Origin of the sequence: Cupriavidus basilensis OR16 (assembly GCF_000243095.1) — a bacterium.
GTDB lineage: Bacteria > Pseudomonadota > Gammaproteobacteria > Burkholderiales > Burkholderiaceae > Cupriavidus > Cupriavidus basilensis_D.
In genome coordinates this window covers 57,672-115,342 of record NZ_AHJE01000022.1, presented here as the reverse complement: position 1 = coordinate 115,342, position 57,671 = coordinate 57,672, and the positions used below count along the sequence as shown (strand labels likewise).

Here is a 57,671-nt window from a genome sequence, read left to right as displayed (position 1 = left end):
CGTCATCGGTGCGTGGATCGGCGTCACCACGGGCTTCAGCCTGATGAAAGGCAGCCCCGGCCTGTCGATGATCCTGTTCCTGGGCATCGCGTTCGGCTTCTTCTATGCCATCGAGAAGACCAAGAACAGCAGCATGGGCGTGGTCCTGCTGCTGGCCTTCACCTTCTTCATGGGCCTGATGCTGTCGCGCCTGATCGGCTCGGTGCTGCAGTTCTCCAATGGCCCGGCGCTGATCATGTATGCCTTCGGCGGCACAGCGGCGGTGTTCGGCGCCATGGCCACCATTGCTACCGTCAGCAAGCGCGACTTCTCCGGGCTGAGCAAATTCCTGTTCGTCGGTGTGATCCTGCTGATACTGGCCAGTGTCGCCAACATCTGGCTGCAGCTGCCGTCGCTGATGATCACGGTTTCGGTGATCGCCATCGGCATCTTCTCCGCCTACATCCTCTTTGACGTCCAGCGCGTGCTGAACGGCGGCGAGACCAACTACATCACGGCCACGCTGGCGATCTACCTGGACGTGTACAACGTCTTTGCCAACCTGCTGGCGCTGCTGGGCATCTTCGGCGGCAACCGCGACTAAGGCGGGCGGCCCGGCCGCCCTGTCCCAGACGAAAAAGGCCAGCGCATCCGCGCTGGCCTTTTTCTTTGCCGAGGCCGCTCCACCAGCAAGCCGGCATCGCGCGCCAGCGTGGCCGGGTTGCAGGAGACGTAGACGATACGCTTGGGCAGCACGTCGCTGCCGGCCTGGGCCAGTTCGGCCAGCGCCTTGCTGACCGCCAATGCGCCTTCGCGCGGCGGGTCGACCAGCCAGCGGTCGAAACGGCCCAGCGCGGCAATGTCCGCGGCCCCCACCTCGAAGAGGTTGCGGCAGGCGAATTCGGTCTTGTGGTCCAGCCCGTTGATGGCCGCATTGGCCAGTGCCCGGGTGGTCAGGACCTCGCTGCCTTCGATGCCCATCACCGAGCGGCCGAGCGTGGCCAGCGGCAACGTGAAATTGCCGATGCCACAGAACAGGTCGAGCAGCCGGTCGTCCGGGCTGGCCTCCAGCAGGCGCAGCGCCCGCCCAATCAGCGCGCGGTTGATCTGGTGGTTGACCTGGGTAAAGTCGGTCGGCTTGAACGGCATGCGGATGTTGAATTCCGGCAGCGTATAGGCCAGCTCGCGGTCCCGCGGGTAGAACGGCGCCACCGTGTCCGGCCCCTTGGGCTGCAACCAGAACTGCACGCCATGCTGGTCCGCGAAGGCCCGCAGCAGCGCCTCGTCGGCTTCGGTCAGGGGCATCAGGATGCGCAACACCAGCGCCGTCACGTCCTGCCCCACGGCCAGCTCGACCTGCGGCAGGCGGTCGCGGATCGACAAGCCCGCGATGAGCCCGCGCAGCGGCACAAGCAGGGCGGATACGTGCGGCGGCAGCACTTTGCAACGGGTCATGTCGGCCACATAGCTGCTCTTGCGCTCATGGAAACCGACCAGCGCCATGCCCTTCTTTGCCATGTAACGCACCGAAAGGCGCGCCCGGTAGCGGTAACCCCAGTCCGGGCCGGCGATCGGGCGGAACACCACGTCCGGGCGCAGCTTCGACAGATGCCAGAGATCGTCTTCCAGCACGCGTTGCTTGATGGCCACTTGCGCGCGCGCGTCCAGGTGCTGCATCGAACAACCGCCGCAAACGCCAAAATACTCGCAGCCCGGCTTCACGCGCATCGACGAGGCTTTCTTGATCGTGCCCAGGTTTGCCTGCTCGAAACTGGCCTTGCGCTTGAAGCTGCTGTAGCTGACGGTCTCGCCCGGCAGCGCGCCCTCGACGAAGATCACCTTGCCCGGGCTGCCATCTTCATTGACCAGCCGGCCGACGCCGCGCGCCTCCATGTCGAGGCTGTGGATCTGCACGATGGGCAACTGCGCGGGCGCAGGCTTGACCGATGCGGGGACGGCCGGAGAGGCGGAAACGCCACCTTTTGGCGCGGAATGAGCTTGCGAAAGAGTCACGGCTTGAGACACCTGGGGAACCTGACGTATTGTTTTGTAAAAGCGCGATTGTAGTCCAGACGCACAGCCGGGCGGCTCCGCGGCAAACTCGGCGCAACGAGGACTGGGACAAGCGCGCCAGATAGGCGCAACATGGGTGCAGCACGCGCGTGGCACAGCCGGCACTGAGCACCGGCACCACGCGCCGCGGCAAACGAGCAGGGGGCGACATGGAACTGATTTCCTGGAATATCCAGTGGGGCCGTGGCGCCGACGGGCGCGTCGACCTGGCCCGCATGGTCAGGACGCTGCATGCCATCGCCGATGCCGATGTGCTGTGCCTGCAGGAGGTGACGCGCGGCTACTCCGACCTCGCGGGCGAACCTGGTCCCGACCAGGTGGCCGAGCTGGCGGCGCTGTTGCCCGGCTACCGGATCCTCTACGCCCCAGCGGTGGACCGTTTCGCCACGGACGGCTCGCCGCGCCAGTTCGGCAACCTCATCGCCACCCGCCTGCCCCTGTTCGAGGTATTTCGCCACGCCCTGCCCTGGCCGGCCGACCCGGCTGTCCCGTCGATGCCGCGCGTGGCGCTGGAAGCCACGGTGTTGGCGGGAGACCGGCGCCTGCGCGTGATCTGCACCCACCTGGAGTACTACTCGACGCACCAGCGCGCGGCCCAGACCGACGCATTGCGTGCCTGGCACCGCGAGGCCTGCGAGCACGCCAGCCAGCCCGGCTTGCGCGAGACCGCCGCTGGCCCGTTCACGCCGGAGGCACGGCCCGCTTCCGCCGTGCTATGCGGCGATTTCAACGGCGCCCCGGACGATATCGCTTACCTGCGCATGCTGGCGCCATACGACGGCTGCCACGAAACCGGCATCATAGGCTGGCACGATGCCTGGACGCATCGCCACCCCGGCAAGCCTCATGCACCAACTTGCGGCTTGTATGACAGGGACCAATGGCCGCAGGCGCCGTTTGCCTGCGATTTTGCCTTCCTGACGGAGGACCTGCTGCCGCGCGTGCTGTACTGCGAGGTGGATGGCGAAACACGGGCATCCGACCACCAGCCGATCTATCTTTCGCTGGCGGACGAATAAGGGCCTGTCATGGGATGTGGGATGCGCCTAGATTTCCGGTTCTTCGTCGTCATCGCCGCCGGCATACACCGGCTTGATGCGGAAGGACTGGAGATCGGCGAGCGACTCCTGCACGAATTCGATTTAGGTGTTGACGACGTCGGTCTCGCAGTAATCGCGGATCGCGGCCAGTTGGCCATCCTGGTAGGCCTGCCAGACCTTGCTGCCGTCCATCCCCATCTTGCCGGGAAAGCCGCATAGCTTGGCGAGGTCGTCCAGCGGCGCGCTGGCGCGGGGCTGGTACAGCGCCAGCAGGTCCATCAGGTCCAGGTGCCGCATGTGGTAACGGCTGATATAGTTGTTCCACTTGAACTCGCGGCTGTCGGATTCGCTGCCTTCGCCCATTTCCCAGTAGCGCGGCGCGACGATGCCATGCACCAGGCCGCGATAATGCAGCACGGGCAGGTCGAAGCCGCCGCCGTTCCACGACACCATCTGGGGCGAGTAGCGTGCCACCAGGTCATAGAACTTCTGGATCAGCACCGCCTCGCCGTCCTCTAGCGTGCCAAGCGAGCCCACGTGGAAGACCGGCGTGCCATCGCGCTGGTTACGGCGCAGCACGCAGGAGATAGCCGCGATGCGCTGCAGGTAGTGGGGTAGGAAATCGGTGCCGTTTTTCTCGCGGCGGGCCGCGAAAGCATGTTCGGCGACCTCGGCATCGGTCATGGAATCGGGATGGTCGTGCAGACGACGCAATCCATCGACATCGGGAATCGTCTCGATGTCGAATACCAGCACAGGTGTCATAGAACAGCGTCCTTGCGCACGCCTTGTGAAGCAAAATGGCGTTTGAGCTTGACCAGCGCCTCTTGCTGGATCTGGCGCACGCGCTCGCGCGTCAGCCCCATTTCCTCGGCAAGTTCTTCCAGCGTGGCGGGCTCGATATGATTAAGTCCGAAGCGGCGCTCGACAACATAGCGGTGCTTTTCGGACAAACGCGCCAACCATTGTTTCATCAGGTTTTCCAGCTCGCGGTGCGCGACCTCCTGGTCGGGTGCCGCGTTATGCTCGTCCGAGAGGAAATCAAGCAGGCTGGATCCGGGATCGAGATCGAATGGCGTGTCGAGCGAGGTGGTGTGCTCGTTGAGCGCGAGCACGTCTTGTATTTCGTCAGGCGTCTTGCCCAGCAGGTGGGCAATGTCTTCCAGGCTGGCATCGCGGCCGTCGGTGCCGCCCTTCTCCAGATGGCGCTTGGCGCGCAGCACCTGGTTGAGTTCGCGGATGACGTGGACCGGCAGGCGTACGGTGCGCGCCTGGTTCATGATGGCGCGCTCGATGCTCTGGCGGATCCACCATGTGGCGTAGGTCGAGAAACGGAAACCGCGGGAAGGATCGAATTTCTCGATGGCATGCATCAGGCCGAGATTGCCTTCCTCGATCAGGTCCAGCAGCGGTACGCCGCGATTGAGGTAGCCCTTGGCGATGCTGACCACCAGCCGCAGGTTGCGCTCGATCATGACCTGCCGCGCCGAGAAATCACCGCCCTTGGCCAGCGTGGAGAAATGCAACTCTTCGGGCGCGGACAGCAGTGGCTTGATGCTGATGCGGTTCAGGTAATGCTGGACGGTATCGGCTGCCAACTCGGTATGCAGCACGGTCCGGAAATCGTCGTGATCGGGCGCGGCGGGCTCGGCAGCGGCCTCACCCTCCTCTTCGTCCTCGGACTCGTCTTCGTCCTCGTCGCGAGCCTGGCGCTCGACTTCCTCGACCATCAGGTCGGCCTCGCGCAGGCCAACCGCCGTACCCGTGGTGATTGGCTCATCGGTCAGCGGAACCAGGTCTGCGGCCGGGTCCTGGCCGTAGGCCTCGGAATCGGCATCGGCTTGCGCCACGCCAGCGGACTGCTGCAACTCCGGCTGCTTGGGACGCCGAGCGCGGCTGGTGCTTCCGGTGGAGACAGTTTTCTGGCGTGGCATGAACCCTCACTGTGGCGGCAGATACCGCATCGGATCGACTGGTTTCCCGTTCTTGCGTACCTCGAAATGCAGCTTCACACGATCGGTGTCACTGTTGCCCATCTCTGCAATCTTCTGTCCCTTGCGGACCGTTGCCTGCTCCGTCACCAACACTTTGTCGTTGTGACCGTAAGCAGTGAGATATGTATCGTTGTGTTTGATGATGACAAGATTCCCGTAGCCGCGCAAGGGGCCAACGTGAATCACGCGGCCATCATCGGCTGCTTGCACCGAATCGCCCTTTTTACCGGCAATATCGATGCCCTTGTTGCCTTTTTCGTCGAAACGCCCAATCAACTGGCCGGTGACCGGCCATGCCAGCTTGACCGACCCGTCGGCGGCGGACGCGGAGGCGGCCGCCACGGGCGCGGAAGCCCCACCAGCCGTGGCTGTCGACGGCACTGGCGTGGCTACCGGGCGGGCCTGATCGATCGGCTGGCCCTGTACGCTGCCTGGCGCCACCGGCATGGTGGCCACGCCGGTGCCCGCGTTGACGTCGGCACCAGGAGGCGCCACGCGCAACAATTGGCCCACTTCGATCTGGTTGGCATTGGCCAGCGAATTCCAGGCCGCGACATCGCGATAGGACTGCCCGTTCTCGAGCGCGATTCGATAAAGCGTATCGCCTCGCTTGACGCGATAGTATCCAGGCGGCGCGGGCTCCAGCGGTACGACCCCGGCGACGCCGGCGCCGGAGGTGCGATCCACCACGGGCGCCGGCATGGGCGAGGAAGCGCAGGCGGCCAGCAAGGCCAGCAGCAGGGAGGCGGTAGCGAGCTGCCCGGCGCGGGCGAAACGTTCCGTGTTCACGATATTGTGCATAGTTCGACTCAGATAGTGCCCGATTTTAATGGCACAAAGAAAACAGCTTCAAGCGCGGTCCGGTGAAATCGATGCCGGTTACGCCGCTCGATCAACAATAATTGCTGTGTGACGGTCTGCCCGGGCCCGCCGGCCGAGGGAGCCACCGCCACGGGCGCGATCAGCCGGCCGCCAATGGCAAGCTGCTCCAGCAACGCCTGAGGCACCTCCATGCCGGCCGCCGCCAGGATAATCGACGAAAACGGCGCCGCCTGGGGTAAACCCAGCATGCCGTCGCCATAATGCAGGCGCAGGTTTGGCACGCGCAGCGGCCGCAAGTTCGCCTTGGCTTGTTCGTGTAGCGGACGAATCCGCTCGATAGAGAACACTTCGCGCGCCACCAGGCTCAGTACCGCCGCCTGGTAGCCGCAGCCGGTGCCGATTTCCAGCACACGCTCCAGCGGCTCATCCGCGCCAAGGCCCTCGCGCAACAGCTCGATCATGCGTGCCACTACCGACGGCTTGGAGATGGTCTGCTGGTGGCCGATCGGCAACGCCGCGTCTTCATACGCTTGCGATGACAGGCCGGGCTCGACAAACAGGTGGCGCGGGATGGTGGCGATCGCGTCAAGCACACGCTCGTCGCGGATGCCGGCCGCGACCAGGCGCGCCGCCAGCGCGCCGCGCGCCCGCTCGGAGGCCATGCCGCCGCCGCCAGCGGTGGCGGCGCTGGCGCGAGCCTGCACGGCGCTCGCTGCCGGGGTGGGCGTGGCAGGAGCCTTGGCCGCGCGCGATTTGGCGGCCATCGCCGCGCCGCGCGCACCGCCCACGGCGGCCATGCCGGCGGTACGTGCCGGCGCGGGCTTGCGCTCGACCACCGCGTCCAGCGACAGGGGAAACTTTGGGCGACGCGGGACGGAACTCATGACGGCCGGCTGCGCGGGCAGGGGCTTATGCCAGCCACTGGTTGATCTGCTCGAGCTGCCCGCGGTGAGTCAGGTCCAGCTGCAAAGGGGTCAGCGACACGAAGCCTTCGCCCGTGGCATGGAAATCCGTGCCCTCGCTCGCATCGCGCGCATCGCCGGCGGGCCCGATCCAGTAATTGGTATCGCCGCGCGGGTTGACCTGCGTGATCACCGGCTGGGACGGATGGCGCTTGCCGAGCCGGGTGGCACGGTAGCCTTTGATGTGTTCGAACGGCAGGCTGGGAATATTGACGTTGAGAAGGAACGGCTCGGCCGCGGGCTTGGCGATATAGCGCTCGACGATGTCGCGCGCCACGCGCGCGGCGGCGTCGAGATGGGTCCAGCCCTTGTCCACCTGCGAAAAGGCGATCGAGGGAATGCCGAGCAGGAAGCCCTCGATGGCGGCGGCGACGGTACCGGAATACAGCACGTCCTCGCCCATGTTCTGGCCCTGGTTGATGCCGGACACCACCAGGTCGGGTTTCTCGTCGAGCAGGCCGGTCAGCGCGATATGCACGCAATCGGTCGGCGTGCCGTTGACGAAGCGGAACCCCTTCTGCACGCCCTCCCGGGCTTCATAGATGGACAGTGGCCGCTGCAAGGTCAGCGAGTTGGAAGCACCGCTGTGGTTTTGCTCAGGCGCAATCACCGTGATGCGCGCCAGCGGCGCCAGCGCGGCATGTAGCGCGGCTAGCCCCGGCGCCAGGTAACCGTCATCGTTTGCGAGGAGGATATGCATGGCCGGGATTGTACCTGACAAGGCTGCCGCGAGCGCCCTGTCCGCCGTGCAAATCCTGCCGCAAAACCGGCACCCGGCGGCGGCTCGCCAGCTTGTAACAGAACGACCGTGCTATTTTGCGCTACACTTGCCCGGGCCTGCCTGGCGCAACTGGCATGAACCACGCATGCACCCTTTTGCGCCTTCTTCTGCCGGGCACCGAACATATCACCGGAGACATGATGAAAGCCGTACTTTGCAAAGCCTGGGGCCCGCCTGATTCGCTGGTTCTCGAAACCCTGCCTGACCTGGTGCCCGGCGCGGGCGAAGTGGTCATCGACGTAAAGGCGGCCGGCGTGAATTTCCCCGACGTCCTCATCATCCAGAACAAATACCAGGCCAAGCCGCAACTGCCCTTCTCGCCCGGTTCGGAACTGGCCGGCGTGGTCAACGCGGTGGGCGAAGGCGTGACCCACGTCAAGCCCGGCGACAATGTCATCGCCTACCTGGGCAACGGCGCCTTCGCCTCGCAGGCCAAGGCCCCCGCGGCGGCCGTGGTGCCGATGCCGCCGGGCATCGATTTCGAGACCGCCGCGGCGTTCACCCTCACCTACGGCACCTCGCACCATGCGGTGATCGACCGGGGTGAGCTGAAGGCGGGCCAGACCATGCTGGTGCTCGGCGCTGCCGGCGGCGTGGGCCTGGCCGCCATCGAAATCGGCAAGGCCATCGGCGCCCGCGTGATCGCGGCGGCATCGACCGACGAGAAGCTCGCGGTCTGCAAGGATCATGGCGCCGACGCACTGATCAACTACAGCACCGAAGACCTGCGTGAACGCGTGAAGGCGCTGACCGATGGCCGCGGCCCCGACGTGATCTATGACCCGGTGGGCGGCATCTACGCCGAGCCGGCGTTCCGCTCGATCGGCTGGCTGAACCTGGCGCTGCTCAAGGGCGCTTCGCTAGTGGGCGTGTTCTGGGGCGACTTTGCGCGGCGCGAGCCCAAGGCCAACCAGGCCAACATGGCGCAGATGCTGGGCTGGATGAAGGAAGGCAAGATCCGCCCGCACATCTCCGCGCGCTATGCGCTGGAGCAGGCGCCGCAAGCCCTGAAAGACATGGAAGCCCGCAAGGTCACCGGCAAGATCGTCATCGTGCCCTGATGCAGCGCGCCTGTGGCGCGATGCAAGAAAAAACAGCGCCTGGGGCCGTAGCCCCAGGCGCTGTTTTTTTGCAGTGACGTGTCACGCAGCCATCGCCGCGCGCATCAGAAGCGATGCTGCAAGCCGGCGGTCACGCCCACCTGATTGTTGGCATAGCCGATGAAGTCGCGGGACAAGCTCACGTTCTGCCCGTTGCGCGCCTTGGCATAGCCGCCAGACAAGTAAGCCGTGGTGCGCTTTGACAGCGCGTACTGGGCGCGCATCGAGAACAGGATCGGATCGGCGTCGCTGCCGCCCTTGATATTCTGCTTGTAGACCGCGCCATACAACGTGAACGCCGGCGTGAAGTCATAGGACGCGCCGCCCCAGTACATATCGCTGCGGTGAGACGCGGCGGCCGTGGTGAAGGTCCGCTTGTAGTTGCGGTAGCCCGCGTAGAGCTTGAGGTCGCCGAAGTCATAGCTGGCGCCGGCGTGGATGCCCTGAATGTAGTCCGTGACATCGGCGGGCGTGGTGCTCGTGCCAGCGCCGTTCTGGCGATCCCAGGTGGCGGCCGCGGCAAACCCGCCTGCGCTGTAGCCCACGCCGAGATCGTACTTGGACGAGCGCTTGAAGCTGCCGGCCACTTCGCCCAGCGCCACCGTGGCGCCAAGCTTCGCGCCGCCAAAGGTGCCGTCGTAGCGGATCGCGTTGGACGCGCGCGAGAACAAGCCATCCTTGCGGTCGCCGGTAGCGGTCGCTGAGGTCGCCCACGAGTAATTCGGTGCGTAGCCCATCGGGTCGAACGGCAGCATGAAGTCATAGGTGGTGGTGAAGGTGCGGCCCAGCACCACCTGGCCATACTTGCTGGACAAGCCAACGATGGCGCGGCGATCGAACAGCGTGCCGTCGGAATCCAGCCGCCCGGTGTCGATGGCGATGCCGCTCTCCAGCTGGAACAGTGCCTTGAGCCCGCCGCCAAGGTCCTCGCTGCCGCGCATGCCCCAGCGCGACGTGTTCTTGCCGCCCGAGGTCATCTTGAGCACCGAGCCATTCGGGCCGGCATGGCTGGCATACTCGATGCCGGCATCCATGATGCCGTACAGGGTCACGCTGGATTGCGCCGCGGCGCCACCGGCCAGGCTCATGCCGACTGCTGCCAGCGCGATCGATTTCAGCTTCATGCTGTCTCCTCTTGTGATTTGTGATTGTCGTGGTGATATCCGGGCAGCCCCCCCGGGATGGCACGCATGGTATGGCAGGCGCACTTTCAGTTCGCTTTCGAAATCCGACGGATTTCGTCGCCGCGCCGGCATTCGGGGTTGGGAGTTTCCCTAGCTTCAAAGTCGGGCCGGATACCTGTATTTCTCAGCGCGGCCCGCCTTTGCAGCCCTCCCCCCGCTTTTACCAATTTGACCCGGGCGCCCCACCCACCAAGAGAATGCGAATCCTGCTCGTTGAAGACAATGTGATGCTGGCGAATGCCCTGGCCGAGGCGCTCAGCCAGGCGGGCTTCGCCGTGGACTGCATGCACGATGGCCGCGCGGCCGATCACCTGCTCTCGACCCAGGACTACGCGCTGGTCATCCTCGACCTGGGCCTGCCCAAGCTCGATGGCCTGGAGGTGCTGCGGCGCCTGCGGCAACGGCGCAATGCCATGCCCGTGCTGATCCTGACCGCGCACGGCTCGGTCGAGGACCGCGTGAAGGGGCTCAACCTCGGTGCGGACGACTACCTGTCCAAGCCATTCGACCTGTCGGAGCTGGAGGCCCGCGCGCGCGCGCTGATACGCCGCAGCTTTGGTCACGAGAGCACGCAACTGCAATGCGGCACGCTGTGCTATGACGGCACCAGCCGCGCCTTCGTGCTGGGTGGCGAGCCCCTGGCGCTGACCCGGCGGGAACGCGCCGTGCTCGAGGTGCTGATGCTGCGCGACGGACGCGCCGTCAACAAGGAAGCCATGTCGGAGAAGATTTTCGGCATCGACGAATCCGTCAACCCGGACGCCATCGAAATCTACGTGCACCGCCTGCGCAAGAAGCTGGAAGGCAGCGGCGTAGCCATCGTGACCTTGCGCGGGCTGGGCTACCTGCTGGATGCCTCCGCGCAAGCGAACATGGCCACGCCGGCTGCCCGATGAGAGTCCCAAGCCTGCGCCTGCAGCTATCGCTCTGGCTGCTGCTGCCGTTGCTGGCCCTGCTGGCGCTTGACGCATGGATGACCTATCACCGCGCGATGGACGCCGCCCACGTGGCGTTCGACCGCACGCTGGAAGCCTCGCTCAAGTCAATGCGCGAAGGCATCCGCCTGCATGAAGGCCGCTTCGCCATTGACGTGCCCTACCTCGCGCTGGAGATCTTCGAGTCCGAGGCAGGCAGCCGCATCTACTACGTGATTCGCGACGAGCACGGCGCCACGCTGACCGGCTACGACGACCTGCCGATGCCGGCCACACCAAGGCAGCCGCTCTACAAGACCGTCTTCTACGACGCCAATTTGCGCGGCGAGCCGGTGCGCATGGCCGCGCAGCCGCTGCCGGTGCGCGACATGCCGTCGGGGCAGGCACGGCTGGTCTGGGTGCTGGTCGGCGAGACCATCGAGCCGCGCCAGTCGCTGGCGCGGGAGATCCTGGCCGGGTCGCTGCAGCAGGAGATGGTGCTGGTCACGCTGGCGCTGGGCATCGTGTGGCTGGGCGTGCGCCGCGGCCTGCGGCCACTGCACCGGCTCAGTGCCGCGGTGGCCGAACGAGGCGCCGATGACCTGGCTCCGCTGGAACAAAAAGACATGCCCGCCGAAATGAAGCCCCTGGTCGAGGCGATCAACCAGTACGTCGCGCGCCTGCAGCGCATGTTGCTGGCACGCAAGCGCTTCTTTGCCGATGCCGCGCACCAATTGAAGACCCCGCTGGCCATCATGCAGGCGCAGTCGGAACTGGCGCTGCGTGAGCACGATGGCGAGCGCATGCGCCACCACCTGCGGCCCCTGCACGATACCGTGCGCCAGGCCGCCAAAGGCGTGCAGCAATTGCTGTCGCTATCGCGCCTGGAACCCGACGGTGGCTACGCACCGGCGTTGCAGCCCTTGCGCCTCGATACGCTGGCCAGGGACGTGGCGCTCGAATGGGCGCCGGTGGCACGGGCCGGCCAGGTCGACCTCGGCTTCGAAGCCGATGCGCCAGTACAGATCATGGGGCAGCCGGAATGGCTCCAGGAGCTGGCCGGCAACCTGGTGGACAACGCGATCCGCTATGCCGGCCCCGGCGCGCGGGTGACGGTCCGCGTCGCGGGTCGGGAGAACCAGCCGTTGTTGCAAGTGGTGGATAGCGGCCCCGGCGTTGCCGACGATGAGCGCGACAAGGTATTCCAGCGCTTCTATCGCGGCGAGTCCACGCGGGGACAGGATGGCAGTGGCCTGGGCCTGCCGATCGTGCGCCAGGTCGCGCGCGCCCATGGCGCCACGGTGGAACTTGAGGAAACCCCCGGCGGCGGCCTGACCGTCAGCGTGCGCTTCGCGGTGGCTGCGGGGGGGCGCGCCGAGGCTGGCCTCGCCTCGCGCTGAAGCTGGCGGGACCACTAAGGCGGGCAACTGGCCGGCAGCGCCAGTTCCTGCCGTAACGTAACGTAAAGGCCTGGCGCCAGGCCGGCGGCCGGCTTACAACCGCTCGGTTTCTCCGCTCTTGGGCTGCCACTTCATCAGCCGCGTCTCCACGCGACCGACCAGCGTGTCCAGCACCAGTGCCGCCGCGGTCAGCACCACGATGCCCGCAAACACCGTGTTGATGTCGAAGGTGCCCTCGGCCTGCAGGATCAGGTAGCCGACGCCGCGCGCCGAGCCCAGGTACTCGCCCACCACCGCGCCCACGAACGCCAGGCCGACTGAGGTATGCAACGAGGAAAACACCCAGCTGGTCGCGCTCGGCAGGTAGACATGGCGCAGCAGCTGCTTGCGGTTCGCGCCCAGCATGCGCACATTGGCCAGCACCACGGGGCTGACTTCCTTGACGCCCTGGTAGACGTTGAAGAACACGATGAAGAACACCAGCGTCACGGCCAGCGCCACCTTTGACCAGATGCCAAGGCCGAACCAAACGGCAAAGATCGGTGCCAGGATCACGCGCGGCATCGAGTTCATCGCCTTGATATAAGGATCGAGGATGGCCGAGGTAAGCGGGCTGAGCGCCAGCCACAGGCCAACGCCAAGGCCCGCGGCCGTGCCGATGCCAAAGGCCAGCAGCGTCTCGATCAAGGTCACGCCGAGGTGGACGTAGATGTCGCGCTCGACGACGAACCAGTTCCAGATACGCTGGGCCACCATCAGTGGCTCACCGAAGAAGAAGGCAACCTGCTGCGAGCGCGTGGCGGCATGCCAGGCGCCGAGGATCACAACGAGGACGAGCAGCTGCCAGAATCGCAGCATGCCCTTGGAGTCGGGACGGAAAGCCATGGGAATCGAAACTCGTATTGAAATCAGACCGGATTGAATGGGAACGAAGCGCGCCAGGCCAACTCAGGCCACCTTGCGCTGCTGCGCGTAGCCCTTGAGCACTTCCTCGCGCAGCACGTCCCAGATGGCCGCGTGCAGCTCGACGAAGCGAGGATGGTTGCGGATCTCGGCCACATCGCGCGGGCGCGGCAGGTCGATGGCGAACTCGCCGATCGGGTGCGTGCCCGGACCCGCCGACAGCACCACCACGCGATCGCTCATGGCGATGGCCTCGTCAAGATCGTGGGTGATGAACAGCACCGCCTTGCGCTTGGCCGCCCACAACTCCAGCACCTCGTTTTCCATCAGCTGGCGGGTCTGGATATCGAGCGCGGAGAACGGCTCGTCCATCAGGATGATGTCCGGATCCAGTATCAGCGTTGAACATGTAGCCGGCACGGGTGTTGATGCCGCGCAGCGGCTCGCCGAACACCCGTACCTCGCCAATCGAAGGCTGCAGCAAGCCGGCGCCCACATTGAGCAGGGTGGACTTGCCGCAGCCGGTCGGCCCCACCACGGAGACGAACTCGCCGGGCTGGATGTCCAGGGTGGTCTCCTTGACGGCGGTATAGCGCTGGCTGCGATCGTCGCGGGAAACGAAGGTGCAGGTGACGTTGTCGAGGGAAAGTGCGGGAGTGCTCATGGCAGGCTCTTGGCGGATACGGTGCTGAATGACGCAACGGGTGCGATGGATGCAGGCACCGCGATACCGCGCGATAGAAATTACGTGGAAAGCGGGTTCAGGACGGCGCGCCGGATGCCATGGGTGGCATCGGTACGCGCCAATGCAAAGGCCCGCTGCACGCAGCGGGCCGCCGGCACCCAGGGCGCGGGCGAGGCCTTATTTGTACTTGGCGTTCGCCTTCTGCACAAAGGTGTTGGTGAAGGTGTTTTCCAGCTTGATGGTCTTGCCCTTCAGGTCCGGATCGAACTGCTGCAGCGTGTTGAGCGCGGTCTTGGGGCCGTCAGCCGGCATGCTGCCATCCGGCGAGATGGCTTCCTTGACCTTGTCCCAGGCGGACAGGTACAGCGCGCGATCGCCCAGCAAATAGCTCTCCGGCACGGTCTTGACGATGTCCGACGGGCCCGCCTTCTGCAACCACTTGAGCGCGCGCACCATGGCGTTGGTAAGCGCCTGCGTGGTGTTCGGGTTCTGCTGGATAAAGGCGGTGGACGCGTACAGGCAACCCGACGGCATATTGCCGCCGAAGACGGCCTGGGTGTCCTTGAGCGTGCGGGTGTCCGAGGCAATGCGCACTTCGTTCTTCTGGGTCAGCATCGACACCACGGGATCGAGGTTGGCCATCGCATCGATCTGTCCGGAGCGCATGGCCGCCACCGCGCCGGCACTGGCGCCGACACCGATGAAGGACACGTCGGAGGCCTTCAGCCCGGCCTTGGCCAGCACGAAGTTGGCCATCATGTTGGTGGAGGAGCCCGGCGCGGTCACGCCGATCTTCTTGCCCTTCAGGTCGGCCACCGACTTGAAGTTGGGCATGGTCTTGTTGGAGACCACCAGCACGATCTGCGGGGCACGGCCCTGCAGCACGAACTCCTGGTACTGCTGGCCCTTGGACTGCAGGTTGATGGTGTGCTCGTAGGCGCCGGAGACCACGTCGGCGCTGCCGCCCACCACGGCCTGCAATGCCTTGGCACCGCCAGCGAAGTCGACGATCTCGACGTCGAGGCCTTCGTCCTTGAAGTAGCCGAGGCGCTCGGCAATGGTCAGCGGCAGGTAGTAGAACAGGTTCTTGCCGCCCACGGCGATGGTGATCTTGGTCTTCTCGGGCTTGCCCTGTGCCTGGGCGTAGCCGCCAAAGGTAAACCAGCCTGCCAGGAACAGTGCCAGCGCGAGCAGCGCCTGCTTCCAGAATTTCTTGTTATACATTTCCTCTCCTACCTGATTACCCGTCGACTGCCGCTCTCGCGCTGATGCGTACCATCACGCGCCACGTCTTGCGTGGTGCCGCGTAGCGGCAAGTTGCGATGCTAGCCGATGCCGCAACAGGCCGCATCGGGATCAACACCTATGCGGCGCGCGCATGCGCCCCCGGCATGCGCGCATCGAAGATACAGGTTGCGCCTTTCGACCGGCTTACTGCCGGCACCGGGCACCTGCATCATTCCGCGTGGATATCGGCCGCCTTGATGACCTTGGCCCAGCGCGCAAGCTCGCTGCGCTGGTAGGCGGCGAGTTGCTGGGGGCCCATGAACTTGGCCTCGGCGCCGAGCTCCTCCGCCTTCTTGCGGAAGGCCTCGGTCTGCATGATGCGATCGATCTCGCCGGCGAGCTTGTCGATGATCGGTTTGGGCGTGCCGGCCGGCGCGTACAGGGCGAACCACGACGGGATATGCCCCATCAGCGGCGGCGGCGTGGTGATGGTGAGATCCACCGAGCCACCCAGCAGGTCGGTCATGGCCGGGCCGGTGCCTTTGTATGGGACATGGGTGATCTGGATGCCGGCCATCTGGTTCAGCAGCTCGGTGGAAACGTGTTGCAGCGAGCCGTTACCCGATGATGCGTAGTTGAGCTTGTTAGGGTTGGCCTTGGCATAGGCCACCAGTTCCTTGAGTGTCTTCACCGGCAGGCTCGGGCGTACCACCAGCACTTGCGGCGCCGACAGGATGTTGGCGACCGGGGAGAAATCCTTCACCGGGTCCCACGCGTTCTTCATCAGCAGCGGCGAGATGACCTGGTAGCCCGAGTACTGCACCATCAAGGTGTAGCCGTCCGGCTTGGCGCGCGCCACCGTCTGCGCGGCAATGCCGCCGGAGCCGCCCGGGCGGTTATCCACCACCACTGGCTGGCCGAGTGCCCTGGACAGCGGCTCCGAGATCATGCGCGCGGCCAGGTCGGTCGTGCCGCCGGCGGCGGCGGACACCACCAGCGTGACCGGACGCGTCGGATAGCTGCCGTCCTGCGCCCAGGCGGCCGTGCCGGCCAGGCTGGCGGCAGCCAGCGTCACGACGGTGGCGAGCGCCTTGCGGCGCGCGCCGGATGCGCACAAGGAGAAGTGGGGACGTGCGATGGCAAATGCCGGATTGCGAGGCATGGAGTGTCTCCTGCTTGATGCTTGTTGATCTTGGTTTTTTGTTCAGCGCCCGCCGGCCCTCGCCGTGCGGTGCGCACCCGTCCTTGGTGCGTGCGCAGGCGCGCGCCGGCGCGCAGCAACTGGCTGGCGGTGTCGCGCTGGACCAGCGCGGGCAAGCCTGCCACCACGTCCAGCAGGCGCGCCAGGTCCACGCCGGTGTCCACGCCCATGGCATCGAACATATGCACGAGCTCCTCGGTGCTGACGTTGCCGCTGGCGCCAGGCGCAAAGGGGCAACCACCGAGGCCGCCCGCGGCGGCGTCGAAACGGGTCACGCCCGTCTGCCACGCGGCCAGCGCGTTGGCCAGGCCCATGCCACGGGTGTTATGCAGGTGAATGGTGAGACCCGCCTGCGGCAGGTCTTGCTGGAAGCGCTCGCACAGCGCGGCCACCTGCGTGGGATAGGCCATGCCGGTGGTGTCGCACAGCGTGACGCCGGCCGCGCCGGCATGGGCGAAGGACCCGGCCAGCGCCATCACGGCATCGGCATCCACCTCGCCCTCGAAGGGGCAGCCGAATACGGTGGACAGCGACACATTGGCCGGCACGCCAGCCGCGTTGGCCGCCTCGATCATCGCCAGCAGTTGGGCTTGCGACTGGGCGCGCGTCATGCGCAGGTTGGCGCGGTTGTGCGTCTCGCTGGCCGACATCACCAGGTTGAGTTCATCGGGCCCGCACGACAGCGCGCGCTCCAGGCCGCGCAGGTTCGGCACCAGCGCGGTGTAGCGCACGCCGGCACCGCGCTGCATGCGGTGCATGACCGCCTCGGCGTCGGCCAATGCGGGGATGGCCTTGGCCGAGGTGAAGGACGTGGCCTCGATGCGGGCAAAGCCGCAGGCGGACAAGGCATCGAGAAAGGCGACCTTGGCGTCGGTCGGCACCACGGCCGGCTCGATCTGCAGGCCGTCGCGCGGCGCGACTTCATTGATCTCGATGCGGGCCGGGCCGCGCGGCATGGACGACGCGCTCATGCCACCACCCCGCGTGCGCGCATGTCGGCGATAGTGGCAGCGTCGAAGCCGGCCGCCTCCAGCACGCTGTCGGTGTGTTCGCCCAGCGTGGGCGCGCGGTCGTGGATGGCGCCCGGGCTGGCCGAGAGCTTGGGCATGATGCCCGGCACTTCGACGCTCAGGCCGCTGGCCGCGGTCACGCTCTCGATCACGCCGCGCGCGCGGTAGTGCGGGTCTTCCGAGATGTCCTTGACGGTGTAGATGCGCCCGGATGGCACTTCGGCCTGCTTGAGCACCACCAACGCGTCTTCCACGCTTTGCGTGCGGGTCCACGCCGTGATGGCGGCATCGATCTCGTCGACGCGTTTCACACGGCCGTCGTTGCGCGCGAGCGCCGGGTCATCGCCCAGGTCGGCGCGGCCGATGGCGTGCATCAGGCGCTTGAAGATGGCGTCGCCGTTGGCGGCCACCAGCACGTACTCGCCACTGGCGCAGGGATAGGCGTTGGAAGGCGCGATGCCGGGCAAGGCGCCGCCCGCCGGCTGGCGTACGGCGCCAAACGCCGAATACTCCGGCAGCAGGCTTTCGCTCAGGTTGAACAGCGACTCGTACAGCGCCACGTCGATCACCTGCCCCTCGCCGCCGCGCGCATCGCGCTCGTACAGTGCCAGCAGCACGCCCAGCGCGCCATGCAGGCCAGCAATGGTGTCGCCCAGCGACAGGCCGGCGCGCACCGGGGCACGCCCCGGCTCGCCGGTGAGGTAGCGCAGGCCGCCCATGGCCTCGGCCACCGCGGCGAAGCCCGGCTCGTCCTTCTTCGGGCCGGTCTGGCCGTAGCCGGACACGCGTGCCATGATCAGACCAGGGTTTTCCGCACGCAGCGCTTCATAGCCCAGGCCCCATTTTTCCATGGTGCCCGGCCGGAAGTTCTCGATCAGTACGTCGGCCTCGGCGGCCAGCTTGCGCACCACGACCTGCCCATCCGGACTGCGCAGGTCGATGCAGATGGATTGCTTGTTGCGCGATTGCGCTTCCCACCAGACGGAGGTGTCTTCGTAGAGCATGCGCCATTTGCGCAGCGGGTCGCCCTGCCCGGGCGGCTCCACCTTGACCACGTGGGCGCCGAAATCGGCGAGGGTCTTGGCCGCGAAAGGGCCGGCAATCAGTTGCCCGAGTTCAAGGACCCGAATGCCTTCGAGGATCTGTCGCGCCATGGTTGGGGGTGTCTCCGTGCGGTGTGGATTACAGCGGGCGTGTGCCGAAGGGATGCGCCGCGGCCAGTGCGGCCAGCGCAGCTTGCCGCACGCCTTGTTTCAACGCAGTGTGCCCCAGCCGGGCGGCTGGCGGAATCGGCATTCGGAGAAGCGGGCCTTCTCGGAACGCGAAAGCCCCGCACAAGCCACGGCGAAGCCACGACGAAGGCCTAGGGCTTCAGAACGGCGCGCGGTCGCCGCAGAGATGGGTGATGAGCAGCCGCGCCGACACCGTCAGCCCGGCGGGGTCACGCATGCCAATCAGCAGCGTGCGGCGGGCCCAGGCGTCCTGCAGCCCCACCAGCGACAGCCCCATCGACTGCACGTGCGGCTCGGCCGCGATGCGCGGCAGCACGCCCACGCCAAGCCCCGCCATCACCATGCGGCACATGGCGTCGAAGCTGCGCACCTGGATGCGCAGGCGGAAAGGCCGGTCCAACCGGCTGCTCTCCTCCAGCAGGCGGGCCGCCAGCGAGGTGACTTGCGGCAAGCTGACGAAGTCGTATTCCAGCGTGTCCGCATAGCGCACCGGCCCGCGCTCGGACAGTGGATGGCCCGGCGGCGTGACCAGCACCAGTTCGTCCTGCCGGTACTCCACCGTGACCAGGCCCGCGCTGGGCGTGCGGTCGGCAAAGATGCCCACATCCGCGCGGTTTTCCACCAGCGCGGCCACGATCTCGCTGCTGTTCTGCTCTTCGAGTTCGATGCGGATGGTGGGATGCAGCGCCATGAAGGTCGCCAGGTCGTCAGGCAGGAACTGCGTGATGGCCGAGGTATTGGCGCACACGCGCACCTGCCCGCGCACGCCGCTGGCGTAGTCCGACATCACGCCGGCCATGCGCTCCACGTCCTGCAGGATGGTGAGCGCATGGTGGAAGCACGCCTGCCCGGCCTCGGTCAGCTGCACCCCGGCAATGGTGCCGGCATCGACGTATTCGAGCTCGCCACCGACCGGCACGCCGCGCGCCAGGCGCGACACCTTGAGGCCGCGCGCTTTCAGCATCTCGCCGACATAGTGCGCCGTGGCCTCGCCTTCGCTCGTGAAATTGGTGGCGACGATCACCTCGGTCACCGGGCCGCCCATGGCGGGGTCGGTGGCGCGCGCCAGCAGCCGGTCCAGGTGGATCTCGCGCGGGCCGATGCCGTCGAGCGGCGAGAGCCGGCCCATCAGCACGAAATACTGGCCGCGATAGGTCAGCGTCTGCTCGATCATGATCTGGTCGGACGGCGTCTCCACCACGCACAGCAGCGAGGCGTCGCGCCGCTCGTCCAGGCAGGTCGAGCAGATGTCCTGCTCGGTGAAGGTATTGCAGCGCGAGCAATGCTTGATGCCGTCGGCCGCGCCGCGCAATGCGTCGCCCAGCTTGCGCGCGCCTTCGCGGTCGTGCTGCAGCAGGTGGTAAGCCATGCGCTGGGCCGACTTTGGCCCCACGCCCGGCAAGACCCGCAGCGCCTCGATCAGCGCCTGCAGCGAGGTCGGGGGGGCGCCCTCATGCCGCCCCCCCGGGCGCGGCCATGCTCACCACCGGCACGTGATGCAGCACGGTGGGAAACGGTTCATAGAAATGATGCAGCAAGGCTTTCCACTGCTGGTACTCGGGCGAGCCGCGGAATCCCTCGGTGTGGTCTTCCAGCGTGCGCCAGCGCACCGTCAGCAGGTACGCCGAGGGCTGTTCGATGCCGCGATGCAACTCAAGCCCGAGGAAGCCCGGCATGCCCGCGATGAGTTGGCGCGCCTGCCCGAAGGCCGTTTCAAAGGCGGCTTCCTGGCCGGGGCGCACCGGCAGCACTGCGGATTCGAGAATCATGCGGGCTCCGTGTCAGGCTCAGAACGGCAGCTTGAAGCCCGGGGGCAGCGGCAGGCCGGAGGTCATCGAGCCCATTTTTTCCTGCGAAGTCGCCTCGGCCTTGCGCACGGCGTCGTTGAACGCGGCGGCGACCAGGTCCTCCAGCAGTTCCTTGTCTTCGCCTTCGGCGAGCAGGCTCGGGTCGATGGAGACACGCTTGACGTCGTTCTTGCAGGTCATCACCACCTTGACCAGGCCGGCACCGGACTGGCCCTCGACTTCGATCAGGGCAAGTTGCTCCTGCATCTTCTTCATGTTTTCCTGCATCTGCTGGGCTTGCTTCATCAGCCCGGCCAGTTGGCCCTTCATCATGGAGTACTCCTGATTAGCGTTTTGGATGGAAGTTACGGGCCGCCGCGCGTCATGGGCGCCGGCGGCCAGGCAAAAACAAGAGGTCAGGCGGCGCGCGGCTGGATCGATCCCTCCAGGATCGTGCCGCCGAACTCGCGCAGCAAACCCTGCACGAAGGGATCCCCTTCGATGGTGGCCTCGGCTTCGCGCTGGCGCTCGGCGCGGGCCTGGGCATCCGCGGCGGCGGCGGTATCGGCCACCGCGCCAATCTCGCACTGCACCCGCACTTCGGTGCCGAGATGCTCGGCCAGCGTCTGCTGCAGGCGTTCGACGACGCCGGCCTCGGTAATCGGCGCGACCGGCGCGCGCAGGTGGAAGGTACGGCCCACAACCTGGACGAGCTCGCTCTGGTAGGCCAACTGCTGCGCGAGGCCCTTGAGCGGCAGGCTGGCAGCCAGTGCCGGCCAGGCGCCGGTGAACACCGGCGGCGTGCCGTCTTCGCCTGCCACCGGCGGCTTCGGCGGCGTGAGCCGCACCGGGGCCACCGGCTCGGCCGGGGCGGCTTGCACGGCAGCAGCAGGCGGCGCAGCGCGCGGGGCAGGTTCGCGCCGGGGCGCGGCCTGGCGCGAGGGCATCGGCTCGGGATCGCTGTCGTAGGGCCCGATCACGGGCAAGTCGGGCGGGAGGTCTTCCCAGGGCGGCACGTCGCTGCTGCCGGCGTGCTCCCATGGCGGAACGTCGTCGCTCGGGCCGGCATCGCGCGCATCCGTGGCGGCTTGCCGCGGGGGCACGGGCTCCCTGCGCGCCGGGGCTGCGGCCTTGGCCGCTGGCATCGGGGCCGCCGGCCTCGACACCGCAGCCAGCATGCGCAACAGCGTCATGGTGAAGCCCGCGTACTCGTCCGGCGCCAGCGCCAGTTCGCTGCGGCCAAGGTTGGCAATCTGGTAGAACAGCTGCACTTCCTGCGCATCGAAGGCGGCGGCGAAGCGGCGCACTTCCGCGGCTTCCGGCCATTCTTCCTGGACCGAGGCCGGTACCGCCTGGGCCAGCGCGATCTTGTGCAGCAGCGAGGCGAGATCCTGCAAGGCGCCGGCAAACGACAGGCTGCGATCGGCCATGCCATCCGCCACCGCCAGCATGGCCGCGCCGTCTTCGGCGGCCAGCGCATCCAGCAGTTGCACCAGGTAGCATTGATCGATCGCGCCCAGCATGCCGCGCACGGCGGCCTCCGACACCTGGCCGGCGCTGTAGGCGATGGCCTGGTCGGTCAGCGACAGCGCGTCGCGCATCGAGCCGTGGGCCGCCGAGCCAGCAGGCGCAGCGCGTTGGGCTCGCGCACGATGCGCTCCTCGCCCAGCACGTGGTCGAGGTGGCTGACGATATGGCCCGGCGGCATCTGCTTGAGGTTGAACTGCAGGCAGCGCGACAGCACCGTGACCGGGATTTTCTGCGGATCGGTAGTGGCCAGGATGAACTTGACGTGCGCGGGCGGCTCTTCCAGCGTCTTCAGCATGGCGTTGAAGGCGTGGTTGGTCAGCATGTGCACTTCGTCGATCATGTAGACCTTGAAGCGCCCCGCGGTCGGCGCATACACCGCCTTGTCCAGCAGGGATGCCATTTCGTCGACGCCGCGGTTGGAGGCCGCGTCCATCTCGATATAGTCGACGAAGCGCCCGCTATCGATCTCGGTGCAGGCCTTGCACACCCCGCAAGGCTGCGCGGTGATGTCGCCCGTGCCGTCCGGCCCGATGCAGTTCAGCGCCTTGGCGAGAATCCGGGACAGCGTGGTCTTGCCGACGCCCCGCGTGCCAGTGAACAGGTAGGCATGGTGCAGCCGCTGTTGTTCCAGCGCGTGCGTGAGCGCGCGGACCACGTGCTCCTGGCCGACCAGCGTGGTGAAATCCCGGGGGCGCCATTTGCGCGCTAGCACTTGATAACTCATGGCGGCGATTGTAGCAAAAGGCGGCCGTCCGTCAGGCGGGATTCATGCCGATTCACAAGGTTGCCAGGTGCGCTGCCCTGCGCCCCAAGCCCCTAGCCACATTCCCCGACATAACCGCAGTTAGCGCACTTGGCGCAGCCATCGACCTTATGCAGGGCATGGGCGCCGCACTCCGGGCAAGGCTTGCCCGAGCCCAGCCCCAGCGCCGCGGCCGGCGAGCCGCCGGCGCGAGCCGCCTGGGCCGCCCCACCGCCGTCGCCGCCGCCCGGCCCTTCCAGCCCGGCCAGGCGGTCGGCAAGCGCCGCCACCGGCACCTGGATGCCTTGCGCGTCGAGGAACCCCCGCTTGATCAGGATGCGCTGCAGGGCGTAGCCGATCGCCGCCACCTCGGAATCATGGAAGCGCGGCACCTCGGTGCCGTCCTGGCGCGCCAGCGTGCCGTAGCGCACCGCGCCCTTGTCCCAGACCACGTTGCGCATGTCCGCCAACGCCTTGGCGATCGAGCCGCCGGACCGCGCCACCATCGACAGCAGCCGCATGGTGGACGTGATCCACTGCTGGCCGTCGTTGCGCTGCCCGGCCGGCATGAAGAACTCCACCGGACGCTCCACGGCCACCGGCTTGCCGTCGAGCAAGCCGGCCACACGCATGAAGTTGACCGTCAGGTAGACCGTCTTGTGCCCCTCATAAGTCATGTACTCGACCTTCGACGTCACGCCTTCGAGGTCGCCCACGGGACGGCTCGCGAATGGCTTGCGCAGCGGGTCGTCGGTCACGGCGGCCATGGCGGGTACTGCCTGGGCGCCTGCCGCCGGCGGCGTCACCGACAGCACCGCGCCCAGCACGCTATTGGGGCGGTAGGTGGCAAGCCCCTTCAGCCCCGCGCGCCAGGCTTCCAGGTAAAGGTTGCGGAAGGCCTCGTACGGATAGTCCTGCGGCACGTTCACCGTCTTGCTGATGCTGGTGTCGATATAGGGCTGGACCGCCTCGAGCATCTTCATATGATCGAGCGCCGACATCTGCAGCGCCGTGACAAAGCTGTCGGGCAACTGCGCCATATCGCCACCGAGGTGGCGATAAAGGCGCCAGGCATGGTCCGCCACCTCGAACACCTTGTAGCTATCGTCCGCCATGCGCTTCTTGCGGTTGTAGGTCCATGAGAAAGCGGGCTCGATGCCGTTCGACGCGTTGTCGGCGAACGCCAGCGTGATGGTGCCGGTCGGGGCGATCGACAGCAGGTGCGAGTTGCGGACGCCGTCGCGGCCGATGGCTTCGCGCACCGCCGCGGGCAGGCGCCGGGCGAAGCCGCTGGCCAGGTAGGCATCGGCCTTGAAGAGGGGGAAAGCGCCCTTCTCCCGCGCCAGCCCGGCCGAAGCCAGGTAGGCGGTATCGCGCAAGGTCTGCGCGATACGCGCGGCCAGTGCGCGTCCCGGCTCGCTGTCGTAACGGATGCCCAGCATCACCAGCGCGCTGCCCAGCCCGAGAAAGCCCAGGCCGATGCGCCGCTTGGCGTGCGCCTCGGCCCGCTGCTCGGGCAACGGCCAGTAGGTCACGTCGAGCACGTTGTCGAGCATGCGCACCGCCACCCGCACCACCTCGGCGAAGGCCTCGAAGTCAAAGCGGCTGTCCGTGGCGAAGGGCTGGCGCACGAAACGGGTCAGGTCGATCGAGCCAAGGTCGCAGCAGCCGTAGGGCGGCAGCGGCTGTTCCGCGCAGGGATTGGTGGCCTCGATGCGCTCGCAGTAATAGAGATTGTTGTCATCGTTGATATGCGACAGGAACAGGATGCCGGGCTCCGCATGATCGTAGGTGGCCTGCATCACCTGGTCCCACAACTGGCGCGCCGGCACGCGGCGATAGGCCCACTGGCCGTCGTCGCGCCGGTAGGCGCCATCGGCGATGGTTTCCGCCGTGGGCTCGGCCTCGTGCACCAGTTCGATCTCGCCATCGGCCTCGACTGCGCGCATGAAGTCGTCGCTGACGCCGATGGAGATATTGAAGTTGGTCAGGTCGCCCTGGTCCTTGGCGTGGATAAAGGTCTCGATATCCGGGTGGTCGCAGCGCAGCACGCCCATCTGCGCGCCGCGGCGCGAACCGGCCGACTCCACCGTGGCGCAGGATGCATCGAACACCTTCATGAAGGACACCGGCCCCGAGGCGCGCGAGTGCGTGCCCCGCACCAGCGCACCGGCTGGCCGGATCGCGGAGAAGTCGTAGCCCACCCCGCCACCGCGCCGCATGGTCTCCGCCGCCTGCGCGACCGCCGCATAGATGCTCGGCTTGCCATCCCGCGCATCGGATACCGAATCCCCCACCGGCTGCACGAAGCAGTTGATCAGCGTGGCCTCGATGCGCGTGCCAGCCGCCGAGTTGATGCGCCCCGCCGGCACGAAGCCCTGCTCCTGCGCCCACAGGAAACGCTCGGCCCATTGCGCGCGCTGCGCCTCGGGCTCTGCCTCGGCCAGCGCGCGCGCAACCCGCTGGCGCACATCGGCGGCGGTTGTCTCCTCGCCCTTCGCGTATTTCTCCAGCAGGACTTCCGTGGAGATGTCCTGGGGCGGCAGCGTGGCGCAAAGCATCTGGTCCTTGGCATTCATCGTGGATCTCGCAGGTGTCCGGGTTGCATGGCTCAATCAATCTACTCAATCAACTTACGCAATCAACTTACGCAATCAATTTCGCGGAATTCCGCCGGCCCCGCCCGCTCTGGGTTACAATGCCGACCGGACGGGCCTCCTCGCATGGTGGCGCGGTCAACCTGGTCAGGTCGGGAACGAAGCAGCCACAGCCGTTTTCCGCCAGTGCCGAGGGTCAGGCTCGTCCCCCTAACATCCCCCTAGCTGTATTCCGCAGCTATCCAGCAGTAACATTCCCTCGCATCATCGCGCTTTCTTCAAGTCTGCGCATCAGGCCGCCGATGGCATATTGTCCGGCAGGGCCTCGCTGAATCCGCATCCACGCAATGCCCTCCCGTTTTCCATGACCCAGGCCCTGCCTAGAACAGCGCGCCCTGGCGCGACGTTTGCAGCGCATCCGCCGCAATCCATTCCCCGTCGGCCGTGGCCACGCCGGCCTCGACCCGCCGCCCCGGGAACATCGGCCTGACTGCCGCCACGTAGCCCGCGAGCTGCTGCGCGTAGGCCGCATGCTCCTGCGGCAACAGGCGCAGCTTGTAATCGATGATCACCACCCGATCGGCAAACTCCACCAGGCGGTCGATCCGCAGCAGGCGGCCGCGCGCATCGTAGAGTTCGACCTCGTTACGGGCGCTGACTGCTGCCTGCGGGAACAGCAACGGCCGCAACGCCGGCGCTTCCAGCATCCGCCGGGCGCCCTCGACCGCGGCGTGCGCCTGGTCCCGCCATAGCGTGCGCGCCTGCGCCGTGCCGGCGCCCGCCAGCGGGAACCAGCGCATCACCACCTCGGGCGTGGGCAACCCCTCGAACGCCTCCGGATAACGCGTCACTCGCTCCAGCAGCGCGTGCAGCAGCTCGCCATGACGCGCCGCGTCGGCGTCGAACACGATCGTGTGGTCGCCGTCCCCACCCGGTGCAGCGCCCTGCTCCGCCTCCTCGTCTTCCCACGCCAGCACCGGCGCCAGGCCTTCGGCCGCTTCGCGGTAACGCTGGCGAAAATCGGTAAAGCGCACGCGCGCATCAAAGCCGGCCGCGGCATCGGCCATGTCCTGCGCGGAGGCCGCCGGGAACGGCTCGACTTCCACGCCGACCCCGGCCGCCAGCAGCCGCGCATACCAACTGCCGGCGATCTCGCGGTTGCCCTCGGCGCTCTCGGCGCCGCGCGATGCGCGCCCCTTGACGCCGCTCACCAGCAAGCCCTGGCGCGCGCGCGTCATCGCCACGTAGAGCAGGTTCCAGTTCTCGCGCTCGGCCAAGGCTGCCTCAGCCTCGAACAGCGGCGCGCGAGACAGCCCGCGCGTGCTGCGCTTGCCATAGGCGGAAAAATGCACCGGCACTGCCGAGGACGGCGGCCAGTCGATCAGGATGCCGCCGCGGTCCGCGGCGCCGTCGCTGTGGTTGGCGTCCAGCAGCACGACGAACGGGGCCTCCAGCCCCTTGGCGGCGTGCACGGTGAGAATGTGGACCGCGTCCTGCGCATTGTCGGTGGCGTCGTCGGCATCGGCGTCGCCTTCCGCGTCTTCCGCGCTGTCGGCCATGCCGCCTTCATCCGGGCTTTCCCCCTCCTCGCCGCGCCGGATTTCCTGCAACTCGTCGATGAACTTCGGCAAGCTCGGGTAGCGTCCGCCATCGAGGTCGAGCGAGAGCTTGAGGAAGGCATCGAGGTTGGCCAGCACCTGGTCGCGGATCTCGGCAGGCGCGGCCTCGGCGTAACGCCGGCGCACTTCGCCGCCATGGTAGATGTGGTCGATCAGGTCATGCACCGGGCGATGCGGCGCCACCTCCAGCCAGTGGCGCAGGCGCGCAACGCCATCGCGCAGCGCCGGACTGCTGAATTCGGGCAACCCCTGCTCCCGCAGGCAGGCCCACCAGCCAGGCCGCGGCTCCCACGCCTGGGTCATCTGCGCAATGGCGATCAGGTCCTCATCGGTCGCGCCCACCAGCGGGCTCTTGAGCACGTGGGCCAGGTCCAGGTCCGATTCCGGCGTCATCAGGAAGGCCAGCAAGGCGGACAGGTCGAGCGCTTCCAGCGTGGCCAGCAGACCGCCGCGGCGCGGGCTCAGGCAGGGAATGCCAGCCTCGCGGAAGGCGCGTTCGTATTCCGCCAGATGGGTCTTGCGGCGCACCAGCAGGTGCACGTCGCTCCAGCGTGCGGGCCGCGGGCCCTGGCTGTCGGCGACGGGCGACCGTGGCGCGGATGTGGCGCAACCACGCGGCCACGCGCCGGCCCTCTTCGAGCCGCAGCGAATCGCCCTCGTGCTGGCGCGGCTGCGTCAGGGTATCGCGGTGCGTTGTGGCGTCCCGGGCCGTCTCATCGTCATCGTTAGCCGCATCATCTTGCGGTGCTGGCTCCGCCTCGGGCTCGACCAGCGGCAGCAGCCACACCGGGCCGCCGGGCTCGTCCAGCGCCGTGGTCTGCGTCTCGAACAGCGGATAGCGTCCGTCGGCGCGCGCGGTATCAAACACCGCGTTGACCCAGTCGAGCACTTCCGGACGGTTGCGGCGGGTGCGATTGGTCCGCAGCACGGTGGCGCCAAAACCCGCCTGCAACATCTCGCTGGCGGTCTGGAACAGGCGCGCGTCGGCGCGGCGGAAGCGATAGATCGACTGCTTGGGATCACCCACCAGGAACACCGTGGGCCGCTCGCCCAGGCCCGCGTAGCCGGCCAGCCAGCCCTGCAGGATGCGCCACTGCAGCGGGTTGGTGTCCTGGAACTCGTCGAGCAACAGGTGGCGGTAGCGCGCGTCGAGCCGGACCTGCAGGTAGGTCGCGGTCTCCTCGTCGCGCATCAGCCGCGCGGCCAGCCATTCGAGGTCGGCAAAATCCATCGCGCGCTGCTCGGACTTGTGATGCTGGTAGCGCGTCAGCAGCGCGTCGCCCAGCTCGTACAGCGCCAGGTTGACCGCCAGCACCGCGGCCTCGCAGCGGCGTTGCGCAACTTGCTCGAGCGCGGCGCACATGTCGCCGTGCCCGGCGAGGAACGCGTCGACCATCGCCTCGCCACCGAGCGCCTTGGTCAGCGCCGCGGTAGCGCGCAGCGAACGCGGCTTGCCGGCGGCGGTGAAAAACGCGTCGCGCAACATGGCGAACGCGCGCTCGGCAGGCTCGCCGAGCGCGGCGCCCGCTTCACGCCAGGCGCCGATCGCCAGGATCGCGTCGGCCAGGCGCGTGGCGTGGGCCTGCTCGGTCTTGCCGCCCCGGCCCAGCTGCGACGCCATGCCCTGGCAGGCGTCGAGCCAGCTGTCGTCAGCCAGCACTTCCAGCAGCACGTCGACCTGGGCATCCTCGCCCAGGTCCGCGGCGAGCGCCTCGGCGGGATCGGCGCTTTCGCGGAACGCGAACCACTCGCTGCGCGCGTGGAACATGGCATCGAGCAAGGCCCGCGCCTGGAACTCGCCAATGGCATCCACCAGGCGCTCGAAGGCTGCGCGCAGGTTGGCATACGGCGGCGTGGCCAGGGCCTGCCAGAACGGCGCCCAGGCCTCGCGCTTCATGCGCAGCGCGTCTTCGCGCAGCGTGGCGCCCGGCACGATGCCCGACGCCAGCGGCGCGCCGCGCAGCAGCGTGCCGAACCAACCATGGAAGGTATCGATGGCCATGCGCCCGGGCGCGGCCAGCACCTGCGCATGCAGGCCGCGCGCGCGCGGCAGCGCGGCGCGTGCGGCATCGGGCGCCAGCCCGCGCTGCGTGAGCGCGGCGATCACCGCATCGTCGTCGTCGCGCGCGAGCTGTGCCAGTACTTCCAGCAAGCGCTCGCGCATCTCCTCGGCTGCCTTGCGCGTAAAGGTGATGGCGAGGATCTCGTGCGGCGCCGCGCCGGCCAGCAACAGGCGTAGCAGGCGCGCCACCAGCAGCCAGGTCTTGCCGCTGCCCGCGCAGGCCTCGACCACCACGGAGCTGGCGGGGTCGCACGCCGCACGCGTGAACTCGGCCTCGGCAACCGGCTGGCCATCGCGCTGATAGGCATGGATGCTCATGCGCGGCCCCCGATCCCCGGCGGCAACGCCGTGCTTTCCCAGAAACCCTTGCGGCACAGGCCGCGGGCCGTGCAGTAGGTGCACGCGCTGGCGTCCCCAAAGGCCGGCAGCGGCGCGTCCTGGCGCAGGCGCATCACGTCGCTGCGCAATTGCTGTTCGAGCCACGCCACCGCGGCGTCGAAGTCAGGCAGGCTCACTTCGCGCTGGGGTGCCGGCGGCCCTTCCTTCGCACCTTCGAGCGCCACCCAGCTGCCACCGGCAACGTCGGCGCGCAGCAATCCATAAAACGGCAACTGGCAATCCTCTTCCACGTCCCCCACCTTGCGCTTGAGGCGCAGCATGGTCTGGGTCTTGTAATCCAGCACCGCGCGGCTGCCGTCGCGTGCGCGGTCGAGCCGGTCGATGCGGCCGTTGACGCGCAGCGGCTGGCCGTCGGGCATGGGCAGGTCGACTGTGGCATCGAGCTCGCCGTCTTCCCAGAACCAGCCCTGCGCTTCGCGCTCGGCCTGCCACGCCACATACGAGGGCAGCACTTCGCACCAGCGGCGGTAGTAGCCGATGGCGTTGCCATCCTCCTTCATCAGCGCGCCGAACTCGTGATCGGAAATCTCGCGCAGACGCGCCAGGCGAGCGTCCTCGCGGCGCAAGCCGTCCTGCGACGCTTCGCGGTGGTAACGCAGCAGCACGCGGTGCAGCAATTCGCCGATATCGCGTTTTTCGAGGTCGTCGCTGACGACTTCCAGCCCCGCCAGCCCGAGCATGCGGCCGGCAAAAAACTGGTAGGGACAGCGGCGCAGCATGTTGTACGCCTGCGCGCTCCAGCGCGCGGGCACCAGCTCCGATGCCGCGGGCGCGGGCATGCCGCCCACCTCGGCGAAGGTCTCGTGCAGCACCGGCGGCGCGCTCGCCTCGATCGGCGCGCCCGCGCGCGAGCACAACGCGCTGAGCCGCTCGATCCAGCCCGACACGTGCTTGGGCTCGCCACGCGCGCCCAGCCGCTGCCAGGTGAGCACCACGTCGTCGTTGTTCAGCAAGACCTCGGCCAGGTCGCGCGCCTGCTGGGCGAAGCGCACCTCGCGGTCTTCCAGCGCAAGCTCGCGCCGCATCTGGTTGGAGAAGAACATCAGCTCGGCAGCGCTTGAGGGGAGCTGCGTGTCGTCGCAACCCACCACCACGACCCCGTCGAAGCGGCGCATGCGCGCGCCGTTGAGCGGCAAGATGGTGATGCGCGCGGCGCCGCTGGCCGAGGGCTCCTTGTAGGCGACGGACTCAAGCAAGGCCGACAGCATGGAGCGGAATTCGCCGAGATCGAGCGTGGCGCCCGAGCCCGTTTCGTCCTGCGGCAGATCGGCAAGGCGCGCGAGCGCGTCGAGCAACTGCATGCCGGCATCGTCGGACGAGAGCGCCTCGCGCATGCCGAGCACATCGAGTGTGGCATCGAGGCGCTCCAGCCAGGTCGAGACCGGGTGTTGCGCGTTGCCGCGCGGCCAGGCGCCGGCTTCGGCCGCAAGACACTGCACCAGCTCGCACGCGGCCTGCCGGGCGGCGCGGCGGACGTCTTGTTCCGCGTCACCGCCGTTGTCGCCACCGCCAGTCTGGTCAGCGGACTCCGGGCGGAAGCGCTGCTGCAAGCGGCGCCAGCCACCGCTGATACCGTCGCGCCGGATCTGCCGCTCGAGCGCGGCGATGGCCTCGCCGCGCAGCGCAAAGCCGGGCAGGCAGAATGGGCTCTTTAGCAGGTCGAGCAGCGCCGAGGTATCGCCGTCCTGGTTGAGCAGGTCGAACCAGCGCATCAACGCGGCCGCGGCGCGTGTGGTCGAGAGTTTCCAGCCGGTTTCATCGCGCACCGGCGCGCCGGCGCGCGCCAGCAAGGCGCGCGCGCGCCGCGCCACCACGCGGTCGTGCGCCACCAGCGCCACGTGGCGGCGGCCTTCGTTGAGCCACTGCACGAGCTGCTCGGCGGCCGCGCCGGCTTCGTCCTCGAAGCGCGCGCTGCCGATCACGCGCACGCGCGCACGCTCAGCCGGCAGGCCACGCGGCGCGCGGCGCGGCGCCGTCTCGTTCTGGCCAGGCAGCCGCGCCTCAGGCCACAGCGCCAGCAGGGTGTCGTACCAGTCGGACTCGCCGTGCCCGTCGCCGGCTTCGTCATCGAGCGAGCCACTCTGCGCCTGCACGGACTGCGCAGTCCAGTCGTAGCCGATGCGGATCACCGGCACGAGCTCGGCGGCCTGCCGCAGGAACGCTTCCTCGATTGGCTGGGGCGGCGTCGGCCCGAGCCAGAGGACCGGGCCATCCAGGTGCTGGGCCAGCCGGTGCAGCGTGCGGCGGCGCGCCGGCAGTGGATCGTCCGGGCCTGACAAGGCTTGCCAGAAGGCCATGACGATGCGTGCCTCCTCGCCAAGGAAACGGGAAGACAGATGCGCATAGGTCCGTTCCAGCGCGCCCTGCAGCAGGGCCGCGCGGTCGTCCCCATCGACATCTTCGTCGCGGATGGCGTCGTCGTCGAGCCAGCGTGCGCTCAGTTCATCGCTGATGGTGAGCAGCGTCTGCGCCAGCCCCCACGCCGCGGCCTCGGTCTGCGCCCCAAATGCGCGCCGCAACCAGTCCTGCGCGCGGATGGCCTGCTGCACGGCCAGCAGCCGGGCCGCATGGCTGCGCACCGGGATCGGGTCCGGCGGCAAGTCGAGCAACCAGTGGCCAATGGTAACCACGCGCGGCAGCAGCCGCGGCGTGCCGGCCGCGCGCGCGGCGGCGTCCAGCGCCTGGCGCACGCCGGGAATCTGCGCGGCGGTGGGCACCACCACATGCGCAGCGCCTTGCTGCTCCCCGCAGCGGTCGAGGAAATACCAGGCCGCGGCAGCGGCCTGCGGCAGGAAGTCGGGGCCGGGACGAAATTGCAGCGAGGTCATGAAACGAGAGTGACGGCCGGATCGGATGCCATGGCACGACAGCGCGCGGCGCGCAACCGTGCATCGCGCATCGGAATGCGCGAAAAATACGGGAATACCCGGAGAGCCTTCAGTGGCTGCCGGCCTCGAGGCGTGAGCGGATTTCGCGCGCGGTCTCCAGCAAGCCCTGGTAGCCGGAGCGAGCGTGCTCGGGCAGGTCGGGGTCGCCTACCAGCGCGCCCAGTGTCTCGATGACGCTGTACAGGAGGCCCTTGGCCGCCCCACCGGCAATGCTCTCTTGCTCGACCGCGGCATTGATGTGATCCAGCGCGTCGCTCAAGTGTTCCACTTCGGGGGGCTGCTGCGGATCCGGCTTGGAAGGGGTGTCTGGCGTCATGGTCTATAGCCTTGTCTGTTGCGCGGGAAGGCGCCGGGCCGAGGCCGGGCGCATGATTCTATTCTACGCGCCCGGGGGCGCCGCGCGACCTTTGCATCGCATTGGATTGCGCTTGCGCAAGACCTTCGCCCCGCGCGGCAAAGCAGAATAAACGTTACCCATAAGTCACACGTCGAACGCCTGGCGGCGAACTTCGGCGCGACTCCCGATTGATAAAAGCTCTTGCGCCGATTAATACAATGATTCCACCAGGCTTGGCTTCGCGGGCAGAATGGCGTTAGCGCGCAGCCGCACCGGCCGGGGTTCATCACCGCGTACGGCAGCGCACCGTGCGGTTGGCGGGCAGGGTATTGAATTCCCATCAACTGGTAACATATGAGCGATATCCCGCCAGTCGTGGCTGTCCTGTCGCTCGGGACAGCCCGCACCGGGTAAGGCGCCCGCCTACGGGTATGCGCAAACTCGTGTAATGTAGCGGTTCGGCAAATCCCGCCTTCAAATCAAACAGAGCGAAACCAGAGGTTTTCCGCCATGAGTGAACAAATCAAGTATGTGAGCGACGCCTCCTTCGACGCAGACGTGCTCCAGTCCGACAAGCCTGTCCTGCTCGACTTCTGGGCAGAATGGTGCGGTCCTTGCAAGATGATCGCCCCGATCCTGGACGAAGTGGCCAAGGACTACGGCGACAAGCTGCAGATCGCAAAGCTCAACGTCGATGAGAACCAGCAAGTGCCGGCCAAGTTCGGCATCCGCGGCATCCCCACGCTGATCCTGTTCAAGAATGGCGCGGTTGCCGCGCAAAAGGTCGGCGCGCTGTCCAAGTCGCAACTGACCGCATTCCTCGACGGCAATCTGTAATACGCCGGCCCGGGGCGCGGCGCCATCAGGCGTGCCCCCGGTGTAGTCACAATCCGACGTGCGTGCGCCTTCCCTGGCGCACCGTCCGGATTGTGCTAAGATGGCATCAACAACTTCCCCGAGCGTTCGCTCATTTCTTCCCCCTTCCTTTAGGTCCAGCCCGTCCGGGCGCCTCTGTACCCCTCGTCTATGCACCTGACAGAACTCAAATCGCTTCACGTGTCTGCGCTTCTCGAAATGGCCGCGACCCTCGAGATCGACAACGCACAACGGATGCGCAAACAGGAGCTGATGTTTGCGATCCTGAAGAAGCGCGCCAAGCTGGGCGAAATCATCTTTGGTGACGGCACCCTGGAAGTCCTGCCGGACGGCTTCGGCTTCCTGCGCTCGCCCGAGACCTCCTACCTGGCAAGCACGGACGACATCTACATCAGCCCATCGCAGATCCGCCGCTTCAATCTGCATACCGGCGACACGATCGAGGGCGAAGTACGGACCCCCAAGGACGGCGAGCGCTATTTCGCGCTGGTGAAGGTGGACAAGGTCAACGGGCAAGCGCCTGAAGCGGTGAAGAACCGCATCATGTTCGAGAACCTGACGCCGCTGCACCCGAACCGGCCGCTCACGCTCGAGCGCGAAATCCGCGCCGAGGAAAACATCACCGGCCGGATCATCGACATGATCGCGCCGATCGGCCGTGGCCAGCGCGCCCTGCTGGTGTCCTCGCCCAAGTCCGGCAAGACCGTGATGCTGCAGCACATCGCCCACGCGATTGCGAACAACCATCCGGAAGCGGACCTGTTCGTGCTGCTGATCGACGAGCGCCCGGAAGAAGTGACCGAAATGATGCGCTCGGTGCGCGGCGAAGTGGTGGCGTCGACCTTCGACGAACCCGCCATCCGCCACGTGCAGGTCGCAGAAATGGTGATCGAAAAGGCCAAGCGCCTGGTCGAACTCAAGCGCGACGTGGTGATCCTGCTGGACTCGATCACCCGCCTGGCACGTGCCTACAACACGGTGGTGCCGGCCTCGGGCAAAGTGCTGACCGGTGGTGTGGACGCCAACGCGCTGCAACGCCCGAAGCGCTTCTTCGGCGCCGCGCGTAACCTGGAAGAAGGCGGCTCGCTGACCATCATCGCCACCGCGCTGATCGAAACCGGCAGCCGCATGGACGACGTGATCTACGAAGAGTTCAAGGGCACCGGCAACATGGAAGTGCACCTGGAACGCCGCCTGGCGGAAAAGCGCGTCTATCCGTCGATCAACCTGAACAAGTCCGGCACGCGCCGCGAAGAACTGCTGATCAAGCCCGAAATCCTGCAAAAGGTCTGGGTGCTGCGCAAGTTCATCTCGGACATGGACGAAGTGCAGGCCATGGAGTTCATCCTCGACAAGATGAAGGCGACCAAGAACAACGCCGAGTGTTTTCGATATGATGCGCAGAGGCGGCTGATCGTTCGCTATGCCGCGCGCTGCGGTTCGCAGCGCTGGCATTGCACTGGAAGGGCGTGCCGCGGCGCGCCCTTTTTGCATTTCCGCCCCGTGTCTGCAGGAGTTCCATGCTTGGCCGACTGAGCCACTTCCTGCGTGCGCGCTCGCGCGTGCGCAAACTCGAGCACTACGCGATTCCCGACGCGCTTTGGGCACACACGGTGGCCACGCTGCCGTTCGTGCAGCGCTATGGCGCCGCCGATCTCGCGGCCCTGCGCGAGCTCGCCACGCTGTTCATCGCCGACAAGGAATACTCCACCGCGCACGACCTGCCGCTCACCGACGAGATGGTGACAAGCGTGGCGCTGCAGGCCTGCGTGCCCATCCTCAAGCTGGGCATCGAATGGTATCGCGGCTGGCGCGGCATCGTGCTCTACCCCGGCGAGTTCGTCATCCGCCGTACCGTCGAGGACGAGATCGGGCTGGTGCATGGCGTAGTCGAGGAAGCCAGCGGCGAAGCCTGGGAACACGGGCCGGTCATCCTCTCCTGGCCCGATGTGCAGACGCCCGGCGCCGGACTGAATGCGCGCCACGCTCACCCCGACGACACCTACAACGTGGTCATCCACGAGTTCGCCCACAAACTCGACATGCTCGATGGCGAACCGGACGGCGTCCCCCCTTTCTCACGCGTGCTCCATCCGGGCATCGACCGCGAGCAATGGGCGGAGAATTTCCTCACCGAGTACGACCGCTTCGCGGACGCATGCGAGCAGCAGTCCGACCATGCCTGGGACCATCCGGAGCGGCTGCCTCCGGCGTTGCGGGTGATCGACCCGTATGGTTGCGAGGCGCCAAGCGAGTTCTTCGCGGTGGCCTCGGAGACCTTCTTTGTCGAACCAGCCGGCTTGCGCCGGCACTGGCCGGTGCTTTATGACGCGCTGGCCGCGTTCTACCGCCAGGACCCGGCCTCGATGTGATCAAAAATAGACATCCAGGCACCCGCGCCTGCCGTGCGCATCGCGCACTCAAAACTTGCCCAGCTTTTTGTTTTTCTGCGATAATCCCGGATTGTCCGTTATCGGCAAGTGGTTCGTTCGCCGCAACGCTGCCAATACCACAGACGCCACAGGCGCCACCAGCTCCAGGCGCAGGGTCTGGCGCTTTTGGCAATGGCAGCAGCAGCAGCACGGCAAACAACGGACTGGCTACCCAACCTGAAAGGAAACACCATGAAAGAAGGCATTCACCCGAATTATCGCGAAGTCGTATTCCTCGACGTGTCGAACGACTTCAGCTTTGTGACCCGCTCGACCATCCAGACGCGCGACACGATCACCCGCGACGGCAAGGAATATCCGCTGGCCAAGATCGAAGTTTCGTCGGAATCGCACCCGTTCTACACCGGCACCCAGAAGATCATGGACACGGCCGGCCGCGTCGAGAAGTTCCGTCAGAAGTTCGGCAGCAAGCTGAACAAGCTCACCGCGAAGTAATTCGCCGCGAGCCCGCTCGCTGCATGGCCTCGGACAAGATGCTCCGGCGCCGCGCACCCAAGCAAAGAGGCAGCATCGGCTGCCTCTTTGCTTTTGCAGCCTCCGCGCGACCGGCACCAACCGGCGCCTCCGCACGCTGCTAACCGGGAGCGCCCGCCCCGGCCGCCCCCAAGCCCCACCAATCAATGAGCGCAGCCAAGACTTCCCGTGTCCACCTGACCGCAGCCGCCACCGGCACGCTTCCACGCGCGCTGTTGCTGGCTATCTGCATCATCTACGGCCTGGCTGGCCTGTTCGGCCGCGATCCGTGGAAAAACGAGGATGCGGCCGGTTTCGGCGTGATGTGGCAACTGGCCACCGGCGGCACCCAGGACTGGCTGATGCCCAATATCGTGGGCCGCCCTTACGGCGAAGACGGACCGCTGGTGTTCTGGGTCGGCGCCCTGATGATCCGCCTGTTTGGCGGCTGGCTCGGCGCCCCGGACGCGTCACGCATCGCCACGGCGCTCTTCTATTTCGGCACCTGCACACTGATCTGGTACGCCACCTACCTGCTCGGCCGGCGCGCCGAGGTGCAGCCTTTCGCCTATGTCTTCGGCGGCCAGCCCAATGCGCGCGACTACGGCCGCACGCTGGCCGACGGCGCCTTGCTGATCTTCCTGGCCTGCGTAGGCCTGGCCATGCGCGGCCACGAGACCACGCCGCAGGTAGGCCAGGTTTGCTTTGTCGCCATGAGCCTGTATGGCATGGTGCGCAGCCTGGACAAACCGATCCAGGGCGGCATCTGGCTGGGTGCCGGGCTCGGCGCGCTGACCCTGTCCAGCGGGCCGGTCATCCCGCTGGTATTGCTGGTCTCGGTCATCATCTGCGGCCTGGCCTGCAAGCCCCTGGGCTTGCCGCGCCTGTTGCTGGCGAGCGTGCCGCTCGCGCTGGCACTGGTGGCAGCCTGGATGGCCGCCGCCTACTTCGGCGCCACCGACCACAACGACGCCGTGACCTTTATCCGCGAGTGGTCGCGCTACGATCGCCGCACCTATGGCGCGCCGAACGCCACCGCGCTCAACTTCATCGCGCGCAACCTGCTGCTATTTACCTGGCCGGTGTGGCCGATTGCCTGCTGATGGCCGTGCTTGCCGCGTTCGGCTTGCCAACGCTCACGCGCGCCGCCATCAACGCGATCGACTGGTTCGCCCTGCTGTTCTTCACCATCTTCGGCGGCTTTGTGTGGTTCATGTGGATCGCCAGGACGACGGGCCAGCCTCCGCGCATCGCCGCCAATATCTACCGCCTGCTGCCGGGCTTCCAGCAAGACTTCACCGTCAGCGCGATCATTTATGCACTGCTGGTGACGGCAGCCTGGATCCTGATCGTGCGCTGGCGCCTGTCGCGCGCGCCCAAGCAGATCTGGCGCCCCGTGGTGATCTCGGCCGCGGGCACCACGTTGATGTGGGTGCTGGCAATGACGCTGTGGATGCCATCGATCAACTACGGCAAGACCTATCGCGATGTGGCGCAAGCCGCCTCGATGGCGCTGCCCACCGCTTATAACTGTGTGCAGCCGATTCGCATGGGCGACGCGCAGCTGGCCTCGTTTGCCTACTTCGGCCATATCCGCTTTGGCGGCCCGAACGACAGCTGCGACGTCCTGCTGCGCCATGACCCCGTCGACTATGGCGAGCCCACCAGCATCTCGCATTTCGAATGGCGCCTGATCTGGGAAGGCCGGCGCCCCTCCGACCGCGACGAGCGCTTCCGCATGTATCGCCTGGTTGATATGTCCCGGGTTGCGCCGCCCAGGCCCAGCCTGCCTGGGCGCCGGCTGCCGAGCCACCCCTGAGGGGAGCGCGCCGCGCCTGCCCGCATGAACATGTTCCACGATATCCGCCGCATTTCCGTGCTGGCCGCACCGGTCCTGGTCGGCCAGCTTGCGGTGATTGCCTTTGGCGTGATCGATACCATCATGGCCGGGCGGGCCTCGGCCATCGACCTTGCCGCCGTGGGGCTGGGCGGGTCGATTTACGTCACGGTCTACATCAGCTTGATGGGCGTGCTGCAAGCCCTTGCCCCGATCGCCGGCCAGCTTCATGGCGCCGGGCGCGGCGCGGAAATCGGCAGCGAGGTCAGGCAGGCCGCCTGGCTGGGACTGGCGCTGGCCATCCCCGGCATGTTGCTGCTCTTGTTCCCCGGCCCGTTGCTGGAGTTTGCCCAGGCACCGCCGGAGCTGGTCGAAAAGGCCACCCGCTACCTGCAAATCCAGGCGTTCGGCTTGCCGGCCGCATTGGGTTTTCGCATCTACTCCGCGCTGAACAACGCCTTGTCGCGCCCGGTGATGGTGACCGTGCTGCAACTCGTCGGGCTGTCGGTGAAGATTCCGCTCAATGCCTGGTTTATCGGCGGAGGCTTCGGCCTGGCACCAATGGGCGGACCGGGCTGCGCGCTGGCCTCGGCGCTGATCAGCTGGATCTGGTGCATCTCGGCCGTCCTGATCCTGCGGCGCAACGCGGCCTACCGTCCCCTGCAGATCTTTTCCAGCTGGGCCTGGCCGCAAGCGCGGCCGATACTCGCTGGCCACCAGATCATCGCCAACCTCGGGGCGGTGGCCTACATGCTGCCGCTGTCGCTGGCGATCGCCACCTCCACACTGGTAGCGCAGTCCATTGGGGCACGTGACCAGGCCGGCGCACGCCGCATTGCCCGGCGTGGCATCTGCCTGGCGGCATCGCTGGCGATCATGGTCGGCGGCCTGCTGTGGATCTTGCGCGAACCGCTGCTGCATGCCTACGCCAAGGATCCGGCAGTGGTGCGCGCCGCCCTTCCTCTCATGTTGTTCATCGCCTTCTACCAGGCCTTCGACGCGGTACAGGTCATGACGGCGTTCATCCTGCGCGCCTACAAGATCGCACTGGTGCCGACCTTGATCTACGCGGTGTCCCTCTGGGGCGTCGGCCTGGGGGGCGGCTACATGCTGGGCTTTGGCCTGATCGATGGCCTGCCCGCTTTCACGCGGGGGGCCGCAGGGTTCTGGCTGGCTAACAGCGTGAGCCTGGCCATCGCCGGCTCGCTGCTGGTACGCTACTTCATCGCGGTCAGCCGGCGCAGCGCAAGCTGAGCAGACCTGGAGCGCATGGAGGCGGGATTATCTGTGCGGCGACAGGGGCAGTTAGCCGGCCAATATCGGATCGCCGCGGGAGGCAACTAGATAATGTCCGCCTGAGCAGCGGGCGCGGCCTGACATAATGGCTCGCACTACCATCGCGCGCAAGCCAAAGCAAATTGCAGGGATTATGAATAACTGCCGGAGCGAATGCCGGACAGCAAAAGAAAAAACCCGCATGGCATAACCATGCGGGTTTAGTTTTGGCGGAGTGGACGGGACTCGAACCCGCGACCCCCGGCGTGACAGGCCGGTATTCTAACCAACTGAACTACCACTCCATACTCTTACTTATCATTGGCAGCCATGCTGCCGACGACAAACCGAACGTTTGGTTACGTTCGTTATCTGGCGTCCCCAAGGGGATTCGAACCCCTGTACTCACCGTGAAAGGGTGATGTCCTAGGCCTCTAGACGATGGGGACAGAAACTTGTCTTTCGACTTATTTCGTCTGGCGCAGCGAAGACCTTGATTAACAGATCCTCACCACACCCGGAAAGCCTCGATTTACCACACTCGAAACTTCCGGCATTTTGGTGGAGCTAAGCGGGATCGAACCGCTGACCTCTTGCATGCCATGCAAGCGCTCTCCCAGCTGAGCTATAGCCCCATGGTACTACGTTACTGCTTGCTTCTTTTTGCTGCCGCAGCTTTCGCTGCGTTTCGCGTTTGTTTCTTCGTTTCAGCGAAGACAAGATTATATAAACAACCTTGCTTTTTTGCAACCCCTTTTTTTAACTTTTTTCCGCGATCCGCATTACTGCGGGATTACTTCTTATCGCTTCCATCCGTTATGCCCGCTTGGTTTTTGTCCGCGCTGCAGGGAGAACGAGATTATGCTGAATTCCTGACAGGAGCGCAAGCCCCTGCCAGAACTTTCTGCAAATTATTTCAGGCCAGTCCGGCCCGGATACGGCGCAACACCGTGTCGCGCCCGAACAGCTCCAGCACGGCATCAATAGCGGGCGTCTGCAACTGCCCCGCCACCAGCAGACGGACCGGCATGGCCAGCTTGGGCATCTTCAGGCCGAACTCGGCCAGCACCGCCTTGAAGGCCGCGCTGATCTGCTCGCGCTTCCACTCGGTGAGCGCCTCCAGCCGTGTAGCCAGGGCCTGCAGCGCCGGCAGGATGTCGGCGTTGAGATGCTCTGCCTTGAGCGCCGGATCCGCCTGCGGCTCTCCGCGGTAGAACAGCAGCGCGGCCTGCGCCACGTCCTTCAGGGTATTCGCGCGGTCCTTCACCAGCCCGATCACGCCTTCCAGGCTGGCGCCCTCCACCTTGCCACCCAGCGCCTCGATGAACGGCTGGGTCAGGCCCGCCAGGCGCGCGTTGTCGCCGGCCTTGATGTAGTGGTTGTTCAGCCAGGCCAGCTTTTCCGGGTTGTACTGCGCCGGCGACTTGCCCAGATGCTCCAGGTCGAACCATTCGACGAACTGCTCGCGCGAGAAGATCTCGGCATCGCCGTGCGCCCAGCCCAGGCGGGCCAGGTAGTTGAGGACAGCCTCGGGCAGGTAGCCCTCGTCGCGGTAGCCGGTCACAGGCATGGCGCCATGACGCTTGCTCATCTTCTCGCCCTGCTCGTTGAGCACGGTCGGCAAGTGCGCGTACACGGGAGCGACGCCGCCCAGCGCGCGGATGATGTTGATCTGGCGCGGGGTGTTGTTGACGTGGTCGTCGCCGCGGATCACGTGGGTGATCCGCATGTCGAGATCATCGATCACCACGCAGAAGTTGTAGGTCGGCGTACCGTCGGGGCGGGCGATCACCAGGTCGTCCAGCTCGTCGTTGGAGATCTCGATCCGGCCCTTGACCGCGTCATCCCAAACCACGCTGCCGCCAATCGGATTCTTGAAACGGATCACCGGCTGCACGCCAGCCGGCGGCGCCGGCAGGACCTTGCCCGGCTCAGGACGCCAGAACCCGTTGTAGCGCGGCTTCTCGCCGCGCTCGCGCTGCGCGTCGCGCAGGGCGTCCAGCTCTTCGGTGCTCATGTAGCAGGGATAGGCCAGCTCGCTGTCCAGCATCTGCTTGACCACCTCGCGATAGCGGTCCATGCGCTCCATCTGGTAGAACGGGCCTTCATCGATATCGAGATCGAGCCAGGCCATGCCCTCCAGGATCACGTCCACCGACTCCTGCGACGAACGCTCCACGTCCGTGTCCTCGATGCGCAGGATGAAATCGCCCTGCATGCGGCGCGCAAAGGCCCAGGGGTAGAGCGCGGAGCGGATATTGCCGAGGTGAATGAAGCCGGTCGGGCTCGGCGCGAAGCGGGTGCGGACGCGTTGTTGTGTCATAGAGGAATGAAACAAAAAAGCCCGCGCACGAATGCGCGCAGGCCGGGGTGTAGGATCGCCGCATTATAGCAAGCAGGGCGTGGCTGCCCCACCCGGCCTCGGGATGCCCGGCGCACGCGGAATCATTTATGCTCTGCCCGGTCTGAATGCTGTCGCGCGGGACGCGTGGCCAGCGCGGACGGCATATTTCAGCCGTCATGCGTGCTGGCCGTGACGATTGCGCCATTTTTCTTCCATCGGTTACCCATGCAACGACGCAATTTCCTTGGCGCCGGCGCGGCAGCGCTGCTGGCTGCCTGCTCCTTTGGCCCCAAGCCGGGCACCCTGGCCACCACGCCCGAAACACCGGCGGTGGCGCCCACGGTGCCACCTCGCCCCATCAAGATAGGCCTCGCGCTTGGCGGCGGCGCCGCGCGCGGCTTCGCCCATATCGGCGTGATCAAGGCGCTGGAGGCCCAGGGCATCCACCCTGAGCTCGTCACCGGCACCAGCGCCGGCGCGGTGGTTGCGGCGCTCTACGCTTCCGGCATGAGCGGGTTCCAGCTCAACAAGCTGGCGTTGACGATGGACGAAGCCGCCATCGCCGACTGGGCCCTGCCCTTCGGCACGCGCTTCGGCGGCTGGCTCAAGGGCGAAGCGCTGCAGAACTACGTGAACAAGCTGATCGCCAATCGCCCCATCGAAGCCATGAAGCTGCCGCTGGGCATCGTCGCCACCGACCTCAAGACCGGACAGGGCATCCTGTTCCGGCGCGGCAACACGGGCCAGGCGGTGCGCGCTTCCAGCAGCGTGCCGGGCGTGTTCCAGCCGGTATCGATCCAGGGGCACGACTACGTGGATGGCGGGCTGGTCGAACCCGTACCGGTGGACTCCGCGCGCGCCATGGGCGCTGACTTCGTGATCGCCGTGAATATCTCGGCCGAGCCTTCCAGCCAGAAGAGCAACGGCCAGAGCGGCGTATTGCTGCAGACCACCGCCATCATGGGACAGTCGATCAGCAAGATGGCGTTGGCGCGGGCCGATGTGGTGATCCGCCCGGACCTGCCGGACATGGGCGGCAGCGACTTCGCCTCGCGCAATCGCGCCATCCTGGCCGGCGAGCAAGCCACCGCCGCCGTCATGGCCAGCCTGCGCGACAAGCTGGCCCAGGCAAGGCTTCGGCCCGCCGGGACGGTCGCCGCCCAGTAAGGGCGCGGCACGCAAATGAAAAAAGGACTGCCAGGCAGTCCTTTTTTTATGTCCGGTGCGGACGATGTCCTCCAACCCACCAGTCCGTCAGCCGCCGTAGAGCGGGCGGTTGACTGCGTTCGGGTCGAAGCGCTTGAGGGTCTCGACCATATTGCCAAGGTTGTTGGCGCTGCCGCTGTCCTGCGGTGCATCGTCGATACGGCGGGCGCCGTTGTAGCGCGTCACCCAGTACGAGGCACGCATGTCGTCGACACGGATCTTGCTGCCGGTGGACGGTGCATGCACGAACTTGTTGTCACCGATATAGATGCCAACGTGCGAGAACGTATGGCGCATGGTGTTGAAGAACACCAGATCGCCGGGGCGCAGGTCGTTGGAAGCCACCGTGGTGCCAACCTGGCTCATTTCAACCGAGCGGCGCGGCAGCACGAAGCCAAAGGTGTCGTTGAACACGTAGCGGACGAAGCCGCTGCAGTCCAGGCCCGATTCGGGGCTGTTGCCGCCGAAGCGGTAGCGCACGCCGATCAGCCCGAGTGCGTTCATGACCAGGTCGCCGGCCTTGCTGGCCACATGGCTGGTGGAGCTCATGACCGAAGAAAGCAGGCCGCGCTTGCCTTCCGGATGCGGCTCCGCGCTCAGTTCGGTACGTGCGTCGATGCGGGCGTCTGGATCCTTGAAGACCGTATCAGCCAGCACTCCATTCGATAGAGTGGCACCGCAGGCAATGGCAATTCCTACGGCGCCGCGCGCCAGGGAATGAAGCATTCGCTGCATTGGTTCTCCTGATGAATCGTTCTTGACCGGCCCGGGATAAACCCACCGGGCGGGCATGAAATCAATGGGATGACTCGCACGCAAAAAGCGGACCAAGTGATATAAACCACTCGCCACGCGCATAAGCGACGCGCGAACCACCCCCGAAAATAGTTCTCGCCGGATGGTATAAGGTTGTCATCCACATGTCAAAGTTCGTTACAAAATTCAAATAAAACGCTTTGCAATCAAGGCTATACGACGAAAGTCGCAGATGCTTTCTCGGTTTGATTATGTCAACCGCAGGTCAATCGGGTGACACCCTGAGTTCGGCTGCACCAATTTGCAGCGGCGTCGGGTCGCTCGCACCAATTTCAGCCGCGATCATGAGCTTGCGGGTGTATGCGTGCTGCGGAGCACCTAGAACGGCTTCGGTATCCCCCGCCTCGACCACCTCGCCGGACTTCATCACGATGACCCGGTGCGCCATGGCGCGGATCACTGCCAGGTCGTGGCTGATGAAGAGATAGCTCAGGTTGTACTTGCGCTGCAACTGCGACAGGAGCGCAAGCACCTGCTGCTGGATGGACACGTCAAGCGCCGAGGTGGGTTCGTCGAGCACCAGCACCTGCGGCTTTAGGATCAGCACGCGCGCAATGGCAACGCGCTGGCGCTGGCCGCCGGAGAACTCGTGCGGATACCGCCCCAGCGCGGTGCGGTCCATGCCCACCTCGCGCAGCGCCTCGGTGACGCGCTGGCGCATGGCATCGCGCGAAAGGCCCGGCTGGTGCAGGGCCAGGCCCTCCCCTACGATCTGCTCGATGGTCATGCGCGGCGACAGTGAGCCGAACGGGTCCTGGAACACCACCTGCAAGCGCGAGCGCAAGGTGCTGCGCTCGCGCCGGGAGACCTCGTCCAGGCTCTTGCCCAGGAACTGGATATCCCCGGCGCTGCGCCGCTGCAGGTTCAGCACGGCATGGGCCAGCGTGGTCTTGCCGGAGCCCGACTCGCCCACGATGCCGATGGTCTCGCCCTCGCGCAGCGCGAAATTCACGCCCTTGACAGCGGCAAACTGGTCGCGGCCGAACCAGCCGGCCAGGCCACGGCGCTTGCGCGCATAGTTCACGCACAAGCCGCGCGCCTCCAGCAGCACCGGCGCGAGCGGCACCAGCGGCAGCACCTCGCGGCGCGGCCGGCTGTCGATCAGCTTGCGGGTATAGGGATGCTGGGGCGCGGCGAAGACCTCGGCAGTCTCACCAACCTCGACCAGCACGCCCTTCTCCATCACGCCCACGCGCTGAGCAAAGGCCCGCACCAGGTTGAGGTCGTGCGTGATCAGCATGACGGCCATGCCGAACTCTGCCTGCAGGTCGCGCAGCAGTTCGAGGATCTGGACCCGGATGGTGACGTCAAGCGCCGTGGTGGGCTCGTCGGCCAGCAGCAGCTTGGGCCGGCAGGCCAGCGCCATGGCAATCATGGCGCGCTGGCGCTGCCCGCCCGAGAGCTGGTGCGGGAAGCTATCAAACCGGTGCGCCGCATCGCTGATGCCCGTGCGCTCCAGCAGCGCGACAGCGCGCTCGCGCGCCGCGCGCCGGTCCAGGCCCTCATGCAGCGCCAGCGTCTCCACGATCTGGTTGCCGATCGTGTAGAGCGGGTTGAGCGCGGTCATCGGCTCCTGGAAGATCATGGCGATGTCGGCGCCGCGGATGCCGCGCATCTCACGCTCCGACACCTTGAGCAGGTCGCGCCCCTCGAAGCGCACCGAGCCCTGGTAGCGCGCATCCTCCACCAGGCGCAGCATGGCCAGCGCCGTGACCGTCTTGCCCGAGCCGGATTCGCCCACCAGCGCGAAGCGCTCGCCGGCGCGCACGTCGAAGCTGACTTCGCGCACCGCCCGGTGGCACCCTCGCCGTGGCCGAAAGTGACTGAAAGGCGCTCGATGCACATCAGCGGGCCGCCTGCGCCCTCTCTGGCTTGTGCAGCTTGCATAGGGTCCATGGTGCTCGCTTGGGCGGCTTGTTGCAGCGCGCTCATGATGCCGCCTCGGCCGCGGGCGAACCCTCTGGCGCCTTGGGTTCTACACGGCCACGCAGTTGGGCCAGCCCAAGGCGCGTATCGAACGCGTCACGCAGCGCGTCGCCCATGAACGTTAGCAGCAACAACGTCACCACCAGCACGGCAAAGGTCGACAAGGAAATCCACCAGGCATCGAGGTTGGCCTTGCCCTGCGCCAGCAGCTCGCCCAGGCTCGGCGTGGTGGGCGGCACGCCCAGGCCGAGGAAATCGAGGCTGGTCAGGGCCAGGATGGCAGCACTCATGCGAAATGGCAGGAAGGTGATGACCGGCGTCAGGCTGTTGGGCAGGATATGGCGCCACATGATCTGTATGTTGGACAGCCCCAGCGCCCGCGCCGCCTTGACGTAATCGAGCGAGCGATTGCGATAGAACTCGGCGCGCACGTAGTCGGACAAACCCATCCAGCCGAACAGCGAAAGCAGGATGATCAGCAGCGCCAGGCTCGGCGTGAAGATCGAGGCAAAGATGATCAGCAGGTACAGTTCGGGCATCGAGCTCCAGATCTCGATGGCGCGCTGCGAGATCAGGTCGAAGCGCCCGCCGAAGAAGCCCATCAGCGCCCCCGTCATGGTGCCGATCACCACGCCGATCAAGGTCAGCGCCAGGCTGAACAGCACCGAGACGCGGAACCCATAGAGCAACCGAGCCAGCACATCGCGCCCGCGATCGTCGGTGCCAAGCCAGTTCTCCGCCGAAGGCGGCGCCGGGTTGGGCTCCTTGGAAAAATAGTTGATCGAGTCGTACGAATAGCGGTTGGGCGGGAAGATCGCGAAATTGCCATTGCTGGTAATGCGATCACGGATAAAGGGATCCAGATAGTCGGCCCGCGTGGGAAAGTCCCCATCGAAGGTGCTCTCGGCGTAGGTCTTGACGATGGGGAAATACCATTCGCCCTTGTACTTCACGACCAGAGGCCGGTCGCTCGACAGCGTCTCCGCGACCATGCTGAGCAGGAAAATGGCAACGAAGAGGATCAGGCTCCAGTAGCCGAGGCGATTGCGGCGAAAGCGCTGCCAGGCGCGCTGGCGCGGCGAAAGGGAGTGCGGCAGCCCGTTAGGGAGCGTGCGCGAGCGGAATTTCATCGATGCACCGCCTCGAAGTGGATCCGCGGGTCGACCATCACATAGCAAAGGTCGGAGATCAGCCGCGTAACCAGGCCGATCAGGGTGAACAGGTAAAGCGTGCCCAGCACGACAGGGTAGTCCCGCCGCAGCACGGCCTCGTAGGACAGCAGGCCGAGCCCGTCGAGCGAAAACAGGGTTTCGATCAGCAGGGAGCCGGTGAAGAACGCGCCGATGAAGGCCGCCGGGAAACCGGTCACGAGCGGAATCAGCGCATTGCGGAAGACGTGCTTCCACAGCACGCGCCGCTCCGCCAGCCCCTTGGCACGGGCAGTCAGGACGTACTGCTTGCGGATCTCTTCCAGGAACGCGTTCTTGGTCAACATGGTGACAACCGCGAAGCTGCCCACCACCGAGGCGGTGATCGGCAGCACCAGGTGCCACAGGTAATCCATCACCTTGCCCATCAGCGTGAGCTGGTCCCAGTTATCAGAGGTAAGGCCGCGCAGCGGAAACCATTGCACAAAAGTACCACCCCCGAACAGCACCAGCAGTAGCACGCCCAGCACAAAGCCGGGAATGGCATAGCCCACCAGCACCACCATGCTGGTCACGACATCGAAGCGGCTGCCCGCCCGGATCGCCTTGGAGATGCCGAGCGGCACCGATATCAGGTAGGTCAGGAAGAAGGTCCACAGGCCCAGGCTGACCGAGACCGGCATCTTCGACTTCACCAGCTCCCACACGCTGCGGTGCTGGAAATAGCTCTGGCCCAGGTCAAACTGGGCGAAGCGCTTGAGCATGATGAAATAGCGCTCGAGCGGCGGCTTGTCGAAGCCGTACAGGGCCTGGATCTCCTTGATCTTGTCGGGATCCACGCCACGCCGGCCGCGATATTCCGCGCCGCCGCCGCTGGCCTCCCCGCCACCGCCGCCCCGACCCTTGAGCTCCAGCATCATTTGTTCGACCGGCCCTCCCGGTACGAACTGGATCACCGCGAACGTCAGTGTGATGACGCCGAGCAAGGTCGGGATCATCAGCAATACGCGCTTGAGCAGATAGGCGAGCATCTTGTTTCCTTGTCGCGCTTATTGAGCGGCCGGCTTGGTGTCGGCGCGCCACCAGTTGCTCAGGATCCAGCCCTCGGCCGTGTAGTAGTACGGCAGGCGCTGCGGATAAACCAGTTCTTTCCGGTACGCCACCCGATGCGATGCGCTATACCAGTTGGGCACGATGTAGTAGCCGTGCATCAGCACGCGGTCCAGCGCGCGCCCGGCATTGACCAGTTCCTCGCGCGTATGGGCGTGCAGGACATTGTCCACCAAGTGGTCGATCGCCGGCGATTTCAGGCCAAACAGATTGTCGGATCCGGGCGTGCCGGCCGCCTCGCTGTTGAAGCGGTCGCGCAACTCGTTGCCCGGGCTCTGCGAATCCGGGAAACGGATCGACACCATGTCGAAGTCGAAGTCTTCAAGCCGCTTCTGGTACAGCGCGAAATCGGTGGTGCGCTGGTTCACCTCGATGCCCAGCTTTTCCAGGTTGCGCACATAGGTGGTAATGACGCGGCTCATGGCCCCGCCGTCGTCCAGGAACTCGAAGACAAAGGGCTCGCCCTTGGCATTGCGCAGCGCACCATCTTCGTAGGTCCAGCCGGCCTGTGCCAGCAGCCGGCGCGCATCGCGCAGGTTGTCCCGGAGCGAACGCGGCGGATTGGTGGTGGGCATCGTCACGATGGGACCGAACACCTCGGGCGCGAGCTGCGCGCGCAGCGGCTCCAGCAGCGCCATCTCGCCGGGGCCGGGCCGGCCGTCGAACGTGGCGCTGGCGGCCAGCTCGCTGTTGGAAAACCAGCTATCGAGGCGGCGATAGGCGCCATAGAACAGCTGGCGGTTGAGCCACTCGAAATCCAGCGCCAGGATCAGGGCCTGCCGCACCCGCACGTCCTGGAACATCGGCTTGCGCATGTTCATGACGAAGCCTTGCATGCCAGCCCCGTTGCGGTGCGGAAAATCGGTCTTGAGCAGTTCTCCGTTGGAAAAGCGCTTGCCCTCGTAGCTCTTGGCCCAGCTCTTGGCCTTGTACTCGACAATGGCATCGAATTCGCCCGCCTTGAAGGCTTCGAGCTTGGCGGTCTCGTCCTTGTACAGCCGATAGACCACCCGGTCAAAGTTGAAGGTGCCGCGCCGCACCGCCAGGTCCTTGCCCCAATACGACGGATCGCGCTTGAAGCTGATGCCGCGCCCGGCATCGTAGCGCTCGATCAGGTAGGGCCCGCTAGCCACTGGATCCTCGAAGGTCAGCTTGTCGAATGACACCGTGGCGGTCCATTTTTTGGAGAACACCGGCAAGGAGCCAACGATCAGCGGCAGCTCGATGTTGCGCTGCTTGAAATCGAACCGCACCGTGCGCGAATCCACCACCGTGACGGCCTTCACGTCGGTGCACATGCTGCGGTAGCCGGGGCTGGATGCCTTGCTCATCAGCATGTCATACGAGTACTTGACGTCGCCGGCCAGCACCGGATCGCCGTTGCTGAAGCGCGCCTGCGCCCGGATGTGGAAGGTCACGGACAGTTCGTCCGGCGCCACGGTCACGTCGTCCGCCAGCAAGCCATAGGCGCTCGCGGTTTCATCGCTGCTGGCAATCAGCAGCGACTCGAACATCAGCGCGTTGACGCCCGGGGCGGAGGTGCCCTTGAGCGTAAACGGGTTGAACTTGTCGAAGCTGGTGCGGCGGTCCGGGTTCGCGAGCGTCAGCGTGCCACCTTGCGGCGCGTCCGGGTTGGCGTAGTCGAAATGCGTGAAGTCGGCTGGATACTTGAGCCCGCCGTATTGCGCGAAACCGTGGGCGGCTCCGGCGGACAAGGGAAAACCCGCGGCACACAGGGCTACTAATCCACAGCCCAGCGCCGCAAATGTGCGGAAGCGCTGCCATGCCGCCTGAAGCGGTCTACGTGCGCGAATATGCATCCGGTCTGGGTCCTCCACCTGAATCGGATAGTCCGCAGCCTTCGGCGGCGCGGTCAAGTTATGAGACAATTTTACATGGGTTCGGCTGGCATTCAGCCATCCGGACATTCCAGTACGCGACACCGCTGTTTTACCGGTCGTCAGCCTGCTGAAAAGCAGCCACCGCGCGGTGCGTGCCGCAGCCCGGACGCCAGAGCACGAAACGTGCCCGTCCCCCTCGAACATCATTGGAGAAGTTATGGGATTTCTCGCAGGTAAGCGAATCCTGATCACTGGCTTGCTGTCCAACCGCTCGATCGCCTACGGCATCGCAACGGCCTGCAAGCGCGAAGGCGCCGAACTCGCCTTCACCTATGTCGGCGAGCGGTTCAAGGACCGCATCAACGACTTCGCCAAGGAATTCGGCAGCAGCCTGGTATTCGATTGCGATGTCGGCAGCGACGAGCAGATCGCCGCCACCTTCGCCGCGCTCGGCCAGAGCTGGGACAAGCTCGACGGCCTGGTGCACTCGATCGGCTTCGCTCCGCGCGAGGCCATCGCCGGCGACTTCCTGGAAGGCCTCTCGCGCGAATCCTTCCGTGTAGCGCACGACATCTCCGCCTATAGCTTCCCGGCGCTGGCCAAGGCCGCCCTGCCCATGCTGTCGGACAAGGCCTCGCTGCTGACGCTGACCTATCTCGGCGCGGAGCGCGTGGTTCCGAACTACAACACCATGGGCCTGGCCAAGGCCTCGCTGGAAGCCAGCGTGCGCTACCTGGCAGCCTCGGTTGGCCCGCGCGGCATCCGTGCCAATGGCATTTCCGCCGGCCCGATCAAGACCCTGGCTGCCTCTGGCATCAAGGGTTTTGGCAAGCTGCTGGGCCACATCGAGGAGGCAGCGCCGCTGCGCCGCAATGTGACCATCGACGAGGTCGGCAACGTGGCTGCTTTCCTGCTGTCCGACCTGTCCAGCGGCGTGACCGGCGAGATCACCTACGTGGACGCCGGCTTCAATACGGTCGGCGCCAGCCTGCCGGAAGAAGCGTAATCCCGGCGCGGCCGCCTCTCATGGCGGCCGTACGCAAAAAAAAAGGGGCGCACGCCTTCGGCCCCCTGCCGCTGCGGCTCGATCGCCGCGTCGTGCGGCAGCGCTGGCAGGGCCACCAGCTGGCTGGGGCCGCCGGCGGCGCGCTCCAGCCGTTCGGCATAGGCGAAGGGAATCACCTCGTCCGCGCGGCTGTGCACAAGCAGCAGCGGCAGCACCGATTTTCGCAATTGCGCCTCGTTGTCCCACGGCTCGGGAAGCAGCCTGGCCATCCACGCCGGCACCCGCCCAGTCACAACCGCCGCCTCGCGCGCGGACGTGAAGCCAGCGGCAATCACCAGGCCCGCAGGCGCCGGGCGCAAGGCGGAGATCACGTCCAGCAGCACGCCGGAACCCAGGGAAAAGCCCATCACATAGCGCCGGCTGGCCCGCGGCGTCATGGCAAGGAACTGCCCGTACGCGGCCAGGCCGTCCTCATGCAGGTTGACCACGCCGGGCTTGCCGCCGCTGGCGCCGTAGCCGCTGTAGTCGAATACGCAGGACGAGACCCCGTTGTGGTAGAGCAGCGCCTGCGCACTGGCCCAGTCGGACAGGTTTTCCTCGTCGCCGTGATAGATCAGCACGGCGGGCGCGTCACCGCCCCGCGCCAGGACGCAAGAAGCACGCAGCATGCGCGCGCCGCTGGCAAACGCGAACTGGCGCGACGCGACGCCCAGGCGGTCCGGCGTCAACGCGTCAGCCGCGCCGGCCGGCTTGGGCTCGAACGCGTCCTCCTCGACCGCCAGGAACAAGGCATGGCGGACTACAGTGGCCAGCGTCAGCAGGCACGCGCCGCCAGCCAGCCAGTAACGCAGCCTCCTGCCAGCGCCTGTGTTGGACTTCGCCATGGGATTAGCCTCGGGAAAGGCGCCGTGACAGAAACAAGGACCACGGCCAACTCCGAAATCTTAGTCCGGACTGGCAGCCAGCGGCAGCGCATCCGCGATGTTCGCGATGCGATGGCCGCTTCAGGACGACGAGAAATGCGGGGAGGGATACTGGGAGAAATGCTGGGGCAATGCTGGGGCATACTGGAGAATGGTCCGCCCTACACGATTCGAACGTGTGACCGCTCGCTTAGAAGGCGAGTGCTCTATCCAACTGAGCTAAGGGCGGACGAGGAACTGCTGAAATGCTGAAATGCTGAAGACTTCGCATGCGGCTGAACGCTTAGGCAGCGAAGCCCGGTATTCTACCTCAGCATCAGCGTATCCGCGCCCTCCCCGGGCAGCCGCTCGGCCATGCCGATGCTTACCGTGTAGGAGATCGCATCCGGCTCGGACGGGCACGGTGTGGCGCGCACCAGCGCGCTTAGGCGCACGCTGATCGCCCGGCCCTGGTCCAGCGCGGTGCCGGGCATCACGATGCCAAACTCCTCCCCGCCCAGCCGGCCGGCGAAATCGTCGGCGCGCACGCTCTTGCGCAGCAGGCCGCTGAAGTGGCGCAGCACGCTGTCGCCGGCCAGATGGCCGTAGAGATCGTTGATGGCCTTGAAGTGATCCAGGTCGATGAACGCCACGGTCAGCGGGCGTTGCTGGCGATCCGCTTGCTTGCAGGCTTCTTCCAGCGCTTCCCAGTAGGGTCCGCGCGACAGCACTTCGGTCAGGTCGTCATAGCTGGCGCGGCGCTCAAGGCGTCGGCGCAGGCCATCGTGGGCGAGCAGCGCGAAGCTCACAGCCAGGCTGACAATGCCAAAGGCGTGCAGGACGGTGAACGTTTCCCGGGGCGGCCGCTTCGCCAGCCACGCAAGGCCGGCGGGCAGCAGCGTGAGGTCGATGGCTTGATAGACGCCCATGGCCACGCAAGCGAGCGCGATCAGCCCGAGCGACAGCGCCGCCAGGCGGCCGGTGCCACGCTTGGCGGGCACCTGCGGCGCCACCACGCGCAGCAATCCCAGTGAGAGATAGAGATTGGCCAGGATAAAGACAAGCGCCGGCTCTGTCGGCGCCCCCCCCGTCCAATCGAAGTAGGCGGCATTGGCCAGCACCGCGAGGTTCAGCAGGCAAAGCGCAAGCACGCCGCCGCGCTTGCCGAAGAAGCAACGCGTGCCATAGACCATCGAGGACAAAGCCGCCGTCATCACCAGATCCACCTGGTTGAGCGTAAGCCATTCAGGCAGATAGTCCTGCGCAGCAAGCAAGACGGTGGCTGCGGTGACCAGCAACGCACCCGCCACCCAAGCATTCAAACCGGCGCGACCCATGCCCGGTGTGCGCTGCAAGACTGCGAACACTACCGCCATCTGCAGCCCGAACAGGCCCGCAACCAGCACACTAACCTGCGACTGAAACATGATTTCCCCGTCCAACTTGGCAGGCGGCGTTCCGTCACGCCGCCATGCGCCTCGGGACCCGCGCGGACCCAAGGTTTTCGCCATACTTTCTTTTTTAGCTTCTGACCGTCTTCATGCGCCCCGGCGGACAGGGGCTGGGCCTCGCGACAGTGGCGAGGGCACTCTTATTCTCATGTCCGGCGCCGGTCCCGCAGGCGGCACGAATTGCCTCTGCGCCTGACCAGGCGCGGGGCGCGGCCGCTGCGGTGTGCGGATTATGTCAGCGCTTGCGACCAAGTCAAGCGAACCTTTTATCCAGCAAACCCAGCGGCAACGCTCACACCGGCGGGCGCCTTGCCTGGCCGGTGCAAAAGTAAAATTTGACCCCAGCCCCGCTGCCGGGCTACAATCCGACGCTTCGGGGCGTAGCGCAGCCTGGTAGCGCATCTGATTTGGGATCAGAGGGTCGCATGTTCGAATCATGTCGCCCCGACCAGTATTTAGCAATAAGATCAAAGGCTTAGACCGTAGGGTCTAAGCCTTTTTTTGTCGTCTGATTTTGTCCCGGCCTGCTCTGGCCGCCTTGGCCACACGGCCTTCCGCACGTTCTTCCGCCCTTGCTTCAGTGCACCGCAATAACCCGTGGCCGTGCCATGAATATGGGATCCCCTGCGCGCCTAAAACACCGACACTGGCACTGGGCGGATCCGCGAACCGCCCACACCACTTTTAGCCCGCAACCCACCCGGCGGCGGGCTTTTCCTCGTGTTTTCGCGTGCGGACCGGGGAAGGCCGAATGCGCGAGTCTACGCGTGGGAAGGCCGAATGCGCGCGCACCGCGCCCCTAATGCACACCCATGATATAATCGCGCGTTAGCCCGGGGTTTATGCAGCATGCCCTGTAACCGGGCGCCCTTGCCGAAAAATGCAGCCATCACACTGCAGCGCGGTATCCAGCGCAGTTCGGCAAGCCACCGGGAACATCTTGCCCGCTTCATTGCCCCCGCGCCTATCACGGTAGCACGGCCGCATTAGTTTGGGCCGCAACCGGCAAGGCAATCGGCCGGGCACTGACGCGCCCCCTGGCGATTCCCTAACGTGGACCTTTTGTTGCACGTGCTTTTTTTGCCGTGCCGGTCCGGGTCAGCTTGCCTCCCGCAACTTCAAGGCGCAACCAAGCAAGCCGGCGCTTGTCACTGCTGGCACCCGGACCTCGCGAGCATGCAGGCATGCCTGCCGGCGCTCGTCTCACCGGATTTACCTAAATTCATGCAGCCCAAGGCTGCCGTAAAGGAAGAAGATTGGCTAAGGAAGAACTTATCGAATTTGGCGGCGTTGTCTCGGAAGCCCTGCCGGACAATCGTTACCGCGTGACGCTGGAAAACGGCGTGGAAATCTGGGCCTATGCCTCGGGCAAGATGCAGAAGCACCGCATCCGCATTCTGGCGGGTGACCGCGTGACGCTGGAAATGTCGCCCTACGATCTGACCAAGGGCCGCATTAACTTCCGCCACAAAGTCTGATCTTCTTCCGCGCTCGCCGCTGCCGGCGAGCGTTGCGCTAAACCGCGCTCCAGGGCACCGCATCGCGGCGGTCCTGCCCTGGGAAACATCTGGCCTTTGCCACCTGCAAGCATCGACAAGAACGGTTCCACTGAAATAATCATGATGGCTGTTCCATCCTGACACCTCAGGCCTGGAGTTCTGGTCGATGCAGGTAGCTTACCGGCCGTTGCCGCCTTCCCGTTTCGCCCCAGGCTGCCACCGCTTGCGGCATGCATGACTCGCCACAGGCGCGTCATCGAGCGGTGCCATGCTGCATTCCCGCCGGGTGTTTGCCCGTCTTGCACGCACCTGCGTGCGTGGCCATACTCGGAATATCCCTTGCGCCCCTTTCCCCTTTAGCTTGAGCACACTGCTCTCATGAACCTGATCCTGTGGCGCCATGCCGAAGCCGAGGAGTTGTCCGGCGCGCTTGGCTTTTCCCGCAATGCCGACCTGCAGCGCCCCCTGACCCGACGCGGACATAAGCAGGCGGATGCCTCCGCCGCGTGGTTGCGCGGCCACCTGCCTCCCGGCACACGGGTAGTCTGCAGCCCCGCGCTGCGCACTCGCGAGACCGCCGCCGCCCTGCGGGAGAACGCGGAGGTGTTGCCCGAGCTTGCCCCGGGCGCCGATGTCAGCGCGGTGCTGGCCGCGATCAACTGGCCCCAGGGCGCCGAGTACACCGTGCTGGTCGGGCACCAGCCGTGGCTTGGCCAGCTTGCCAGCCTGCTGCTGGCGGGCTCGGAAATGAACTGGAGCGTGCGCAAGAGCGGCATCTGGTGGCTGTCGGGCCGCACGCGCGAAAGCGAATCGCAGGTAGTGTTGCGCGCCGTCATCAATCCGGAATTTCTCTAGCATTTTTCAGCACCCCGCACCCGCGCGGCCCGGCTTTCCGGGCTGCCGTCACTGAACCGTCACGACGGCTTCACGGCACTGTCACCTGCCCTCTCTACATTCGACCGCAACAGTTTCGTCACCGAAAGGACATACTGATGCGAGAGCTCCCGACGCCCACCCAGCCGTTGTTCGATTCCCTGCCCAGTGGCCTCTCCGGCCATTCGGCGCGGAGGCGTCTTCATCGCCAGCAACCTGCACAAACACATGAACAAGCGCATGACCAGCCTGCTTTCAGCGTGGCGTGGGCGCGTCACCAGGATGAAGTAGAAGAAGCGCAGCGCCTGCGCTACAAGGTCTTCGCCGAAGAAATGGGCGCCAGACTGAACCCGTCGAGGCCGGAACTTGACGTGGATATGTTCGACGCCTATTGCGATCACCTGATCGTGCGCGATACGGCCACGCTCAAGGTCGTGGGCACCTACCGCGTGATGGCGCCCCACCAGGCCAAGCGTATTGGCTGCCTCTATGCCGAGTCGGAATTCGACCTGGTGCGCCTGGCTCACCTGAAGCCCAAGATGGTGGAACTGGGCCGCTCCTGCGTGCACCGTGACTACCGCTCGGGCAGCGTGATCATGGCGCTGTGGGGCGGCCTGGGCGAGTACCTGCAGCGCTGGGGCATCGAATCGATGCTGGGATGCGCAAGCGTGCCGATGAGCGATGGCGGCCACTACGCGGCCAGCCTCTACCGGGTCTTTGCCGAGCGCGCCCTGGCGCCGATCGAGTACCACGCGTTCCCGCGCCTGCCCCTGCCGGTCGATGAACTCAACCAGACGCTGGACGTAGAGCCGCCCGCGCTGATCAAGGGTTACCTGCGGCTAGGCGCGCGCATCTGCGGCATGCCGGCATGGGATCCCGACTTCAACGTGGCGGACTTCCTCACGCTGCTGCGCGTGAACGACATGAACCCCCGCTATGCGCGCCACTTCCTTGGCCTGAACCGCGGCGCCTGAGCCCGCGCGAGGCGCGTGGCGCGTCCGCCATGGCCGCTGAGGCTGGTCGAGCGGGGGCAGCCATCCGGCTGCCCCCGTGCCTTGCCTAGGCGTACACCACCTTGTAGCGCTTGCCGATGCGTTCCCACTCATCGGCCTCCTGCGCCAGGCTGTATTCAACCAGCGGGTTAGCCTCGATCCAGGCCTTCGGCAGGCGCACCTCGAAGCCTTCGTCCAGCGCATCCGAACGCTGGCCCACCGTGATCTCCGGCAGCGGCTCGTCGGCGCGGCGCCGGCATAGCACGAACGCCAGGCGCAGGCTGAAGAGCATGCGCCAGTCGAGGAACTTGCCGCTGCCGGAGAGCTTGCCGAGCTTGCCGGCATGCCCGAGCAGCAGCGTGGCCAGCCGTGCCTGGTCGGTCTTCGAGAAGCCCGGCATGTCGGCGTGCGTGGCAATGTAAGCCGAGTGCTTGTGATAGCCGCTGTGCGAGATCGTCATGCCGATCTCATGCAGCCGCCAGCCCAGCCCAGCAGTGCAAGGTTGTCGTCGCGACGCTCATTGCGCGGCTCGGGAAACTGCGCCAGCAGGCCCAGCGCGGCCTGGCGCACGCGCTGGGCCTGCGCACGGTCGACCCCATAGCGGCGCATGAACTGATCGACGGTGATGGTACGCATGTCCTCGTGGTGCGTACGGCCCAGCAGGTCGTACAGCACGCCCAGGCGCAGCGCGCCATCGGTGACGTCCATGCGATCGATGTCGAGCTCGGCGAACACGCCGAGCATGATCGACAGGCCGCCCGGCAGCACCGGGATGCGATCCGCCTTCAGGCCCACCAGCTTGACCCGGTTGGCGTTCTCCGCCTTGACCAGCGCGCGCTTGAGGCGCTCCAGCCCTTCGCGGGTGATGCCATGCTCGGCCGGGTTATCGTTCATGCCATTGAGCTCGATCAGCTCGGCCAGCGCCCGCGCCGTGCCGGACGAGCCCACGGCCTGCTGCCAGCCGGCAGCGCGGTACTGGCGTACCAGCACCTGGATCTCCCTGCGCGCGGCCAGTTCCGCCTGCTTCATCGCGTACTCATCGACGTTGCCGCTGGGGAAGAACTGGCGGCTATGGGAGACGCAGCCGATGTAGAGGCTTTCCATCAGCTTGGACGTGTAGCCGCTGCCGATGATGAACTCGGTCGAGCCGCCGCCGATATCGACCACCAGCCGGTTGCCCGAGCAGGCCGGCGCA

At 66.2% G+C, this 57,671-nt stretch carries 38 protein-coding genes, 5 tRNA genes, 1 other RNA gene and 8 pseudogenes (2 of these 52 cut by a window edge); 18 read left to right on the top strand and 34 right to left on the bottom strand.

The features are described from left to right. Window positions 1-583 carry the 3' portion of a Bax inhibitor-1/YccA family protein gene (locus OR16_RS09515; RefSeq protein WP_006157746.1) on the top strand. 119 nt of this gene lie to the left of the window's left edge, so the window shows 583 of its 702 coding nt (coding positions 120-702); its start codon lies off the left edge, out of view; its stop codon occupies window positions 581-583. Here the strand turns inward: OR16_RS09515 and rlmD are convergent. Then, entirely contained in the window at window positions 580-2,004 is a 1,425-nt protein-coding gene (rlmD, locus tag OR16_RS09510; protein WP_423739646.1) for a 23S rRNA (uracil(1939)-C(5))-methyltransferase RlmD, read from the bottom strand. The genes OR16_RS09515 and rlmD overlap by 4 nt on opposite strands. Window positions 2,005-2,201: 197 nt before the next feature. Here rlmD and OR16_RS09505 point away from each other — a divergent pair, with 197 nt between their 5' ends. Further along, entirely contained in the window at window positions 2,202-3,071 is an 870-nt protein-coding gene (locus OR16_RS09505; RefSeq protein WP_006157744.1) for an endonuclease/exonuclease/phosphatase family protein, read from the top strand. Between the two features lie 126 nt (window positions 3,072-3,197). Here OR16_RS09505 and OR16_RS09500 read toward each other — a convergent pair. The 5 genes and pseudogenes from OR16_RS09500 to surE form a co-directional block, all read right to left on the bottom strand. Continuing rightward, a pseudogene (locus OR16_RS09500) lies at window positions 3,198-3,857 on the bottom strand (3'-5' exonuclease); the annotation flags it as partial. Next, a complete protein-coding gene (gene rpoS, locus OR16_RS09495) occupies window positions 3,854-5,026 on the bottom strand; it encodes an RNA polymerase sigma factor RpoS (protein ID WP_043419075.1) in 1,173 nt (390 codons plus the stop codon). The gene rpoS and the pseudogene OR16_RS09500, both read right to left, overlap by 4 nt. Window positions 5,027-5,032: 6 nt before the next feature. Further along, entirely contained in the window at window positions 5,033-5,887 is an 855-nt protein-coding gene (locus tag OR16_RS09490) for a peptidoglycan DD-metalloendopeptidase family protein (protein ID WP_006157741.1), read from the bottom strand. 8 nt (window positions 5,888-5,895) lie between these two features. Next, window positions 5,896-6,792: a protein-L-isoaspartate(D-aspartate) O-methyltransferase gene (locus OR16_RS09485; protein ID WP_006157740.1), complete on the bottom strand. Its 897-nt coding sequence runs from the start codon at window positions 6,790-6,792 to the stop codon at window positions 5,896-5,898. 25 nt (window positions 6,793-6,817) lie between these two features. After that, complete coding sequence (gene surE / locus OR16_RS09480; protein ID WP_006157739.1) at window positions 6,818-7,570, bottom strand: 5'/3'-nucleotidase SurE; 753 nt, start codon at window positions 7,568-7,570, stop codon at window positions 6,818-6,820. Between the two features lie 221 nt (window positions 7,571-7,791). On the opposite strand from surE, the gene OR16_RS09475 reads away from it, so the two are divergent. Further along, complete coding sequence (locus tag OR16_RS09475) at window positions 7,792-8,712, top strand: NADPH:quinone oxidoreductase family protein (protein ID WP_006157738.1); 921 nt, start codon at window positions 7,792-7,794, stop codon at window positions 8,710-8,712. 104 nt (window positions 8,713-8,816) lie between these two features. On the opposite strand, the gene OR16_RS09470 is transcribed toward OR16_RS09475, so the two are convergent. Continuing rightward, window positions 8,817-9,875 carry a porin gene (locus OR16_RS09470; RefSeq protein WP_006157737.1) on the bottom strand — a complete coding sequence of 353 codons (1,059 nt, stop codon included), beginning with the start codon at window positions 9,873-9,875 and terminating at the stop codon, window positions 8,817-8,819. Between the two features lie 257 nt (window positions 9,876-10,132). Here OR16_RS09470 and OR16_RS09465 point away from each other — a divergent pair, with 257 nt between their 5' ends. Then, a complete protein-coding gene (locus tag OR16_RS09465) occupies window positions 10,133-10,831 on the top strand; it encodes a response regulator (protein ID WP_006157736.1) in 699 nt (232 codons plus the stop codon). Beyond that, entirely contained in the window at window positions 10,828-12,249 is a 1,422-nt protein-coding gene (locus OR16_RS09460) for a sensor histidine kinase (protein WP_006157735.1), read from the top strand. The genes OR16_RS09465 and OR16_RS09460 overlap by 4 nt, the downstream gene beginning before the upstream one ends. Window positions 12,250-12,342: 93 nt before the next feature. Here the strand turns inward: OR16_RS09460 and OR16_RS09455 are convergent, their stop codons facing one another. The 11 genes and pseudogenes from OR16_RS09455 to OR16_RS09400 all read right to left on the bottom strand — a co-directional run bounded on the left by OR16_RS09455 (window position 12,343) and on the right by OR16_RS09400 (window position 25,145). Next, window positions 12,343-13,134 carry an ABC transporter permease gene (locus OR16_RS09455; RefSeq protein WP_006157734.1) on the bottom strand — a complete coding sequence of 264 codons (792 nt, stop codon included), beginning with the start codon at window positions 13,132-13,134 and terminating at the stop codon, window positions 12,343-12,345. A gap of 63 nt (window positions 13,135-13,197) precedes the next feature. Then, window positions 13,198-13,816: pseudogene (locus OR16_RS09450) on the bottom strand (ABC transporter ATP-binding protein). A 198-nt stretch (window positions 13,817-14,014) separates the two neighbouring features. Further along, window positions 14,015-15,061, bottom strand: coding sequence for an ABC transporter substrate-binding protein (locus OR16_RS09445; RefSeq protein WP_006157733.1), 1,047 nt, complete (start codon window positions 15,059-15,061; stop codon window positions 14,015-14,017). Between the two features lie 232 nt (window positions 15,062-15,293). Continuing rightward, window positions 15,294-16,226 carry a Bug family tripartite tricarboxylate transporter substrate binding protein gene (locus OR16_RS09440; RefSeq protein ID WP_081488727.1) on the bottom strand — a complete coding sequence of 311 codons (933 nt, stop codon included), beginning with the start codon at window positions 16,224-16,226 and terminating at the stop codon, window positions 15,294-15,296. Beyond that, window positions 16,136-17,236: a hydroxymethylglutaryl-CoA lyase gene (locus OR16_RS09435; protein ID WP_006157731.1), complete on the bottom strand. Its 1,101-nt coding sequence runs from the start codon at window positions 17,234-17,236 to the stop codon at window positions 16,136-16,138. Before OR16_RS09435 ends, OR16_RS09440 begins: the two co-directional genes overlap by 91 nt. Continuing rightward, window positions 17,233-18,429: a CaiB/BaiF CoA transferase family protein gene (locus tag OR16_RS09430; RefSeq protein WP_006157730.1), complete on the bottom strand. Its 1,197-nt coding sequence runs from the start codon at window positions 18,427-18,429 to the stop codon at window positions 17,233-17,235. The genes OR16_RS09435 and OR16_RS09430 overlap by 4 nt, the downstream gene beginning before the upstream one ends. Before the next feature lie 217 nt (window positions 18,430-18,646). Further along, window positions 18,647-19,939 carry a recombination mediator RecR gene (gene recR, locus OR16_RS47230; RefSeq protein WP_050982925.1) on the bottom strand — a complete coding sequence of 431 codons (1,293 nt, stop codon included), beginning with the start codon at window positions 19,937-19,939 and terminating at the stop codon, window positions 18,647-18,649. A 19-nt stretch (window positions 19,940-19,958) separates the two neighbouring features. Beyond that, the gene (locus tag OR16_RS09415; RefSeq protein WP_006157728.1) at window positions 19,959-20,276 is read right to left on the bottom strand and encodes an antibiotic biosynthesis monooxygenase family protein; all 318 of its coding nucleotides are present in this window, start codon (window positions 20,274-20,276) and stop codon (window positions 19,959-19,961) included. A gap of 18 nt (window positions 20,277-20,294) precedes the next feature. Further along, the gene (locus tag OR16_RS09410) at window positions 20,295-20,627 is read right to left on the bottom strand and encodes a YbaB/EbfC family nucleoid-associated protein (RefSeq protein ID WP_006157727.1); all 333 of its coding nucleotides are present in this window, start codon (window positions 20,625-20,627) and stop codon (window positions 20,295-20,297) included. A gap of 83 nt (window positions 20,628-20,710) precedes the next feature. Continuing rightward, a pseudogene (dnaX, locus tag OR16_RS09405) lies at window positions 20,711-22,548 on the bottom strand (DNA polymerase III subunit gamma/tau). Window positions 22,549-22,640: 92 nt separating this feature from the next. Then, window positions 22,641-25,145, bottom strand: a complete 2,505-nt coding sequence (locus OR16_RS09400) for an adenosylcobalamin-dependent ribonucleoside-diphosphate reductase (protein WP_006157726.1) — start codon at window positions 25,143-25,145, stop codon at window positions 22,641-22,643. 129 nt (window positions 25,146-25,274) lie between these two features. Here OR16_RS09400 and ffs point away from each other — a divergent pair. Continuing rightward, window positions 25,275-25,373: signal recognition particle sRNA small type (ffs, locus tag OR16_RS40410), an RNA gene on the top strand. A 170-nt stretch (window positions 25,374-25,543) separates the two neighbouring features. Here the strand turns inward: ffs and OR16_RS09395 are convergent. From OR16_RS09395 to OR16_RS09385, 3 genes and pseudogenes are all read right to left on the bottom strand, one after another. Further along, window positions 25,544-29,162: pseudogene (locus tag OR16_RS09395) on the bottom strand (UvrD-helicase domain-containing protein). Next, a complete protein-coding gene (locus OR16_RS09390) occupies window positions 29,159-32,071 on the bottom strand; it encodes a PD-(D/E)XK nuclease family protein (protein WP_006157725.1) in 2,913 nt (970 codons plus the stop codon). Before OR16_RS09390 ends, OR16_RS09395 begins: the two are co-directional and overlap by 4 nt. 109 nt (window positions 32,072-32,180) lie before the next feature. Next, window positions 32,181-32,447 carry a hypothetical protein gene (locus OR16_RS09385; RefSeq protein WP_006157724.1) on the bottom strand — a complete coding sequence of 89 codons (267 nt, stop codon included), beginning with the start codon at window positions 32,445-32,447 and terminating at the stop codon, window positions 32,181-32,183. A gap of 531 nt (window positions 32,448-32,978) precedes the next feature. Here OR16_RS09385 and trxA point away from each other — a divergent pair. The 6 genes and pseudogenes from trxA to OR16_RS09355 all read left to right on the top strand — a co-directional run bounded on the left by trxA (window position 32,979) and on the right by OR16_RS09355 (window position 39,341). Continuing rightward, window positions 32,979-33,305 carry a thioredoxin TrxA gene (gene trxA, locus OR16_RS09380; protein WP_006157723.1) on the top strand — a complete coding sequence of 109 codons (327 nt, stop codon included), beginning with the start codon at window positions 32,979-32,981 and terminating at the stop codon, window positions 33,303-33,305. A 189-nt stretch (window positions 33,306-33,494) separates the two neighbouring features. Further along, window positions 33,495-34,758 (top strand): annotated as a pseudogene (gene rho, locus OR16_RS09375) (transcription termination factor Rho). 106 nt (window positions 34,759-34,864) lie between these two features. After that, window positions 34,865-35,716, top strand: coding sequence for a M90 family metallopeptidase (locus tag OR16_RS09370; RefSeq protein ID WP_006157721.1), 852 nt, complete (start codon window positions 34,865-34,867; stop codon window positions 35,714-35,716). A gap of 252 nt (window positions 35,717-35,968) precedes the next feature. Then, complete coding sequence (locus OR16_RS09365) at window positions 35,969-36,232, top strand: type B 50S ribosomal protein L31 (RefSeq protein WP_006157720.1); 264 nt, start codon at window positions 35,969-35,971, stop codon at window positions 36,230-36,232. 185 nt (window positions 36,233-36,417) lie between these two features. Then, window positions 36,418-38,069 (top strand): annotated as a pseudogene (locus OR16_RS09360) (ArnT family glycosyltransferase). A gap of 24 nt (window positions 38,070-38,093) precedes the next feature. Then, entirely contained in the window at window positions 38,094-39,341 is a 1,248-nt protein-coding gene (locus tag OR16_RS09355; RefSeq protein WP_006157719.1) for an MATE family efflux transporter, read from the top strand. Window positions 39,342-39,590: 249 nt separating this feature from the next. On the opposite strand, the gene OR16_RS09350 is transcribed toward OR16_RS09355, so the two are convergent. The 4 genes from OR16_RS09350 to gltX all read right to left on the bottom strand — a co-directional run bounded on the left by OR16_RS09350 (window position 39,591) and on the right by gltX (window position 41,685). Further along, window positions 39,591-39,667: transfer RNA gene (locus tag OR16_RS09350), tRNA-Asp, on the bottom strand. A gap of 68 nt (window positions 39,668-39,735) precedes the next feature. Further along, window positions 39,736-39,811, bottom strand: a tRNA-Glu gene (locus tag OR16_RS09345). 110 nt (window positions 39,812-39,921) lie between these two features. Continuing rightward, window positions 39,922-39,997, bottom strand: a tRNA-Ala gene (locus tag OR16_RS09340). 281 nt (window positions 39,998-40,278) lie between these two features. Then, window positions 40,279-41,685: a glutamate--tRNA ligase gene (gene gltX / locus OR16_RS09335; protein WP_006157718.1), complete on the bottom strand. Its 1,407-nt coding sequence runs from the start codon at window positions 41,683-41,685 to the stop codon at window positions 40,279-40,281. A gap of 246 nt (window positions 41,686-41,931) precedes the next feature. Here gltX and OR16_RS09330 point away from each other — a divergent pair, with 246 nt between their 5' ends. Continuing rightward, complete coding sequence (locus tag OR16_RS09330) at window positions 41,932-42,873, top strand: patatin-like phospholipase family protein (RefSeq protein WP_043419103.1); 942 nt, start codon at window positions 41,932-41,934, stop codon at window positions 42,871-42,873. Window positions 42,874-42,960: 87 nt separating this feature from the next. Here OR16_RS09330 and OR16_RS09325 read toward each other — a convergent pair whose 3' ends face one another. From OR16_RS09325 to OR16_RS09305, 5 genes and pseudogenes are all read right to left on the bottom strand, one after another. After that, complete coding sequence (locus OR16_RS09325) at window positions 42,961-43,647, bottom strand: C40 family peptidase (RefSeq protein ID WP_043419072.1); 687 nt, start codon at window positions 43,645-43,647, stop codon at window positions 42,961-42,963. 286 nt (window positions 43,648-43,933) lie between these two features. Next, window positions 43,934-45,624, bottom strand: a pseudogene (locus tag OR16_RS09320) (ABC transporter ATP-binding protein). Window positions 45,625-45,656: 32 nt separating this feature from the next. After that, window positions 45,657-46,784: an ABC transporter permease gene (locus OR16_RS09315; protein WP_006157714.1), complete on the bottom strand. Its 1,128-nt coding sequence runs from the start codon at window positions 46,782-46,784 to the stop codon at window positions 45,657-45,659. After that, window positions 46,781-47,833 (bottom strand): microcin C ABC transporter permease YejB, encoded by a 1,053-nt coding sequence (locus OR16_RS09310; protein ID WP_006157713.1) that lies wholly within the window; start codon window positions 47,831-47,833, stop codon window positions 46,781-46,783. Before OR16_RS09310 ends, OR16_RS09315 begins: the two co-directional genes overlap by 4 nt. A gap of 18 nt (window positions 47,834-47,851) precedes the next feature. Next, window positions 47,852-49,732 carry an extracellular solute-binding protein gene (locus tag OR16_RS09305; protein ID WP_043419070.1) on the bottom strand — a complete coding sequence of 627 codons (1,881 nt, stop codon included), beginning with the start codon at window positions 49,730-49,732 and terminating at the stop codon, window positions 47,852-47,854. A gap of 238 nt (window positions 49,733-49,970) precedes the next feature. Here OR16_RS09305 and fabI point away from each other — a divergent pair, with 238 nt between their 5' ends. Further along, the gene (gene fabI, locus OR16_RS09300) at window positions 49,971-50,759 is read left to right on the top strand and encodes an enoyl-ACP reductase FabI (protein WP_006157711.1); all 789 of its coding nucleotides are present in this window, start codon (window positions 49,971-49,973) and stop codon (window positions 50,757-50,759) included. Here fabI and OR16_RS09295 read toward each other — a convergent pair. From OR16_RS09295 to OR16_RS09285, 3 genes are all read right to left on the bottom strand, one after another. After that, the gene (locus tag OR16_RS09295) at window positions 50,705-51,643 is read right to left on the bottom strand and encodes an alpha/beta hydrolase (RefSeq protein WP_063709574.1); all 939 of its coding nucleotides are present in this window, start codon (window positions 51,641-51,643) and stop codon (window positions 50,705-50,707) included. The two genes, fabI and OR16_RS09295, sit on opposite strands and share 55 nt — an antisense overlap. Window positions 51,644-51,834: 191 nt before the next feature. Further along, a tRNA-Arg gene (locus OR16_RS09290) sits at window positions 51,835-51,911 on the bottom strand. 76 nt (window positions 51,912-51,987) lie between these two features. Further along, the gene (locus tag OR16_RS09285; RefSeq protein ID WP_006157709.1) at window positions 51,988-53,088 is read right to left on the bottom strand and encodes a GGDEF domain-containing protein; all 1,101 of its coding nucleotides are present in this window, start codon (window positions 53,086-53,088) and stop codon (window positions 51,988-51,990) included. A gap of 398 nt (window positions 53,089-53,486) precedes the next feature. Here OR16_RS09285 and OR16_RS09280 point away from each other — a divergent pair. The 4 genes from OR16_RS09280 (at window position 53,487) to OR16_RS09265 (ending at window position 56,458) form a co-directional block, all read left to right on the top strand. Beyond that, a tRNA-Pro gene (locus OR16_RS09280) sits at window positions 53,487-53,563 on the top strand. An 805-nt stretch (window positions 53,564-54,368) separates the two neighbouring features. Further along, a complete protein-coding gene (infA, locus tag OR16_RS09275) occupies window positions 54,369-54,590 on the top strand; it encodes a translation initiation factor IF-1 (protein ID WP_006157708.1) in 222 nt (73 codons plus the stop codon). A 399-nt stretch (window positions 54,591-54,989) separates the two neighbouring features. Next, complete coding sequence (locus OR16_RS09270) at window positions 54,990-55,466, top strand: SixA phosphatase family protein (protein ID WP_006157707.1); 477 nt, start codon at window positions 54,990-54,992, stop codon at window positions 55,464-55,466. Window positions 55,467-55,603: 137 nt separating this feature from the next. Continuing rightward, on the top strand, window positions 55,604-56,458 hold the full coding sequence (locus tag OR16_RS09265; RefSeq protein WP_081488726.1) for a GNAT family N-acetyltransferase: 855 nt from the start codon (window positions 55,604-55,606) through the stop codon (window positions 56,456-56,458). A gap of 85 nt (window positions 56,459-56,543) precedes the next feature. Here the strand turns inward: OR16_RS09265 and ppx are convergent. Continuing rightward, window positions 56,544-57,671: pseudogene (gene ppx / locus OR16_RS09260) on the bottom strand (exopolyphosphatase) (it continues 404 nt past the right edge of the window).

Bases quoted from the DNA above. Each gene is read 5' to 3' on its own strand.
- rpoS (WP_043419075.1), bottom strand. From the start codon at position 5,026: ATGCCACGCCAGAAAACTGTCTCCACCGGAAGCACCAGCCGCGCTCGG.
- OR16_RS09445 (WP_006157733.1), bottom strand. From the start codon at position 15,061: ATGTATAACAAGAAATTCTGGAAGCAGGCGCTGCTCGCGCTGGCACTG.
- OR16_RS09330 (WP_043419103.1), top strand. From the start codon at position 41,932: ATGCAACGACGCAATTTCCTTGGCGCCGGCGCGGCAGCGCTGCTGGCT.
- OR16_RS09470 (WP_006157737.1), bottom strand. From the start codon at position 9,875: ATGAAGCTGAAATCGATCGCGCTGGCAGCAGTCGGCATGAGCCTGGCC.
- OR16_RS09315 (WP_006157714.1), bottom strand. From the start codon at position 46,784: ATGAAATTCCGCTCGCGCACGCTCCCTAACGGGCTGCCGCACTCCCTT.
- OR16_RS09460 (WP_006157735.1), top strand. From the start codon at position 10,828: ATGAGAGTCCCAAGCCTGCGCCTGCAGCTATCGCTCTGGCTGCTGCTG.
- OR16_RS09305 (WP_043419070.1), bottom strand. From the start codon at position 49,732: ATGCATATTCGCGCACGTAGACCGCTTCAGGCGGCATGGCAGCGCTTC.
- OR16_RS09485 (WP_006157740.1), bottom strand. From the start codon at position 6,792: ATGAGTTCCGTCCCGCGTCGCCCAAAGTTTCCCCTGTCGCTGGACGCG.
- OR16_RS09325 (WP_043419072.1), bottom strand. From the start codon at position 43,647: ATGCAGCGAATGCTTCATTCCCTGGCGCGCGGCGCCGTAGGAATTGCC.
- OR16_RS09400 (WP_006157726.1), bottom strand. From the start codon at position 25,145: ATGAATGCCAAGGACCAGATGCTTTGCGCCACGCTGCCGCCCCAGGAC.
- OR16_RS09265 (WP_081488726.1), top strand. From the start codon at position 55,604: ATGCGAGAGCTCCCGACGCCCACCCAGCCGTTGTTCGATTCCCTGCCC.
- OR16_RS09295 (WP_063709574.1), bottom strand. From the start codon at position 51,643: ATGGCGAAGTCCAACACAGGCGCTGGCAGGAGGCTGCGTTACTGGCTG.
- OR16_RS09430 (WP_006157730.1), bottom strand. From the start codon at position 18,429: ATGGCGCGACAGATCCTCGAAGGCATTCGGGTCCTTGAACTCGGGCAA.
- fabI (WP_006157711.1), top strand. From the start codon at position 49,971: ATGGGATTTCTCGCAGGTAAGCGAATCCTGATCACTGGCTTGCTGTCC.
- OR16_RS09285 (WP_006157709.1), bottom strand. From the start codon at position 53,088: ATGTTTCAGTCGCAGGTTAGTGTGCTGGTTGCGGGCCTGTTCGGGCTG.
- OR16_RS09370 (WP_006157721.1), top strand. From the start codon at position 34,865: ATGCTTGGCCGACTGAGCCACTTCCTGCGTGCGCGCTCGCGCGTGCGC.
- gltX (WP_006157718.1), bottom strand. From the start codon at position 41,685: ATGACACAACAACGCGTCCGCACCCGCTTCGCGCCGAGCCCGACCGGC.
- OR16_RS09505 (WP_006157744.1), top strand. From the start codon at position 2,202: ATGGAACTGATTTCCTGGAATATCCAGTGGGGCCGTGGCGCCGACGGG.
- OR16_RS09385 (WP_006157724.1), bottom strand. From the start codon at position 32,447: ATGACGCCAGACACCCCTTCCAAGCCGGATCCGCAGCAGCCCCCCGAA.
- OR16_RS09455 (WP_006157734.1), bottom strand. From the start codon at position 13,134: ATGGCTTTCCGTCCCGACTCCAAGGGCATGCTGCGATTCTGGCAGCTG.
- OR16_RS09490 (WP_006157741.1), bottom strand. From the start codon at position 5,887: ATGCACAATATCGTGAACACGGAACGTTTCGCCCGCGCCGGGCAGCTC.
- surE (WP_006157739.1), bottom strand. From the start codon at position 7,570: ATGCATATCCTCCTCGCAAACGATGACGGTTACCTGGCGCCGGGGCTA.
- OR16_RS09440 (WP_081488727.1), bottom strand. From the start codon at position 16,226: ATGCCTCGCAATCCGGCATTTGCCATCGCACGTCCCCACTTCTCCTTG.
- OR16_RS09435 (WP_006157731.1), bottom strand. From the start codon at position 17,236: ATGAGCGCGTCGTCCATGCCGCGCGGCCCGGCCCGCATCGAGATCAAT.
- trxA (WP_006157723.1), top strand. From the start codon at position 32,979: ATGAGTGAACAAATCAAGTATGTGAGCGACGCCTCCTTCGACGCAGAC.
- OR16_RS09365 (WP_006157720.1), top strand. From the start codon at position 35,969: ATGAAAGAAGGCATTCACCCGAATTATCGCGAAGTCGTATTCCTCGAC.
- OR16_RS09410 (WP_006157727.1), bottom strand. From the start codon at position 20,627: ATGATGAAGGGCCAACTGGCCGGGCTGATGAAGCAAGCCCAGCAGATG.
- OR16_RS09355 (WP_006157719.1), top strand. From the start codon at position 38,094: ATGAACATGTTCCACGATATCCGCCGCATTTCCGTGCTGGCCGCACCG.
- OR16_RS09475 (WP_006157738.1), top strand. From the start codon at position 7,792: ATGAAAGCCGTACTTTGCAAAGCCTGGGGCCCGCCTGATTCGCTGGTT.
- OR16_RS09465 (WP_006157736.1), top strand. From the start codon at position 10,133: ATGCGAATCCTGCTCGTTGAAGACAATGTGATGCTGGCGAATGCCCTG.
- OR16_RS09310 (WP_006157713.1), bottom strand. From the start codon at position 47,833: ATGCTCGCCTATCTGCTCAAGCGCGTATTGCTGATGATCCCGACCTTG.
- OR16_RS09270 (WP_006157707.1), top strand. From the start codon at position 54,990: ATGAACCTGATCCTGTGGCGCCATGCCGAAGCCGAGGAGTTGTCCGGC.
- OR16_RS09415 (WP_006157728.1), bottom strand. From the start codon at position 20,276: ATGATTCTCGAATCCGCAGTGCTGCCGGTGCGCCCCGGCCAGGAAGCC.
- OR16_RS09390 (WP_006157725.1), bottom strand. From the start codon at position 32,071: ATGACCTCGCTGCAATTTCGTCCCGGCCCCGACTTCCTGCCGCAGGCC.